The sequence below is a fragment of the Dulcicalothrix desertica PCC 7102 genome (genome assembly GCF_003991905.1).
Classification (GTDB): domain Bacteria; phylum Cyanobacteriota; class Cyanobacteriia; order Cyanobacteriales; family Nostocaceae; genus Dulcicalothrix; species Dulcicalothrix desertica.
Genome location: NZ_RSCL01000006.1, coordinates 152,164 through 209,834, shown reverse-complemented (window position 1 = coordinate 209,834; position 57,671 = coordinate 152,164). Strand labels below are relative to the sequence as shown.

Genomic DNA, 57,671 nt, shown 5'->3' with positions numbered 1-57,671 from the left:
CGCTACTCCTGGTAGTTCGTGGAATAAGAATACCGAAGTCACTGCGTGAAAGTAATTATCTAAATAAGGTAACTCTTCGCTATTCGCTTGCAGTAGTTGCGGTACTTCTCCAGGAATTTGAGATAGTAATTCGTTTGCTTTGCGTAAATAAGCTGGTGATAAGTCTGTACCGTAGAGCGATGCATGAGGTAGTGTGCTACGAATTGCTTTTAGGGTACGACCTGTACCACATGCGACATCTAATACACGTAAAAGTGATGGTGGTACGTCAGCAAAAAAGTTTAAGTTTTCTTTTAATGGCGCCAAAATTCTACGACGCATTGCATCTGCTGAACCACCAAACAATATCTCGACTTGTAAGTCATACATATTGGCAGACAAATCGCTCAAGTAGCCATCTGTCTGATGGTGGAAGTTTTGGACGTAATAGCTAGGGTAGCCTTCGGTATTAACACCTGAAGAAAAATCTTGGTGCTTTTTATTTTTCGCACGTTCCCATATTTGGGGCAAGTCAAACCACACCATAGGGTAGTACTTGAAAAAGTCTTCCCAGGAGTTATCGAATAGCAGACTTTCTGAATAAATGCCGCGTTGCGAGTCTTGCCAGTCAACTTCAAGTAGATTATTCAATCTTTGTTGGATTATTAGTAATACTCCAGTTGGAATTGGCGTTGTTTTATTCTCAGTCGGTGATATCAAGTTCATTAACCGTGTGCTAATGAGCTTGTGCGCTAAACCAAAATAATTTTTGCCCTGCTGAAAACTCTGATAAGTTAGCTTCGTTAAAGTGTCAGACATGAGAACAACTCGATTTTTATTACTTTTTATATATTTACTTTAAGTAATTGTAACGAATATTTGATGAGCCTGGAGTAGGGTTTACCGTTCTGGAGTATTAAATCCTTAGAGATATTTCTTGAGAATGATTATAATTTAAATTATGAAAAAATTATAAAGTTTTATCAAACTGTATCATATGGTAACATACGCTACAGAATTATATGCGATATGATTAGCTCAGACAAGAAAAGAAATAACTAAGAGTTCATAGGGAGAAGTTTATTATGTCTACACAAGATAAAGCACGCGCGTTAATGCAACGTCACTACCACACAGTAAAAAATCGCCAGCAATCGATGTTGGGACGTACTGGTGAAGAAATAGGTTTGACCGGAGAAGTTTCTGATTATTGGAATCCCTTGCAAGGTAAGATTGACCCAAGCAAGCGCGCGACTTATGATAGCACTTCGATGAATTGAAAGAATTTCTACGATAGTCAAGAAAAAAGCCATCCACAAGGGATGGCTTTATTTATGGTTTTTGGAAAGGACTGAAGTCCACCTTAGAATTAAAAGGACTGAAGTCCACCTTAGAATTAAAAGGACTGAAGTCCACCTTAGAATTAAAAGGACTGAAGTCCTTTATTACTAGCAGTCGTAGTAGAGAGCGAACTCATGGGGGTGAGGACGCAAACGCATGGGGTTGACTTCGTTATCTATTTTGTAAGCTATCCAGTTTTGGATAAAGTCTTCGCTAAATACACCACCCTCTGTTAAGAAAGCATGGTCTTTCTCTAATGCTTCGAGTGCTGCATCAAGTGAACCTGGGGTTGAAGGAACTTTTGCTAGTTCTTCTGGTGATAATTCGTAGATGTTTTTATCTAAAGGTTCGCCTGGATCTATTTTATTCTTGATACCGTCTAAACCTGCACATAACATTGCTGCAAATGCTAAGTATGGGTTAGAGGTCGCATCTGGACAACGGAATTCTAAGCGTTTTGCTTTTGGATTGGTGCCAGATAATGGAATACGAATAGAAGCTGAACGGTTACCTTGGGAGTATGCTAGGTTTACAGGCGCCTCATAACCAGGAACTAAGCGCTTGTATGAGTTAGTGGTAGGGTTAGTTATTGCTAATACAGCAGGTGCGTGCTTAAGCAAACCGCCAATATAATGTAAAGCAGTTTCACTTAAACCAGCATATTTATCGCCAGCAAATAATGGTTGACCATCTTTCCAAATTGATTGGTGACAGTGCATACCAGAACCATTATCACCAAATACAGGTTTGGGCATGAAGGTTACGGTTCTGCCATACTTTTTAGCGACGTTTTTGATGACATATTTATAAGTCATCAACCAGTCAGCAGCTTGGATTAATTTACCAAACTTGAAACCTAGTTCGCACTGACCACCAGTTGCTACTTCGTGGTGATGTTTTTCAATGGGGACACCTAACTTCGCCATTGTCAACAGCATCTCTGTCCGCATGTCTTGGAAAGTGTCGGTAGGAGCTACTGGAAAATAACCTTCTTTGAAGCGGGGTTTGTAACCTAAGTTACCACCTGCTTCGGTTCTACCTGAGTTCCATTTACCTTCGATAGAATCTACATAGTAGTAACCAGAACTGGAATTTTGGTCGAAGCGAACATCATCAAAAATGAAAAATTCTGCTTCTGGCCCAAAAAATACTGTATCGCCAACACCACTAGAAATTACAGAATCTACCGCGCGTTGAGCAATTTGACGAGGACAACGGTCGTAAGGTTCACCAGTACGAGGCTCAATAATACTACAAACTATTGAGAGCGTTGGCTCTTGCATGAATGGGTCTATCCATGCTGTATCTGGGTCGAGAACCATCGACATGTCACTAGCTTCAATTCCTTTCCAACCCCGAATACTCGAACCGTCAAAAGGTACACCTTCGGTGAAGCTGCTTTCATCGATTTGGTTTTGGTACACCGTTAAGTGCTGCCAAGTTCCCAACATGTCGATGAATTTCAGGTCAATCATCTGAATGTTGTTGTCTTTAACCAACTTCAGGACTTCTTGTGGGGTTGTCATGGTTACTCCTTATCTGCCTAATTACTTCATAGTCAATTCATAAAGCCCAAAGCAATAGCTGACCCTGCTTGGCACTCACCAAATTTTTGCACACCTGGATTATCGTAAGAAGAGGTTGACCAGAATTTTGTATTCTTTGATACAGAATTTCCACTTTAAAGGTTATATTAACCTTTACCTGTTCATAACGATACAAAACTACAAAGTAGATTTTCATGACAAGCAACTTTGACATAAAATCCTTTATGAGAGTGTGAGTTGCGGCGCCGAAATATTATTGTAGAGGTATGAAGGCAACACAATTGCTATTCTCATGCATTTATTGCATAACGAAACAGCCAAATTAATATCAAACCGTTAACAGGAATGATTGGGAGATAAAGGTATGCGCGACGCTGTTACAAGTTTAATTAAGAATTATGACGTTGCTGGACGTTACTTTGACCGGATTGCCATTGACAATCTCAAAGGCTACTTTGAAAGCGGTACCGCACGCATTAAAGCAGCAGCAGCAATAAATTCCAACGCAGCAGGTATCGTCAAACAAGCAGGTTCAGCTTTGTTCGACGAACAACCTGAGTTAATTCGTCCAGGTGGAAACGCTTACACAACTCGTCGCTACGCAGCTTGTTTACGCGATATGGACTACTACTTGCGCTATGCAACTTATGCACTTGTAGCAGGCAGCATGGATGTACTCGATGAGCGTGTTCTCCAAGGTTTACGCGAAACTTACAACTCGTTAGGTGTACCCATCGGTCCAACAGTTCGCGGTATCCAAATTATGAAAGATATCGTTAAAGAACAAGCTGCTTCCTCTGGTGTCACCAATACCAGCTTTATCGATGAACCTTTCGATTACATGACCCGTGAGTTAAGCGAAAAAGACATCTAGTAAGGGCAGGTTACTTACAGTTAATCCGAGAAGGCAATTTTAATCTAGGTTAACCTGCCCCTACGGCTTAACAAAACTTAATATAAATTCTAATTAAAATAAAGCGAGTTTTGTTATAAAGACTCGCTTTTTCTGTATGACTCGTTCAAAACTACTCCTAATCACACCAAATAGTAGTTATGCTCAAATCTTCCTGCTAAAGTGATAAGTAAATCTACGACTTCAGTCATATCTAATGGTTTACATATACAAGCATGACAATTTAAATCTTCAGCCATTAGCGGGTAAATATTGCGTTTCGACTCAACTACACCAATTATCAAAATTTCCTTACCAGCTTTACTCGCACAAACGTTTATTTTTTCAGCTATGTCATATTGTTGAAGCGCTTTAACGCTGGCAAATACAACATCAGGGGGATAATACACCAGTTCGCCCATTGTAGCGTCGTAAACTGAGGCAGATGATATAACAGCGGCGCCATGCGATTCTAAAATATAAGTCAATAAGTCGCGCTCATCTCGCTTACTTTCGATGACTAACACACTTAACCCTCTTAACGAGGTTTTTTCAATAACTTGCTTCTCTACATACATGACAGTAACCACAAATAAATTTTTAAAATATAAGCATTATAAAGAATCAATATGTTAATCCTACTTCAGCGGCAGTTGACCGATATAAGTAAAATCACCGAAAATTCACAACTTAAAATAATTTGTCTATATACTACTTATACAATTGCAAATTTTTGTTACAGTATATTTTTAATTATTAATTAAGATTTACATTCACAACAAATAAAACAAGTATGTTATACCTCTGAGGTAATAAAACTACTTGAGTATATCGATACGGTCATATAGCTAAGATGCTTTAGGTGCAGATAGAGTTCCGGGTTCACTAAACCTACTTAAATCTGGACTATGCCAGTTAGATGTAAGATTTGTGTCAGGACAAGCAACCTTACTTATCCTTACATTGCTGTCTGTGTCGGCTTGGTTCTAGTAATGTCATATGCTGGAACATTACAATTGCGGATGGGTTAATCCTCCCAATGTCCGTTACTAGACGTTCCTACAACCCGTGTAGGATTTCCTTTTACTTAGATTTGTATAGATTTAATCGCAACTGATAAAGCGCTGCTGATATAAAATAAAAATAAACAACTGTCTCAAAAATATTAAATTGGCGAAACAACGACTCGATACTTTACTTGTCGAACGAAACTTATGTACTTCCCGTGCATTAGCACAGCGTCTCATCCAAGCAGGAGAGGTGACAGTTGATGGTAACATAATTGATAAAGCTGGAACCGAAATAGACACAGGCGCCTCTATAACAGTTAAACAAAAATCTCGCTTCGTTTCCAGAGGCGGCGAAAAACTAGCAAAAGCACTTTTAACATTTAATATAGACGTAACCGCACGTGTATGCTTAGATGCGGGTATCTCCACAGGTGGTTTTACAGACTGTTTACTCCAAGCAGGAGCTAAATTAGTTTATGGAGTAGACGTAGGTTATGGTCAAGTAGACTGGAAACTGCGAAACGACCCCAGAGTTATCTTACTAGAACGCACAAATATCAGACATCTCACACCAGAACAAATATACAAAAGCTCCCCCCCTGGTCAAGAGTTTGGGGGGGGATTAGAACAACCCAACTTTATAGTCGTCGATGTCTCATTTATTTCTGTCACCAAAATTTTATCAGCACTGTGGCGCCTCTCCCAACCACCGCGAGAAATGGTACTACTAGTAAAACCACAATTTGAAGTTGGAAAAAACCGAGTTGGCAAAAAAGGAGTAGTGCGTGACCCACTACATCAAGCTGACGCTATTTACCAAGTTTTGCAGACAGCACAAGAACTTGGATGGAAATATAAAGGTTTAACGTGGTCGCCAATCACGGGACCCGCTGGAAATGTAGAATACTTACTGTGGTTATCAATGGAAAGTATAACGGCGCCGTTAGAACTTGAAGCAATCAAGCAACTAACTGTTACAGCAGTAAATGAATTGTAGAGACGTGATTAATCACGTCTCTACATATTTATACGTCGTAAACGCGACATTCAAGAGCATCGGGATGCGAAGAGCAATATTTGTCTAAAGAACTTTTAACTTGAACTTCTTTACTACGGTGTGATTTTTCAGCTTGTAACTCTTCAACGATATCCCAAGCTACTGCACACTCTTGTGAGGTATCACCGTGCAAACCACATGCACTGCGTGCTTCTACAATTGATTCATGAATTACGTGTTCAATAGTACGTTGAGTTTCTTCGGAAGTAACTGCGTTTAATGTATTTTGCATTTTGACTCTCGCTTGGATATTTAACTAGACAATAAATGAAATATCTTTTAAGTACTTCGGTTTTAACAGGGTAAATTAGGCGCCGCAAGGCATTAATACTTAGTTCGGATTAAATATTAGGTAAAATTACCTGTCAGCCTTTGAAAGCGTTGCTTTATTCACCTTAACCTAACATACCCAGTGTAAACTACTGTTTATCAGATTGTCGGGTGGTAATAACCGTCATTTAACTTGATTAACATGACCGGATAACACTCCGATGTAATTATGGAATTAAGTAAATTTTAATTCTGCATTAACTGTTACAGTTTGCATAAATTTTATCTTTATTAATCAGAGAGTTTTTCATCAAAACGTCAATATTTCTCTGTAGAAATTAATTATACGTTATAAAAAGTAACATAAGCGCATTGTTACGAAACAAAGTCAGTACAAAGCTGAAATGCTTGCTAAATAAGAATTTATGGTATATATATGTATTTTTTGTTTCTTTCTTTTTAATTTCAATTTGCGTAGGTTGAACAAAATATACATATGATTAACAATTCGCAATTAATATAATTGTAAATATAAAGAAACCGGGTTTCTTCATAAAACCCGGTTTCTAGGATTTGATATAAGTTTTTTAAGTGGTAAGTATATGAAGTGCCAATATAAAAACGGGAACAATATATAAATAACTTAATTTAAACCTCCTAATTTAGTGCCTAGTTCTTGTTGTAAACGGTGTAGAATCGTTTCTTTAGGAACAGTAAACAGTACTTGCACTAAATTGTCCCCAAGTACACCCAGCTTCAAGATATACTTTAGCTGCTTTACCAATTGTAACGGCGCCATAACCAGCAATACCCGACTGTACTAAAGCACTGCCAATAAACCCAGTAATAAACCATCCGAACTAAAAAAATCGACAGTTGTGTACCTCAAGTATCAAAAAATGGTACATTGCGATGCAAATCAGAGTAAAATGACGTATGATAAAACTTATTGAAGAAATTCGCCAAAAAATCGCTAACAATAAATTTGAACTATCCAAACATGCACTTGACAAATCTACCAAGCGTCGTATAAGTATAAACGAAATTAGGGAAACAGTTGCTAGCGGCCTAGTAATAGAGGATTACCGTGATGATAATAGGACTTACGCAAAGAAACCTGGTTTCTACGCAAAATCGTCGTTTTTATTGCAAGTCATCGACAAAGAAACCAGGTTTCTAGGATTTTTGCATAAGTCCTGAATAAATACAGTCCAAGTTGTTTAATAAGTGGTTTTACACTTGCAAATCGCGCAGTTCATGTCCAATGTAGCTATCCAGGGCAAGCATTGATTAAAATTATTACTGTATATGAGCCAAACCCTCAATTGTGGGAAGAGAATTTTAAGAGAAGGAGAAGTAGCAATGACGAATGATAGTAATGAGATTTTAGTAGAACAAGAAGTAACTTACACATTAGAAATGGATGGTAAGTTCTTTATAGTTGAAAATGTGCCTGCACGGGTTAATATTGAAACTGGCGAGCAATTTTTTTCTCCAGATACGGCAGAACGCTTGCAACAAATTATATGGAACTCAGAAGAACCTGTTCGTATGATTGAAACACCTGTTTATAAGTTTGCGGCATGATATATAAATTTATGGCGCCATTACTGTTATTTTATTCAAAGATTATCAGGTTTCAGCCAGCCCAGTTCTTGTTGTAAACGGTGTAAAATCGTTTCTTTAGGAACAGTAGCGAGTATTTCTTGTATAACAGTACTGGCGCCAAATTGTCCCCAAGTACACCCAGCTTCAAGATATACTTTAGCAGCTTTACCAATTGTAACGGCGCCATATCCAGCAATACCCGACTGTACTAAAGCACTGCCAATAAACCCAGTAATATTAGCAGGGTTATCACCAGCTACTATAGAAGCACTTTTATCGAACCCAAATACAACGCTTGTTCCCAACTCCCCAAGTAATAAACCACCCGAACTTAAAAAAATTGTCTTGAGAATTTTTCCAGCTTGAAACCCAGTCATTGGTAAACCGTAAACCTTTGCGAGAGAACGAATTAAAGCAAGGTCAGCAACCGCACCACCAAACACATCAAGTACAGCAATAGGATTTAACGCTACAGCCAAAGCTTTATATTTAGCAAACTGCCATATTAACTCTTCAGCTTGCTGTTCGCGCGCGCCAATTGTTTTTTGGGCTATGATTTCTTCAGTAAACTTAGCTTGTACCAAAGCATTCAGCGCTAAAAGTGACCGACCCTCACGGTTGAGAATATTTAATATAGTTTTTCTTAACTCATCAATTTGGGGTGGTAAAGTTTCCCACTCATAGTCAACTCGTCCATCAGGATACTCAACCCGCACCTCTAAAGGAGAAGGTTCTGCTGCTACCATGACAATTTCATCGGGTTGCAAAGGTTTTTCTAATAAATTCCCGGCGCCTAACTGCTGCAAATTGCGATAAACTGTCTCTCTATCAGTATCAGGATATAAATCAATCTTGTTAAACACCAAAATTAAAGGTTTCTGAGATTTTCGTAACTCCAACAAAGCATTATACTCAGTGCGCGTAATATCACCCGACACCACAAACAAAATCAAATCAGCTTGTTGAGCCACATCCTTAGCCATTTTCGCGCGTATTTCACCCGCAATTTCATCTAACCCAGGTGTATCAATCAACTCCACCTGCACCTTCTCACTAGGACTCCAACGTATCGAACGGGGGTATTGCGTCACACCATTAAGAGGCCCCGTTTGTAAAACCTTCTGTCCTAACAAAGCATTAAGCACCGAAGACTTGCCACGACTAACCAAACCAAAAGCAGCAATACGCACAACATTTTGGTCAAGCTTATTAAGAGTCGAGGTCAACATCTCCAACTCAGGTTTAACCAAACCCGTCAACTCTCGCGAAGCTTGTCCCGACTTACGAAGACTATTGTACCAAGATAGAGTTTGGCGGAGACTAGCGCGTGCGCGGTTTAAGTGACTTTCTTGTAAATTTGACACAGCCGTAATAATTATAAGTTTATATGTACTTTCGTAATAAATACTCGTTGTAAGCACTTTAGTGCTTCAAAACAATAATTACAAAAATAACCCCTCAACAACATAATCATGCTTATCTAATAATTAACGCCTGTTATAGCTTAATGTATCTACACTTATGTCCGCATCAGACTGGGAAAAATTTTTAGCCGAAGGAAGACAAACAGTTGAAATAGTTCGTAAAGGACTTAGAAACCGTGGTATTAACGCAGGGGAGTCTATAATGACGGACTTTGGTACAGATGAGGACATTCCTGTATACAGTAGTGATGGTGAACGCAAACTGTTTTGGATATCAGTCAAAACTGTTACAGTCTCTGTTTCTAACTTTAGTATCTTACCAAATGGTTACAGAGGTTGGATGTGTGGTGAAGTTGAAAGCAAACAATGGGTTAATCCCCCTTCTGCAATTATTTGGTATTGCCCCACAACTCGTTTAGCTTGGGGTACAATACCTCCTAGAAGGTTAAGTAAACGTTGGTTTATCTTTCCCGACCGTTGGGGGACAGTGGAAGATAAGCGTAAAACAAAAATTCTAGGACAAGCTACATACGTTTATCCTAGCTGGCTTGTACTTCCAGAACATGTCATTAGTAAACAGGAAATAATCGCTCATATTCAAAGATTAATGCGCTCAAATTGATACAATTGTATTTTATATAACTACAAGGATGAAAATAATGTCAGAAAATCTTGTTAACCTTGATGGAATTTTCAATCTCGCGCTCAAAGAAACTCAAGAATTGATAGAGCTTGGTTACGATATTAGTGACCCTTCCTTTGTGACATCGCTTGAATGGTACGCTGGTAAGTACCCAGAGATTGCAGAGCGTTGTAATAATACTTTAAGGGAATTGATTGAAAAACAAGCTGTTATGTATCCTGAACTGGCAAATGCTTACTATGATATAGATTCGCATGTTTTCTAAATGATGTCATTGTTTTGGTTGTGTTATAACTTATTTAAAATTAAGAATTAATACGTAGAGGCGCAAGATGTCAGTTAATGGCATTAATTGACAAACAATTTATTATGTATCCTGAACTGGCTAATGCTGACTATGATATAAGTTCGTATATTTTCTAAATAACGGCGCCTTTTCTGTTGGCTAATAATAGATAAGCTCGATTATGTCTAAACTTGTTGACCTTGATGGAATTTTCAATCTTGCACTAAAAGAAACACAATAATTGTTATAATTTGGTTATCATATTAGCGACCATTGATAATATTTGGTCATACATGTAGAGACGTTACATGTAACGTCTCTACAAGATTTTGAATATTGCTTCATCTACTTGAAGTTTGCTCTAAGGGACTTCCAAAAAATAAATTCTTCATGTTGTGGAGCGGGCATCCTTGCCCGCCTACGTTTAGAGCAGGCAAGGATGCCTGCTCCACAAAAAAATTTTGGAGATTTTTTTATATGGAAGTCCCTAATTTTTTAGATTCTTCCCTGCGGGAAAACTCCGTTTACGCTACTCGACTAATGACAATTTAAATTTTGTTAATTTATGTCCCCTTTTGCTTCTCCTCCTATACAAAAAATTGATAGTAAGGTTGCGCTTGCAAAAGATGTAGAACTTTACGTATTACGTTTAGACTTGGTGCATCCGCTGATTAGTGGTAACAAATGGTATAAGCTGAAATATAACCTTGAAGCAGCGAAACGAGAAAACTTAGATACTATACTTACTTTTGGCGGCGCCTATTCTAATCATATATATGCAACTGCGGCGGCGGGTAATTTATTTGGGTTAAAAACTATAGGTGTTATTCGTGGAGAAGAGACATTACCACTTAACCCCACATTAGAGTTTGCCACAAGTCAGGGAATGCAACTTGTTTATGTTGATAGACAAACTTATAAACAAAGAAATAGCGAAACGCTACGTAAAGATTTACTAGACCGCTTTGGTAAGGTGTTTATAATTCCTGAAGGTGGTTGTAATTTGGATGGTGTGAGGGGTTGTAGGGAAATAATTAGTCAAGATATTGAGTTTGATGTTGCATGTATAGCTTGCGGGACTGGGACGACTTTAGCGGGTGTTGCACTTTCTTTAAATACTCAGCAGCATTTAATTGGTTTTCCTGTTTTAAAAGGGGGAGATTTTTTAAAGCAGGATATTGAAGGTTTAATGGCGCCGTATCAACATAATATAAATGTATCGTGGGAGTTGATATGTAATTATCATTTTGGTGGTTATGCGAAAGTTAATGATGAGTTGTTAAGGTTTGCGCGCGAGTTTGAGATGGAGTGTGGTGTACCGCTTGATTATGTGTATACTGCTAAGATGTTTTATGGTGTTATGGATTTAGTTAAAGAAGGGTATTTTGATAAGCGCCGTGTTTTGTTGATACATACTGGGGGGTTACAGGGGAATGTTATAAGAGACACGCAGGGATGCCTCTTCCACAAGAGTAATGTATAGTTATTTGATGGAGATGCCGCTAAATTTTTGAAATAAGGTGGTTGCATAAGAGTCGCTCATTCCTGATATATAATCGGTGATGCGTAAGATTTTTTGGTATGTACTTTCGGTTTCGAGTGGACGGTATTTTTCTGGGAGCATTAGCGCTATTAATTCACCTTTTTTACTGGTGCGTAATGCTGCATCGACAAATTCAGCAAATAGTTTTCCTAGGACTTCGTAACCTGCTATTCGCATTCCTAATATATCTGGATGTAGGAAAACTTTTTTTGTGACGGTTTTAGAGATGTTTTCTAACTGGGGTGCGTATTTACTGAGCGATAATAAATTTTGGTCGAATGTACCTGTAAGTATTTCTTTCTCACGTGCGAGGAAATTATCTGCTGCTTCTTGAATTAAGTTATTTATTGATTTGCCACGTAAACGTTTGACTTTTTCTGCCTCGCTAAATTCTTGTTCATCTATGTTTATTAGAGCAATATCACTTAGTAAAGCGCGTGTGTCTTCATATGAAATATACCCCATTCGATAACCGTCTTCAACATCTATTATGGAGTAACAAATATCATCCGCAGCTTCTACTAAAAACGCAAGGGGATGACGTACCCACCAATAAGTATTATTATGATGCCTAATTAAGCCTAAAATTTGAGCTACTTCATTGAACAACTCTTTTTCAGCTTGGAAAAAACCGTATTTTTTAGCGCTACAACCTGTATAATTATTAAGAACATTTACAGGTATAGAAGATTCGCGCGGATATTTGGTAAAAGCTGCTAGTGTCGGACAAGTTAATTGCATTCCACCGTGACGATGATGCATTTCTATATTGGTAAGGATGCGAAAACCTTGCGCGTTACCTTCAAATAAATCAAAGTCAGATTTTTGCTGTCTATTGAGACAATCTTTCAAAGTACTGGCGCCATTATACCAAGATGCAAAACCTTGACGTATAGAATCTTCACCCGAATGACCAAAAGGGGGATTACCAATATCATGCGCTAAACAAGCAGCCGAGACAATATCTCCAAAGTCAGAACCGCTCAACTCGTATTTTTCAAGTTGATGACGCTTAACAACCTCGTAACCAACAATTCTACCCAGCGAACGTCCTACACAAGAAACCTCTAAGCTATGAATTAACCGCGTGCGAATATAATCGTTTTTAGATAGTGAGTAAACCTGAGTTTTATCCTTAAGGCGCCGAAACGGAGAAGAAAAAACAATACGGTCACAATCCTTTTGAAAACAGGTTCGGTCTAATTGTAAATCTTCTGGCGCCTGTTTTCCCAAACGCTGCGGAGTCAAAAGTCGTTTCCATTGCATCATAAAAACAAAGTTAGGAGTTAGGAGTTAGTAAAGGTATAAATTGTCATTCTGAGCGCAGCGAAGAATCTCTTAAATGCTCGAATATTATCAGATGCTTCACTACGTTCAGCATGACATGAGGGCACTCCTAACTTATTAAGATTCTGGTTTTGTGCAATACTGATTAAGCTCGCTGACTGAACTATCGAATTTTGCCGCAGCTTCAGCAGCATTTTTGAGTGCTGTATCTATATCTCCTTTTGCTTTTTGAATTGTCGCTCGTCCAGCAGTTGAAGCTTCAGCTTTTTTTGTGGAACCAAGTGCTTTACCTGCTATTTCTACGTTTTTGCTAAGTGTTTCAAAGGTCTTGACAAATTTACCTTGATACTCTTTTAACTTTTCATCGCCCAAATTCAAGTCACGTATTTTTTTGGTAACCTCTTCTAATTCTTTAGCAAGCTTTAAACTAGTTGACACCTGGGCACCTTTATTTTTATCAATTAATGTAGTTCCTTCATTGACTTGCTTAATAAATCGTTCGCACTGAGCAACTTTAGTGTCACTACAGCCAAAAAGTGACAATGCCATACTGATGCTCACGGGAGCAATTATATACTTACGCCAAACCACCATTGATACCCATCACCATAAAATCCCAAACAATAGTATCCGATGATTCGACTATTTAGATAATTGTTCCGATAATTCGATACATAAGCATGTTGTGAACGTAACTTATATTACCAGTCTACGGGTAAACCCAAATTATCCAATCTTTGGGCATCTTTTAATAAAGGTTGAATTTCGCCGTCGATGGCTATTTTACCTCCGTAAAGCACTAGCGCGCGTTGTGTGACTCTCGCTAGCCAGTGTAAATCGTGAGAAGCAACGAGTAAAGCTTTACCTTGCCAGTTTAATAGTACTTGCGCGAGTTTACGGCGCCATGCTGGGTCAAGTCCAGTAGTAGGTTCATCGAGTATCAGTATATCGGGTTCTAGAACAAGAATTGCTGCTAAGGCTGCTAGGCGCCTTTGTCCACCCGAAAGTTCGTGTGCAGAACGTCGCTCAAAAGCTTCTAAACCAAACTCAGCGAGTAAATGTCTAGCTTTGTCGATTGCTACGGCATTATTGACTCCGTAGTTTCTTGGACCAAACGTAATATCTTCTAAAATGGTTGGCATAAATAACTGGTCGTTGGCATCCTGAAAACCAAAACCAATATGGCGCCTTACTTCTGCAAAATTTTCGGGTTCTACGTGTATATTATTTATCAATATTTTTCCTGATTTCGGTTGTTTTAAACCAATCAGATTTTCGAGCAAAGTACTTTTACCCGAACCAGTGGCGCCCATTAAAGCTACTCGGTCGCCAGCTTTAATATCAAATGTAATTTCACTTAATACATTTGATTCTTTTGTATATGAATACACTAAGTTATGAACAGCTAAAACAGTTTGTGACATTAAAAAAATTGGGGAAAGGAATAATTATAACCAGGATGCAATAGTTAAACTTAATGCAATAATGCTCATTAAGATAACGATGTAAATTTCTTTTGGTCGTAGTTCTGAGTTAACGGGCATTTCTCCTGTGTAACCGCGTGCTATCATTGCGGCATAAACTCTCTCAGCACGGTCTAAACTACGAACGTATAATGCCCCTATCATTGAGGCACTAGCATAACGTAACCATCCAGCAGTTCCGTTCATTCCGCGTAACTGGGCGCCACGCTGCATTCTTTCGACTTCCGACAGCAATATTTCCATATACTGCCCAGCTAATAATAAGCTTTGTTTGAATGCACTTGGTAAAGGCAAAGATTTAAGCGCGATACCAAAACTATGGGGTGGCAGTGTAAGCAAAAAACTATTCATTGCTAACAAACAAATTAACGAACGCACCAGCAAGAAACTCGCGCGTTGCCAACCTAAAGGAAGTGCTAAGAATGATAAAAACAATAATTCAGTACCAAGTAAAGCCGCAAGTTTTGGAAGTCTTGCACGCAATATACTAGCCCAAATTAATGCTAAAACTCCATAAACACTAAGCATAGGCCAAGCATTCTGTTTAAGCAAAGCACTACCGATAACAATTATTAGAGATATGTATAAACGTAGAGTTAGAGACATAGTTATAAATAAGATGATTTTGATCCCCCCCTTGTTATCGCAGGTTGGGGGATCAATTTTTTAGCTTCTTTGAGCAGGAGCGCCTTTCATAATGCTGGCAAGACCAAATGCGAGACCAAAGCAAACGATAGAACCAACAATTCCAGCAATGCTAGTGCCAATTTTGTCGAGACCTTGCACTTGATAATCTGCAAACGGTGTAGGAACCACAACACGAACATTTTCTGCGAGTTTATCGAAACCCGTTTGTTCTGATACCCAGTCCAACCCGTCAGGAAACGCTGATGCAAATAGCGATAAGACTCCTGCAATTAACAGAATACTTACAACAGGAACTAACCAACCTCTAAACTCGTGCTGCTCTCCGGGCAGTAAATCTGGTCGTGCAGTCGCAAGATAAGTAAGTACTCCTCCTGTAATTAGTCCTTCTCCAACACCAATCAAGATGTGAATACCTGTCATTGAAGGTAAAACAATATTAATTGGCGCCGTTCCCGATAATGCTAGTTCAATTGCTGCGACTATTGCCGCTACCACAACACTAATACCAGCTGCAACTCCTGCTGCCAACGGTAAACGGCCTCTTTTACCACCTAACAACCGTAGCAAAGGTTGAGTTAAACTCCAACCGACCCAAACTCCGACTACACCCATATTTAAAATATTTGCCCCCAGAGCAGTAATTCCACCATCGGCAAATAATACTGCTTGAATAATCAGAACTGTTGCAATACAAAGCGTTGCTGCCCAAGGACTACCCAAAATTACTGCCGCTAAAGTTCCACCTAACAAATGACCACTGGTACCACCTGCTACAGGAAAGTTAATCATTTGTGCGGCAAAAACAAATGCCGTCGTTAATCCTAAAATCGGTGCGCTACGTACACCAAATGCATTGTTCGCGCGTTTCACCGCAATCGTAAGCGCTGCAACAGTTGCTACTCCTGTTACCGCAGCTACCGATGGAGAAATAAACCCATCAGGAATATGCATGATTTTCTCCAGTTTTGAATGTCATTTTTGATACTTTACCATTGAAAATTTTGTTAGTATATAAACTTAATAAAAAACAAAAGATTCACAAATTTTCAATGCCCGTATGGGGGATTCTAAATACTTCTTAAGAGTCATTGACAGCCAAATTTTTCGTATTTTTACATACATACCTAATATCACAAATATCAAAAACATTTTTCAAATTATGTAATTTTATTTATTATTACACTTAATTTTTTTTACTAAACACTTTTACCCTAATGAGAATAATAATCATATTTACTTAAATAATAAAATATAATTATAAAATTTATTCTTTTGAGTAGATTCATTACAGAAATTTACAAATAAGTATTTTTTGTTAAGAATTAGTCCTAAGATACTTGAGATTTATTGACAACAATTTATACTTACTATACTATTTAGATTAGTTGCGAAAAGTTGGCAGCTATACTTATTCTTTTGCAAAATAATCTTAAACCATGCCCAATAACTTTATTTTGCCTGGAGGGGACTTGTTAAGTCGGCGCCAACTACTTAAATTCGGGTTGGCAGGCGCCGGGGTAATAGGTGGAACAGCATTGTGGCAGGCGTTAAGTTCGCGTCATACCGAAGTAAGAATACCACCGATGGATGTGCCTGCGGATACTTTGGCGAATCCAACGAAAATATTGCGTGACTTTGACTACGGCACAGTTAAACGCGAGAATGGGCGAACTGTTCGTGAGTTTCGTTTAACAGCAGGTACATCGACAATTCAGCTAAATACAGTAGTATCCTATAACATCTGGGATTTAAACGGCAGAATTCCTGGGCCAACACTAAGGGCAAAACAAGGGGAACGAATACGGGTATTATTTCTTAACCAAGCAGGTCATTCACACTCGCTGCATTTTCATGGAGTTCACCCGGCAGAAATGGATGGGGTGCGACCAATTAGTAACGGCAAAGCTACAATTTATGAATTTGACGCAGAACCGTATGGAGTTCATTTATACCATTGTCATATTGAACCTGTAACTCGGCATATTGCGAAAGGTTTATATGGAATGTTTATTATCGACCCACCTTCACCACGGCCACCGGCGGATGAAATTGTATTGATAATGGGTGGATACGATGTGAACGATGACAACCATAATGAATATTATGCTTTCAACGGATTGCCACACTATTATATGGATAATCCAATTCGCATTTACAAAGACCAACTAATTAGACTCTATGTTCTTAACATCATTGAGTTTGACCCTGCTGTAACATTTCACCTTCACGCAAACTTCTTCGACGTGTATCGATATGGTATGACAATGACTCCAAGCGAGAAAAGCGATGTAATTACGATGGGTGTTGCAGAACGCCATATATTAGAGTTTGCTTTCCGCTATCCGGGTAAGTATATGTTCCACCCACATCAGGATGCAGTTGCCGAAAATGGCTGTATGGGACAGTTTGAGGTTATTGGGTCATCAAATAAAAATTCAGTAAACAGCTAATTGCAAATAATTGTTAAATCAAGTTTAAATGAAAGCGAAATTATTGCAAATATAATTCATTAAGTGCAAAACTAACATAACTGAGATTACGACAAGCTGTCATAGATTATTTGATTTTTCAGCTTTGTAAATTTGTTTAGGAGTAAAAAAGTGATTAGACCACGTTATGCATTTTTGGCATTCGCAGCTTGCGCCATCGTTGCACTTAGTTCTTGTGCTAGTGGTGGGGCGCCCGAAGCATCGAATAACGGAGGTAACGCAGCCCCAGTTGCTTCAACTCCTCAAGTTACGGATGCTTCAACTACTAGCTCACATAGTGGTCATGGTAAGAAAGTAAATATAAATTCTGCGATTTTATCGGAGTTAGACAAGTTTGAAGGAATGCTTGGTGTGCCTGCATTGTCGAATAAAATTCAAGCGGGTCGTCCTTATGCTTCACCAGAGGAATTGGTAGCTAAAAAAGTCGTCACTCAAGAGCAGTTTGACAAAATTAAAGACATGGTGACGATAGAAGAAGTCAAGCTGACGGGTGAAGCGAAAGATGTTGACTACATGACCAAATTGGGACTAATGAAAGGACACTTGATAGTGGCCAAAGAATTACTCGACCAAAATCAACCCAAGGCAGCAGAACCACATATTGGACACCCAGTAGAAGAAATTTATGCTGATGTAGAGGAACAACTCAACGAGCGCAAAGTAAAAGAATTTAAAACAACTTTGATTAGCTTGCAAGATTTAGTCAAATCAAATGGCAAAGCAGACTCTATTAAAACCAACTTTACAAATTCAATGCAAGCGGTTGATGGCGCCATAGCAGCACTTCCCCAAGCAGAACGCGAAAAGAATGCTTTTAACCTACAAGTAATTAACGGTTTACTTGACTCTGCAAACTCAGAATATGGCGCCGCTGTCGCAGATGGTAAAATTTCTGCTGCAATTGAATATCAAGACTCACGCGGTTTTGTAGTCTACGCCAACGAACTTTACAAAACCGTTGCCACCAGCATGGCAAAAGAAAATCCCGAAGTTCACAAAAATATTCAAGCTAGTATTGCTGAACTAATTAAAGTATGGCCCGCAGCTATTCCGCCTGCAACACCCGTAAAGGCGCCTCTTGAAGTTACCAAGCTAGTAAAAACCATAGAAGCAGAATCACAAAAAGCCTTGTAGCACAGGCATCTTGCCTGTGCATTCATCAAAACATTATCCATACAACACTATATAGAAGTTTAATAGGGGGTTAAAATACAGGATGAACCAAAAAACTATGTAATTGTAAAGAGCCATGATAACCAAGGCTAAAATTACCTAGTAAATCGTCCTGGAATGCATGTAAGGTAAATTGATAAATAATGCAAGAACTTAATCAGCAAAAAGCAATCGACCTGCTTAATACCATCATGGAATTTGAGCTAGCAGGTGTTGTTCGCTATACACACTACTCATTAATGGTAACGGGTCCATACCGAATTCCCATTGTAGATTTCTTCAAAGCACAAGCTGGCGAATCGCTGCTTCATGCCCAACAAGCAGGAGAAATTCTCACAGGTTTAGATGGACATCCTAGCCTTAAAATTGCCCCAATGGAGGAAACATATAAACACTCGGTTAAACACATTTTAGAAGAAAGTTTGGCGCACGAAAAGAAAGCATTATCGCTGTATAAAGAATTACTTGATGCAGTAACTGATGCTAGTATTTATTTAGAAGAATTCGCTCGCACAATGATTGGTCAGGAAGAAATGCACAATCTTGAATTGAAAAAAATGCTACGCGATTTTAGTTAATAGTAAGGTGGCTTCGGCCACCCTACAACTACAACTCATAATTATGGATTTTACTGCTGCTTTATCTACATTTTTTATTGCGCTTCGCGAAGGAGTCGAAGCTGCGCTTGTTGTGGGAATTGTGTTGGCATTTCTCAAAAAAGCCGGACAAACACAACTCAACCGCTGGGTATATGTAGGTTTAGGAACAGGAGTTGCCGCAAGTTTTGTTTTAGCGTTCTTGTTTCAATTATTTGTACCAGCTTTGCAACGCGCGTTTCCACAGTATGCAGGTGTTATTGAATTCCTTTATGAAGGAATATTCAGCGTGCTTGCTGTTATTATGTTAAGTTGGATGTTAATCTGGATGACTAACCAAGCCAGATTTATGAAAGCTTCTGTTGAAGGCGCCTTATCAGATGCATTGAAAAATGATAAAACTGCGGCGCGAAATATTTTTACATTAATTTTTGTTGCGGTTGTTCGCGAAGGTTTTGAGACAGTCGCATTAATTACTACTAATACTGGAAGTGGAGCGTATGGCGCCGGGATTGGTGCAGTATTAGGTATTATTAGTGCTGCTTTTATCGGTGTTGGGTTATTTAAATTAGGAGTTAAGTTTAATATTCGTCAGTTTTTCCAAGTGATGGGTATTTTACTGGTATTAATTGTAGCAGGATTAGTTGTAACAGCATTAAGCAGGTTTGACGCAGCGGCAGCATCATTAGCGTCTTATAGTCGGGCATCGCAAGACCTTTGTTTTTACTATGAACGTTTTACAAAAGTTCATTCGTGCATTCTCGGGCCAATGGTTTGGGATACTTCTAAAATTTTACCTGACGAAGAGTTTCCTGGTGTTATTTTCAAAGCATTATTTGGATACCAGCATCATCTTTATATTGTACAAGCCATCGCTTATTTAGTTTTCTTGTTCACAGTTGGTGGTATTTATCTTCGTAGTCTTAATGGTGGTGGTAAAAAACCAGAAAGAAACCGGGTTTCTATGTAAAATGTTATCTTTATTACAAGTTATCAAGCAAGAAACCCGGTTTCTATGACAAATATTTTTATCAAACAGTTATTTATCCATCCTATAAAAGGGTTAACCCCACAGGTACAAGAATCTGTTTACCTCAAAGTCGGTCATGGCATTCCAGGAGACCGAGCGTTTGCTTTGATGTACAAAAAAAATCTGCCAGATATCGATGTTGAAGTATCTTGGATGAAGAAAGTTAACTTTGCGATGCAAAACGACTGGCACTCGCTAGCAGCGTTAGACTGTTTTTACAACCCAACATCAGAAAAATTAACAATCAAACGTAAAGGAATAGAATTACTAGTTGCCGATACGAGTACCATAACTGGGCGCCATGAAGTTTCAACGTTTTTTACGGGATATTTAGCAGCAAGCTATCCTAGTCCAGGTGTGAGTCAAAGCGCAAGAGAAAGGGCGCGTTTAGAATTAGTAGGGTCATATAACAAAACGCGCTATCAAGATAGAGAAGCAGGACATATATCATTAGTTAGTCAAGCAACTATAGATAATTTAAGCGAAATAGCAGGTCATATTATAGACGTTCGTCGCTTCCGTCCCAATATTGTGGTAGACGGAATACCCGCATGGAATGAGTTTGACTGGGTAGGTAAACAAATCAAAATAGGCAACGCGCTAGTTGAAGTTACCGCTCGCATTAACCGCTGCTTAAATATTGAAGTTAATCCCGAAACCGGAGAACGCGACATTGCTTTGCTGACAATTCTTAAGAATAACTTTCAACATACTCAAACAGGCGTAATTGCAACAATTATTACAGAAGCTCACATAAAGAAGCAAGATATAATACAATTTTAGGTTGGGTGGAGGAACAAAACCCAACAAATAGTCTTGCAATTTAATAGCAATATTGTATACTCAGTATGCAATATTAATGAAAGATACTGGCAATTAAATGAAAGAAAATGAACAGCAACGAACTCTCGACTTGTTGCAAAGCATCATGGAATATGAGCTTGCGGGAGTCGTGCGCTACACCCACTTTTCTTTAGTGGTTACTGGTACAGAGAGGAATTTTATAGTAGATTTTTTTAAAGAGCAAGCTGCGGAATCTTTAACTCATGCCCAAAGAGTAGGGGAAATACTTGTTTCTGTTGAAGGTCATCCCAAACTTGGTATTGCATCTGTTAGAGATATAGATAAATATTCAATCAAAGATGTGCTAGTTGCAAGTCTCGCACACGAACGAGAGGCAATACAAATGTATAAACAGCTTCTGGCTTCAGCGCAACAGTCTAACCAAGAACTAGTAGAATTTGTAACCAACATGATTGAAGAAGAAAGCAGTCATCACTTAGAACTCGAACAAATGATTCAAGATTTAGGGTAAACCAATCTAGAGACGTTATAAATCGTGGAGACGTGATAAATTCGTGGAGACGCGATTAATCGCGTCTCTACATGCAAAAATATTGGATAATAAAGAAATCCTAAAATTCTAGAAGCTCCTGGCTTTGGTATTACGTCATAAATGGTTAAAAAACGTTGGCAAGATAGAGCAAAATCTCGCGTAGTCAATCGATATGGTTCTTTTAATGTTCTACGTAAAGGCATATCGTATTCACCTTGGCGTTACGACCCTTACCATGCGCTGCTAACTATTTCGTGGGGCAGATTTGTTGCTCTTATTACTGTTGGTTACTTTATCGCTAATGCTATTTTTGCATTGCTATACCTTGCTGGTGGTGATGGAATTGAAAACGCACGTCCTGGTAACTTTTTGGATGCTTTCTTTTTTAGCGTTCAAACGATGGCATCGATTGGTTACGGCGCCATGTATCCAAAGACAGTTTATGCCAATTTTTTAGTTACTATTGAATCCATCATTGGGTTACTGATATTAACTATGGCGAGTGGTATAATGTTTGCTCGCTTTTCATTGCCAAAAGCACGGGTAATATTTAGTCGCGTCATATTAATTACAACCCATAACGGCTTACCAACGTTAATGCTAAGGGTAGCGAATAAGCGGCAAAACTGGATTTTAGAAGCCCAAGTGCGTCTTACAATTGTTCGTAACGAATTAACAAAAGAAGGGAGTTTTATGCGGCGATTTTACGACGTACCCTTAGTTCGTAGCGACTCTCCACTATTTGCGCTTTCATGGTCAGTAATGCATACCATCGATGAAAGTAGTCCGCTTTACGGTGTTACACAGCAAAAAATGATAGAGGATGAAATGGAGATTCTCGTCATTTTTACAGGCATCGACGAAACAGTATCACAAACCATCCACGCACGTCACTCATATATACCCGATGAAACCGTATGGAATGCGCGCTTCGTGGACATCTTGACTCGCACATCTGACGGCAAACGTTGTATAGATTACTCAAAGTTCCATGACTTTGTATCAATTAAAGATATCAACTATTAAATATAACCACCTCTCTTAAAAGATAGATGTCGTCAAATATCCTGCCACCTAATATATAGATGATATAAATATTTAGTAGGGAGTAGAAATCATGGGCTGGCTAAAAAGACTATTCGGACTAGAAAAACCACAAAACGCACAAGTAAATCCCGAACCACAACAATATACACCACAGCAACAAACCGCATCGGCGCCAAGTGCCACACAATCAATACCACCCGAACGCATCGGTTTAAACGGAGAATATGACCAAAGCGGTCTAGCCAAGCGCGTCGCACTAGCATTCGACCAAGACTCGCAACTCGATGACATCAACACACTTTGGGTAGCCCAAACAAGTGGAACAGTAGTACTAAAAGGAAAAGTCCCCAGCCAAGACATACTCAACAAAATGGTATCAGTCGCACGCAACGTTAATGGCGCCGATGCAGTAGACACATCGCAAGTTACAATCGGTTAACAAAAATCCTCTTCTAGTCTTGTGGGGTGGGCATCCTTGCCCGCCCTGACCACTCTAAATAATATTTTTCAATTTTAGAAACACCTACTATTTTACATTATCTTCTAAAGGAATAAAAAAGATAGAAATTATGCCAGGTAGTGTTAATAATAAGCCAAAAATGAAAAACAAAGGATAACCCATTTGCTTTTGAATGGCGCCACTTATTGCCCCAGGCAGCAGTAAACCCAAAGCCATAAAACCTGTAGAAATGGCGTAGTGTGAGGTTTTATATTGACCTTGACAAATATATAGTAGATATACAGTAAAACCAGTAAAACCTAAACCGTATCCAAATTGCTCTAAAGAAACTAGCAAGTATATTAATGCTAAAGGTGGTTTTGTATAAGCCATGTAGACATAAAATAAATTCGGTAGATTCATTGCTAAAGCCATCGGCAAAAGGCATTTTTTTAAGCCATAGCGTGTAATTGTGATTCCACCTAAAATGCCTCCGACTATTAAAGAAATTACGCCGAATGTACCGTTTACTATACCAACTGTATCTGTAGAAAGTCCTAAGCCACCTGCTTCAATTGTATCTACTAAAAATAATGGAGCGAGTGTAACAAACATCGCCTCGCCTAAACGATAAAGTAAAATAAAGGCTAAGATGGCGCCGATTTTTTCTTTTTGAAAATAGGATTTAATTACTGTCCAAAAGGGTACTGTTTCATTTGTTGCCGATGTATTTGGTATATCAGATGGTGGTTTTGGTAAAATTAAGCGATGATAGATAGAAAGCAATATAAATAATATTGCGGCAAATCCAAGAGTGATAGTCCAGGCGCCTTGAATGTTATTTAGGGATTTTTCAAGTGTGCCTGCAAGAAATAATAAAAAACCTGAACCGAATAATACGGCGAAGCGGAAAAATAGCGAACGGAACCCAACGAAAAAAGCTTGTTGTTCATTACTGAGCGCTAGCATGTAGAATCCATCGGTGGCAATGTCGCAGGTTGCTGAGACAAATGCAGCTATGGCGAATATGGCTAGTGAGATAGGAAAGAAATTTGGTAGTTGTAAAGAAAGTGCCGCGAGTGCTAAACATGCGAACATGGCAAATTGTGTGGTTAGTATCCATGTTCGTTTGGTGGAGTTGGTATCGATGAAAGGTGCCCAAAACATTTTGAGAACCCAAGGTAGTCTCAAAAAGCTTATCCAAAATGTAATTTGTTCGTTGCTAATGGCTAGACGTTTGTAAAGGAGAGGCGCCACTGCGGTGACGATGGTGTTGGGTACACCTTGGGCAAAGTACAGGGTGGAGATGTATGTCCAGGGAGAAGGAGATTTTATTTCTTTTTTCATAAAGCTTTATAAATTGACTCTCCGAAGTTGAATTATAATCCTTGAGAAAGGTTCCTCAAAGAAGGTGGGCTTGCTATTGTTATATAACACGCTCTTCGTAATTTATCGAGTCATAGTGAATAAGGTTATGGTTTTAATATCCCAATTAACTAATCATCGGGTTGATTTAGAAGATTGCACTATTTTTTATCAGCAAAGTAGGTTAGAATCGAGTTCAATCCCCATCTTGTTTCTACACGGATGGGGAATTTCTACTGAGCCTTATACTGAAGTGCTGAAACTACTAGCACTTTCTCATACCATAATTGCTCCTGACTTGCCTAGTTTTGCGAGATCAAGTTACTCTAAGCTAATTCCCGATTACGTTAGCTATAGCAAAATTCTCCTTTCATTTATAGAAGTGTTGGATTTACAACAATTTCATGTAGTAGGACACTCATTAGGTGGAGGTATTGCCATTACTTTATCTACACTTGTTCCAGAAAAAGTCAGAAGTGTAATTCTCGTAGATAGTACCGGGATTCCTGCGCCGTCTATACCGGAGATGATACCACGAAGGGCAATTGAAATGACGGTTCAAATGTTTCTTCCAAGGCACAAATTGAAATTAGTTGATATTCCTTTGGTTTTCTCCTATAACTTGTTATTCAATACAGGAAATGTCATTCAAGGATTGCTAATTTCTGTATACGAAGATATCAGTCATTTGCTACCAAAAATTCAGGCTCCCTGTTTGTTATTATGGTCAGACAAAGACCTAACTACGCCATTGAATAACGCTCAAGAAATGGCAGCAATTATTCCCAACTCGAAATTAATTACTGTAGAAGAAGGTTTACACGAATGGGCACTTTGGTATCCTGAGAAATTTACATCACTCATACTGAATTTTATTTCTCAACTTGATTAACAAATTAACACCCAACCGGACACCAGTAAGCCAAATTATCGGTAATCTCACTTTGCGACACCCTTATTCCTAAACCACCAGAAACCAACTTATCATTACCATCGTTATACAACCACGAACCCCAAACTGCCGTCATCCACTCCCCACCAACATCTAACTTAGGCAACTCCAACAACTGCTGATAAACTAATTGCTGGCGCCTATACCAATCATTACTATTCTCACTGCTATATACCATCTTCCCAGACTTAACAGCAAACCCACCCTCACCTTCGCGTCCTAAAATAGGTTTAGCGAAATACGTATCCCCAATATCTTGCTGACTCAACGATGTTCTAGGGAAATAATTAATTACAGTTTCAGCATTCTCTGAACTTAAATACTGCAAACCCAAATCATAAATCAGAGCAAAAATACTTTTAGGCTGTAATGCAAAAGCCGAAGCAAAGTTAACAATTACTATTTTCTTTTTGAAAATAAGTTCTTCCAATCCTTGCCACAATCGATTCCCATCCTCATCAATATCATTAATCGCCCATTCCACAGGATACCACATAAACAAAACATCAATAGATTTACCTGTTCTAGAATCAAAGAGATATTTACCATCTTTAATACGTAAAAACTCAATCGGCAAAACAGTGGATTGATGGTGATAATGGCTACTTAACCAGCGCATTGTACCTAAATCTTCAGCATTATTCAACGCTGTAAAAGTAACATTACAATCTGTATGAGATTTTTTTAAATACTTTGCCGCGCGTTCAATTTGTTGATTCAAAGATAAACTTAATATTTGCTGGGTATTAAAAATAGGCGCCTTCAAATTAAAATGTTCAGCGACTTTAGTATTACCTTCAGTACATTCAAACCAAAAACTAGGCGTTTGAGGATTCGTCTCAATAACTTGTTTAATACCCTTAGCTTCATTCCAGCACCAATCAAGGCGCATACAGAATGGTGGTAAACTATCAAATTTCACTAGCTTAATACTTTCTTCAGGAAAACCGTAATCTAACAGCGTTTCTTCATCTAGATTTCTAATAATATCCCAACTTTGCATCAATACTTTACCTACAGCAACGGAAGCTTGTCTAATTTCATCAATTGTTTGTTGTGGAACTTTGTGACAATGGTAAAGCGCATAAGGAACAGTTTGCTCACTTAGAGGTATACCTGTACCCTCTTCAATGGGACACACATCATACCACCCCATCTTCATAGATTGAAACAGGCGCCGACGTTGAGGACTATTGTAAATATCTGTACGCATAGGAAGTACTTTTACTCTTCTACTTCAAATACAACACCTTCATACAGTATTTCGATAGCAAACTCCAAATCAATGCTCGATAAAGTCACTATATCTCCAGATTGTAGGTTGGGTGGAGGCTTTGCGGAACCCAACGCTCTAAGCTAGAAAAGTTGTTGGGTTCCGTTCCTCCACCCAACCTACAATTGTTAAGTAAGTGCCATTCAACGGTAGGGTGCTTTTATTCTTCCGTATCAAATACAACACCCTCATAAAGCAGTTCAATCGGAAACTCCAACTCAATGCTTGATAAAGTGACGATATCTCTAGCAGTGTAAGGATAATAAAGCCACATTCAACCCCTAGAACGAAGATGAGGACGTAGGGCACTGTAAAGGTTAAGTGCAATATCATTATGGGGGATTGTACCACCAGTCATGGCAAAGACTTCGCCGTTTACGTACTCATAGCGAACATCTTGCTGAAGTTCCCATTCGAGGTACTCCTCGACGGTCATTTTTTGCGGTTGTTGGGGAATGGCTATCATAACAAGTTTATTACCAAGCTTGCTTTGATTGTAGCCAATAGCTAACTGATTAGATATAACCTCTTATTTACCAGCAGTATCTAGGATTACATATTTTGCCACTGTAACTTAGTTGTTAAGTGGTAGATAACTTACACGGTTTACAAAATAGCGGGTATGGATGGCTTTAGAGTAAAATACCAGTTATACGGCTTGTTTATACTGGAAAAATGAGAAAAATCCGACTTTTTCAATTAGTACATTATTAAAAAGCGAGTATATAATACCCTGCTATGCCAAATTATATTGTATTTAATCACTAGAGCTAGGTAAGTACTTAATGAAGTTTCGTGACCATCTACCACATGACTGTCCACCAGAAGATGCAAAGGAAGCATCAGGAAATGTATATATGCTTGTAAATGATAATACCCCTAAACCAGAAGATTTTCTCTCAAAACGCGAAAAACATCAAGACAAGCCACCCTTTGAGCCAAATGAAGTTGAGTGTAGAGCATGTGGTCTATCAGTCTATACAGAAATATCTGACCTCTTAAATACTCGTTCAAGGCATCGTGGTTTTCGGAAAATGAAACCAGCATTGGGTAAATTGACTTCTGAACACGGAGTAATAAAGCATACTCCATCACATGATTCGCCAACTCATCATACTTGGTGGATTTTTAATGAGGCGACCCCTTGGAAAATATTTAAAGTCATTAATCTTTCTACAGAATCTACTATAGAATCATGAGTTATCTACCACAAAATACTGATTTAGGCGAGCTTGATACTATTGAAATATACAGCTACTATAACGGTCCAAGACTTTTTTCCTGCCGAAATGTATCACTTAATATATATTTTGCACTTTGGGTAGACGAAGAGGCAGGTTTTGATTTATGGCTTTATCTACCAGTATCATTAAAAAGATTTCAGGAAATTCGCTCAGGAGAGATTGATTTACGAAATGCATTTTTAAAATCTGAGGATGGATTAATTTTTGAGGTCAAGATTTTTTTTGATAGTTCTGATGTAGCTAACTCTATCAGTAGCGAAGAAATTGATCAAGATTCGCTACCGTTACCTGATGATTATCTTAAATTGCCTTCTAAAGATTTTTCTGGGGCATACTTGAGTAGTTTTAATCTCAACAATGCTGATTTGAACGCTGCCAATTTAAGTAAGACAAACCTCAACAGTGCTAACTTAAGCAAGGCTAATCTGAAGGCTGCGAACTTGAGTGAGGCTGAATTAAAAGATGCAAACTTAAGTGGTGGTGACTTAAGTAACACTAACTTAAGTTATGCTGATTCAAGCTACGCGGATTTGTATAGTGCTGATTTAAGCGGTGCTGACCTCAGCTTTATAAAGTTAGTGGCTGCTCGCCTCAGTCATGCTAATTTGAATGGTGCAGACCTAAGTGGTGCCAATCTAGTATTTGCAAACCTTAGTTATGCCACATTACGCGATGCTGACCTGAGCTATGCAGCATTAAATAATGCATTTCTTAATAGCGCAGATCTAAATGGCGCCGACCTAACTGCTGTTGATCTAAGTTATGCTGATCTTAGCAATGCTGATCTCCGTAATGCCGATTTAAGTGCAGCTAACTTAAGAGAGGTAACAATTAACAACAAAACAAAACTTGATACAAAATGGCATCAAGTTTGGGAAATTGTAAATTTTGGATATGTTGGACGAAACCTGAGTAATGCTGACCTGAGTAATGCTAACCTAAGCAATGCTAACTTAAGCGGTGCTAACTTGATTGGTGCGTTTATGGAAAATGCTGACTTAAGTGGTGCAAATTTAAATGATGCTGATTTGAGTAATGCCAACTTAGTTGGTGTAAAAATGAGTGGCACTAATTTAAACGGAGTCAAAGTACAAGGCGCTATATTTGGAGATAATATTGACCTATCTAAAGATGTAGAACGCGACCTAGAAAACAAAGGCGCTATTTTCAATGACTCTATAGGGGATCGCTCTGGGGTTCTGACTGGTCGCTAAGATTTTATTGTTGCTCCTGATACTTCTTCGTTACTCTATCAAGCACGGCAATTACTTCATAAACCGAACGTTCACCACGCCATACCTGGGCAAAAATCTCAAGCCCACGACGGGAAATAAGACCTTCATCAGGGTCATTAGGATGATCAGGGTGAGGTCTCAATTCATCCTCCCCACCAGCCGCGCTGATTAAATCAAGCATTACTTTATGGGTTGATTTTGAGCTATCTAAATCATCAGGTTTCTTCATCTCATCTAAAATTCCCTGAATCCGCTCTGGATATACTTCTGCCACATGGCTAAGAAGGATAGAAAATAATTCAATTTGTGTTCTATCCTCGAACCCACATGACATCACTGCCAAGTATGTAGCAGCTTCATTATCACTTAAGCTTAATAAGCGGTCACTTACTCTTTGAAGTAGTCGCTCACGAAACGGCACTCCTAAATGTTTTTCTAAACTATCTAAAGCATCAGGTAGTGTAATTGGTTTAAATTCTGCACGAATGCTGACTCTCAAATCTTCTGGAATATCAGCCAAAAGAGCTTCACTCGCATTATTATTAAGTATTACTCCGCCTTCTGGATTAATACTAAAATCTTTGCCTGGTGTATAACCTTTATCAATAAGCATTTGAGAAAGGGTATTCATCATTTCTTGCTTCATGCGCTCGTAGCCTGTCTGACCCAACATTGTTTTATAGCACCATTTAAAATCCTCTGGCGATAAGGCAGGTAGAACTTCATTTATAAATAAATCTGATATGCGTTCTGCTCCAAATTTCCAACATAGCTTTCCTATAAATTCTTGATACGCCTTTGAATTGTGACTGCTAATTATTTTAATAAGCAGACGTTTTTCTTTTTGAAATCCAAATCCTTTCATATGTTGTGACTTTAATTTAAATAGCTGCTCTTCAAGGCTTGTGTAATCGTTTAAGGTGCCTGCACATATTTTATAAGTTATTCTAAGCTTTTATCAGATTTAAAATCTACCCTGTTAAGCGGCTTTACTAACTGTTGGTTCTGGAAGAGGTTCACCTGTTGCTTTATAAGCTATAATTAAAGACTCCAAAGCTTCAATGCCATTTGTAAGAGCTTCTTCATAGGTATCACCATGAGTCCGCCAACGTTGTCCAGAAAAATCAGGAAACCCTACTAGAAAGCAGTTATCTTCTTCTGACCATTGAATAAGCATCTGATACTTAAATTGACTCATCTTCCCCCTGTTCCTCTTGTTGCTTTTCCTTTACTTTTGTTATAGCTTGCGTTTATGTATATCTCGATAATGGCACCTGTGACTATACCATTTTGATCCATAAGACTGTAAATATAGTACAATTTACCTATATTGCTAAAGTTTAAGTAAACCTTGACAGTGCTTGCTCCCGTTCAACTTGAGCAGAAAATAATAGTTGTTAATAAGTTGGTTTTTAAGACGAAAGTTTGGAAGATATAGTCACGTTATAGCTTGAACCAGTGATTATTATTCTCATTTGTTATCAGCCTCTTCTTAACTGATTTTTGAAGAATTATTTTTTTGGAAGTCCCTTACATTTAATATTTCGTTAAATAGCGGTAAAGCTTAGAGCAACAACACGTAATAGCACACTAACGATACTAACCGTAACGCATCCAAATTTCTTAAGATGAGAATAAGCTGAGAAAGAGCTAAGAAAAAATATTTCTAAATTTATATAAATTTTCAGCTATACATAATTTAGTTCTTGGCAACACCATCGATAATTGTTCTTATCGCAAACAGGGACATGTCAAAAGGTGGTTATATGGACTTAGTAGATTTTCTAGGACTTGTTCATCCTTTCATAGCTATATTCTTTGTTTTTCCGTTACTTGGCATTGTGGTTAACTTTGCCTGGGCAACACGTCAGCGTCGTTTACAGAGCAAAAGTGCAGGTAAGAGCAAAATTCCAGCGTCGGTTGGTGTTGAACATAAACAATTGGGGAGTTGGCTAACAGGCGCCATTGTCGGACTTACTTTGCTAGGATTAGCTTATCCCATCGGCAAAAATATTATCACGAATCAAGTTTGGAGCAAGGCGCCGTTTCAGGTAATTTTTATTTTGTTGATGTTTGTAGCGACTATTACATCTTTAGTATTGCTCTACCGTGCGAATACAAAGCTATGGCGGTCTGTATTTGCAACTCTTACAGGTGCGGGTTTGATAATTTTAGGGTTTCAAGACGGAGTGTTTCGTCGTGATAACGAGTGGTTTTGGTCGCATTACTATATCGGTATGGCTGCGGCAATGCTAATGATTTTCTCTTTAGCGATTGTACCCGAAATTTATAAAGATAAGTCCCATCGCTGGCGCCTAATTCACACGATTTTAAATTGCGTTGCTTTATTATTATTTATGGGACAAGCAATGACAGGGACACGAGACTTATTAGAAATTCCTTTAAGTTGGCAAGAACCTTATATTTATAAGTGTGATTTTGTTAATAAAACTTGTCCTATATCTCAACCGGAATTAAAAAAGTGAGTAGATTCAACAGATTATTTCCTAAAATTGACTCTTTTTCACTACAATTTCGTTTGACAATCGGTATTATTATAGTTTCGGCTTTTGGATTAGCTGGTCTTGCTACTTGGACTGGTTGGAAAATGCAACGAATTTTAATCGATAGTCATAAGCGGAATATTCAGGAAATCGCTTCACGTCTACCGCGCGATGTCGAAGTTTACAGCGAGATGTTGCCAATTGAGACTGCATTACAAAAAGCAATTGACAATCGAACAGAAAATGACACTTTATTATGGGTAAAAAGTCAAGATACAAATCAAATAGTAGCTAAATCAAATAATTTAAATCCTGTATCTGGCTCTAACATTGCTAAATTAATTTCTCTTACAGAAATGCCTGATAAAGCAGAAATTTACGCAGTTAAAGGACATTACTTCGTTTTATGCGGTGAAAAATTAAGAATCAAAGGTGAGTTAATAGGTGAAATTTCTATAGCACAAGATATTACCCGTGACCAAACCATGTTTGTCACACTGCTACATAATGTAGGTATCGCTGGAATTGTGGTAATTGTAATAATATCAGCAACAATTGCATTCTACATTAAAAATTCCCTCCAACCTCTACGGCAAATTAGTCAAATGACGGCAGTAATTCAAGCAGAAGATTTAGACTCATATAAATTACACCTTGCTCAGGCGCCGACAGAGGTCAAAGAACTCGCTCAAACTGTTAATATGATGTTGTCTCGATTATCTCAAGCTTGGGAAAAAGAACGACAATTTACCAGTAATATTTCTCATGAACTGCGAACACCTTTAACTGTTGTATATGGATATTTACAAAGTGTGCTAAGAAGACAACAAAATTTAACCGAAATTCAGAAAGAAGCTTTGCAAACAGCAGCATCAGAAGCAGAACGTACTATTCATATATTACAAGATTTACTCGACTTAGTTAGAATCGATAGTAGATATGGGCATTTTGATATTAAACCTTGCACGTTAAATGACATAGTTTCTGATGTTGTGGAAATGGCATATAAAAATAGTAATAGACAAATTGAAATTGAGGCGCCTACTCATCAAATTATTGTAAAAGCAGATAGCAATAAACTTGAAAAAGTGTTACTTAACTTGATTGACAATGCAATCAAATATTCTCATCAAGATACACCTATAATTATAAAATTAAAGCAAATTAAAAACGAGGGCATAATTGAAGTTTTTGACAATGGCTATGGTATACCCTTACAACATCAATCTAGAATTTTTGAACGATTTTATCGTGTAGATGACGCGCGCAGTTCCAATGGTGGTACTGGTTTAGGTTTATCAATTGTTAAAAGCTTTATAGAAAGTATGGGGGGTACAGTTATGGTGAGTTCTAAAATAAATCAAGGAAGTGTATTTACCATTATTTTACCTTGTTGATGATTTGTAGGTTGGATGGAGGAACAGAACCCAACATAGGTAATATTATACTTACAATTGTTCCTTGTTCAAAATTAGATATAATCACTAACTTCCCACCATGTGCTTCAACAATACGTTTAGTTATTGCAAGTCCCAGTCCTGTACCATCCGGTTTTGTTGAATAAAATGGTTGAGTTAGTTTAGATAAAACCTCTGGTTCTATTATAGCGCCACCATTATACACATTGATTGTAACTTGATTAATATTTGATACTATATCTAACTTAATCGTATCTTCCACAGCAACAGCTTCATAAGCATTACGGATTATATTTATTAATACTTGTTTTAGCTTGTCTTTATCTCCGAGTACATGAACGTTCGTACTTGCAGGAGTAAATTTTATATATCTTCCCTCTGCCTCTGGCATATGCAGAAACTCTATAAGACATGTGACGAATTCGTTGAGACAAATTGGCGCCACTTGTAAAGCTTGGGGTTTAGCGTAAAGTAATATTTCTTGTAATAATCTTTCTAAACGATTACCTTCATCTAGCGCTAGAGATAATCGTAATTTTGCAGCATCATTCAAATCCAGTTTATTAAAATAATTCAATCCCATTTTCATGGTTGTCAAAGGATTGCGAATTTCATGGATAATACAAGCAGCAAATTCACCAATTGCCGCAAGACGTTCTTGTTCTACCAGTTGAGCTTGTGCTGCTTTTAATTCTTCAGTTCTCTGCGCGACTTCAGCTTCTAATAGTTCATTAAATTGCTGCTGTTGTTTATAAAGATGATAATTATCTATTGCTGTAGCGGCACGTTCTGCAAATAATTCCACTATATTAACTTCTGAAGGAGAAAAAGTGCGTGGTTCTTTATGAAATGAGCAAATTGTTCCAATAACTCCTGAATGAGAAGTACGCAATGGTATTCCTAAGTAAGCTTGATAACCTTCTGGAGCTTGACCATATTCTGTACAGCACTTAGTATCTTCGACTATTAAACTGCGTCCAGTTTCTATAACTGTTCCGGATAATTGACCATGTACAGAATAAGTACCTATTTCTCTACCTAAATCTATACTACTAGCTAGTACCTTGCCAAAACCTTGCTGACAAATAGTTACAACAGACCAATCAATACTAATTAACTCATTTACACCACAAGCTATTTCTTTTAAATATTCGCTTAATTCGCCATTTCTATGACTAAGCGACGATAAAACCTCTATTGTCCGCCTTTGCCGCCAGTAGAAGTCATCAAACATGATATACCTAAATAAAAAAATACCTATCTTATAGACTTAACACTTGATAGGACTTTTTCAGCTAAATAAAAACTTAAGATTTACTGGCGCCAGTGATTAATTATCGCGTAATGCATACCCGATACCCCGCACCGTATAAATTAAGCGTTTTTCATTATTTGCTTCCAACTTCAAACGCACATAGCGAACATAGACTTCTATAACGTTAGAGTCTCCAACAAAATCATAACCCCAAACTTTTTCTAAAATTTGTTCTCTGGTAAATACCTGACGCGGGTAACTCATTAAATACTCAAGCAAATCAAACTCTTTCGCAGTTAGTTCTATTGTTCTATTGCCTCGAAATACTTGACGAGTGCGACGGTTTAATTGTAAATCTTCAAATTGCAATACATCAGAACTATCTTCTTGAGTACGACGCAAATGAGCGCGGATTCTTGCTAACAACTCCTCAATACTAAATGGTTTAACGACGTAATCATCGGCGCCAGCATCTAAACCAGTCACACGGTCATTAACTTCATCTTTCGCGGTTAACAAAATAACAGGAATTTTACTCCCGGTCGCACGTAGACGACGGCAAAGTTCTACTCCAGTTAAACCAGGAACCATCCAATCTAAAATCGCTAAATCCGGCGCCGATTCCCGTGCTAAGGTAATTCCCGTCATTCCATCGTTAGCGACACTAACCTTATAACCTTCGCTAGTTAATTCTAACTCGACAAATCGAGCTAGCTTTACATCATCTTCCACCAAAAGAATATGTGCTGTCATAATTTCCCTGAATTAGATACCCGACTTTTTAAACAAGTCGGGTATCTTAATAATCTTACTGATTATTTGACTTCGCTTGGAGCAAAAGCGGTTATTTTACCTTGTTTAACTGCAACAACTACATCGTAAGTTGCACAATAAGCAAATGTAGTATTATTAGCTTTATTATAAAGATTTACAACCATACCTGCACCACCAGGTTGAACAGCAATTGGTTCCAAATCACCGAAGAAATAGCGACGGAGTTCATCACCACTGCCAAACATACCTTTATGTTTAGTTAGCATAGCAATTTTTTGACCAGGAGTTAAGCCTGTAACATCTTTCATTGCTTCTGCTTGAGCAGAACGCTGAGTTTCGGTCATCATTCCATTTGTTTCTTTTGCTACCGCTTGATTCGACTGTAAGTTAATTGCACTGAGTGAGGCGCCAATTGTGACTAAACCAGTTAGAGCAGCAGTAGTTACAATAGTTTTGAGATTCATTTTGGATGATTCCTTTATAAAATCGTCTGTCTTCGATGTTTATTAGTATTGATTGAATTCCTGAGTTTTTGCTGAGAACAGGATTAGCTGGTGTTAAAAACTACCATTATTTTTTTTAATCTACTTAATGGTAGTAAGCATTTATTCATGCATGACATAATTTAAGAGCTTAAAATTAGCTGAGAAAACCATAAGAACTTTCAAAGGTAAATCTCAGCTTTATAGACTGAAACATTTAGAGCCTTATAACCTTTAACCGGATAGCTTAAGCAACAATCAAGTTAGTTGGTTAAAGCTAAAGCAAAACCTATATCACTAACTGATGCTATATCGAGGAATATAAAGCTATGAAATTAAGAAGTTTTTTAATACTAAGTCTCGCATCCCTGTTGATAGCAAGCTGTGCAAAAGAAATTAGTGCAACTGAAAATCATGCGACTATGAAGTCTTCAAATAATCCTGTAGTTCAGTTAGCACAATCTCAACAAAATGTCAAAGTTGGTACTTTCGTTTCTGGAGAGCATACAACTCAAGGTACAGCAAGCATTATAAAAAATAACGGTAACTCGTTTCTAAAGCTGAACCAGTCATTTAAAACTTCCGACTCAGGGCCAGATTTAGTTGTGATTTTACATCGTTCAGATAACGTAATTGGTTCAACTAAGCCACCGTCCTATCCTTTAAAAAAAGGAGATTACGTTATTCTTGGTCGCTTACAAAAATTTAGCGGCGCCCAAACTTATGCCATCCCTAAAAATATCGATTTAGCAAATTATAAATCTGCTGCTATTTGGTGCCGTAAATTCAATGCTACCTTTGGTGCTGCAAAGTTAAGCAATAGCTGATACAGATTTGAGATTTTCCCTACGGGACATGAATAGATTGCGCGATATAATCACGATTTTACGTTCTGAACCGCGAATGTAGAGACGCAAAATTTACCTGCGGTACACTCCGTGAATGCGTCTTTACACGTCTGTTTTTATAAAATGATAGTTACTCCGTTTGGCACTCTATATCCTTTAAGAAGTGGGTTTATAGTTTTATCTCTAATCATTTAGATAAATATCATCAAAATCTAAGCAGTTTCTAATAATTTTATCAGAACAAATTCAGGTTAATTCTTCATACTAATAATTAAATCAAGTACCTGAAAAGTACAAGTATCATCAGAGGAAAAAATATGAAACGCTTAATTGCAACTAGTCTATCTGTAATGTTCTTATTTGCTATTAGCAATCCAGCTAATGCACAAACACGACATGGCAAAGAAGCATCTATTAGTCAAACTGTACAAGATAATCTGTCTAATACTTCTCGTAAATTAAAGCCTTTTCACCTTGTTTTTCTAGGCTATCAAGGATACTTAAAAAATCAGGGTATTTCTAGCTATGCAGGTTTTATTTCTGAGTCTCATCAAATGAATTTTTATGGTCGAGACCTTGTAAAAGCCGGAATTGACGCTAAACTCCTGCCTGCTGAAACATTAACTAATCGAGAATATATCAACGCAGTAAATAACGAATTGATGTCTTTTTATTCTGGTAGTTAATTTGCTACCAGGTGCATCGCTGCCAACTTATCTTTGGTAGTGATGCTTATTTATATCGTTGACGGCAGATTTGTTATGGTTAAGAGACACAACAAAATTGCAGGACAAATTTATCTTTGGCTTGCAATTCTAATTTTTGGAGCATCTAGCGCTATTACTCGAAAGTTAACAGAAATTGGCGCCCAACATTTTATAGATGCTCGTAATCCAATTTCTCTATGTAATGTTTTATTTGTCGGTAATATATGCGCCTTATTGGTTTTGATTACTATTTACAGGCGCCAGTGGAACAAAGCGATATTAAAGAAAATATCAATAATAAACTGGTTAAATCTGACAAAAGTTGCAATATTATCGGGAGCTATCGCACCTGCTTTAATCTTTCAAGCATTGGCGTTAACTAATGTTAATAATGTTGTTTTGATTGGGCGCTTAGAACCACCTTTAACACTAGCTTTATCAGTTTTTGTTTTGAAGCAACGGGTCAATATTTGGGAAACTGTAGGAGCAGTTACTGCCTTTATTGGTGTCACCTTAACCATAATTCTTCAGCCTCCAGGACAATCCACGATGCATATGGGAGTTAACATAGGTATTGGAGAAATATTGTCCGCAATAGGAGCTGTGGCTTTAGCTGTTTCTACAATTATTAGCAAACAACATCTTTATAAAATTCCTTTAGGAATCTACAGTGTATTTCGTACAGCTTTGGGAACAATAATATTTTTCTTTCTTGCTTTAATAATTTATGGTCGCGACCATTTTACAGATGTGTTTTCGCCTTTTCTCTGGCAGTGGATGTTAGTATATGGTTTTGTAATTGTAGTTTTAGGTCAATCCTTTTGGATTAAAGGCTTGAAAGCTTCCACTGTATCGGTAGCTTCTTTAGTTAGCTCATTTACACCACTCGTAGGCATCTTAGCAGCTTACTTCATTTTGGGCGAGGCGCCGACTATGGCTCATTATATTGGTGGTAGCTTGATTTTAATGGGTATTTTGTTGAGTCAAATTGGAATTAGGCGCCAAGCTTCCCTTAGAACTGAGTTGCCAAAAATGATTTCTACATCCGCACAACACAAGGTAGAAACAACTATAGGATTTAAAGGAATGTAATTTTTTTAACACATGAAATTAAGCTCGAATTAATAATTAGTAGTTTGATACAAAATCCTTTATCTCATCAACTTCTCTCTTATCCGTGTCCTCTGCGCCTAATAAGGTAAAAATCTCTACCAATTCAATAACTAGTGATATAGACTATTAGCCGCCTCCATGCCCACCTCGTCCGAAACTGCCAAAACCACTGCGCCCAGATGTAGAATGACTGGCGCCACTACCAACTTTACTAGAACCACTATCACTGGCGCCACTACCAAACCGACTACCTGAACTACCCCCGTAGTAGCTTCGACTACCACTACTAGCACTACTCGAACTTGGTGGACAGTTGTTTACTTTTTGGTTTGGTTGTCCTTGTACAGTTTGCGTGCGGTTACATTCCTGACTTGTTTCGGGAGTAGATGCACAAGAAGCGAGTAATGAAATTGTCATGAACGTGACAATAAGTTTTAATAAGCTAGGTTTAAGTTTCATTTGATTTTATAGTTAAGTTTTTAGGTCAAACTGCAAAGCTTTAAAACAGTAACTAAAGTAACTACAGTTTGGGAGAACCAAATTTCGCTCTTGTGGGATAGCTAACTGCCTGTCCAAAATATAAAGGACAGGCAGGGATGCCTGTTCCACAAGCCTGTTCCACAAGCCTGTTCCACAAGCCTGTTCCACAAGATTATTGATTCTGCGACACTCTTGTTAGCATGTGGCAGAATTTAGAGAAGAACAAACATAAAGAACAAAAACTTCCACACTTACTATTTCCCAGAATGACCGCAACAATACCAAACACCAACCTCCCTAGCGTTTACGACCCAAAAGCCGCTGAATCTAAGTGGCAACAGTTTTGGGAAGATAACCATATATATAAGGCAGACCCCAATAACCAAGCCGAACCGTACTGTATCGTTATTCCTCCTCCTAACGTTACGGGAAGCTTGCATATGGGACATGCTTTCGATAACTCCCTGATTGATACATTAGTTCGCTACCATCGGATGAAAGGCAAAAACGCCTTATATCTCCCTGGTACTGACCATGCGAGTATTGCTGTACAAACGATTCTTGAAAAGCAACTCAAAGCAGAAGGTAAAACTCGTTACGACTTGGGACGCGACAAGTTTCTCGAAAAGGCTTGGCAGTGGAAGGCTGAGTCTGGAGGGACTATTGTCAATCAGTTGCGGCGTTTAGGTGTGTCGGTGGACTGGACGCGCGAACGGTTCACTTTAGATGAGGGTTTATCAAAAGCTGTATTAGAAGCTTTCGTTAAAATTTATGATGAAGGACTAATATATAGAGGCGAGTATTTAGTAAACTGGTGTCCTGAATCGCAATCGGCGGTTTCAGATTTAGAGGTTGACCAAAAAGAAGTAAATGGCAACCTTTGGCATTTCCGTTACCCACTTTCTGATAATTCGGGTTTCGTAGAAGTTGCCACAACTCGTCCTGAGACAATGTTGGGTGATACAGCAGTTGCGGTTAATCCAAACGACGAACGTTATAAAGATTTCATTGGCAAGACTTTAACTTTGCCAATAATGAATCGAGAAATTCCAATTATTGCTGATGAACTTGTTGACCCAACTTTTGGTACTGGTTGCGTTAAGGTTACACCTGCCCATGACCTGAACGACTTTCAAATGGGTAAACGTCACAATTTGCCGTTTATCAATATTATGAATAAAAACGGCGCCCTCAATGAAAACGCCGGAGAATTTCAAGGGCAAGACCGTTTTGTTGCGCGTAAGAATGTTGTTGCAAAGCTGGAAGAGCTAGGTGTTTTAGTTAAAATTGAAGAGTACAAACATACAGTTCCATATAGTGAAAGAGGTAAGGTTCCTGTTGAACCGCTACTTTCCACGCAGTGGTTTGTTAAAATTCGTCCTTTGGCAGATAATGCGCTCTCTTGCCTTGATAATCAAAATTCTCCAAACTATGTTCCGCAGCGTTGGAGTAAAGTTTATCGCGACTGGTTAGTTAAGCTAGAAGATTGGTGTATTTCTCGGCAGTTATGGTGGGGTCATCAAATTCCTGCTTGGTATGCAGTTAGCCAAACAAATGGCGAAATTACAGATACTACTCCCTTTGTTGTTGCTAAAAACGAAGAAGAAGCAATACAAAAAGCAAAACAACAATTTGGCGAAGATGTAAAACTCGAACGTGACCCAGATGTATTAGATACTTGGTTTTCTGCTGGGTTATGGCCGTTTTCAACACTGGGATGGCCTGAACAAACTCCTGATTTAGCCAAGTATTATCCTACTAGTGTTTTAGTCACTGGCTTTGACATTATATTTTTCTGGGTAGCTAGAATGACTATGATGGCTGGGCATTTTACTGGACAAATGCCGTTTAAAGATGTTTACATCCACGGGTTAGTTCTTGATGAGAAGGGCAAGAAAATGTCCAAGTCAGCGGGTAATGGTATTGACCCGTTGTTGCTAATTGAGAAATATGGTACTGATGCACTGCGATATACGTTAATTAAAGAAGTTGCTGGCGCCGGACAAGATATTCGTTTAGACTACGACCGTAAGAAAAATGAATCGCAGTCGTTTGAAGCTTCGCGTAATTTTGCTAACAAACTATGGAATGCTTCGCGGTTCGTAATGATGAACCTAGATGAACAAACTCCTGCACAACTGGGAGTTCCGCAACCAAGCGAACTTAGCGATAAGTGGATACTTTCACGGTATAACCAAGTTATTAAACAAACTAGTAATTATATTGATAATTATGGTTTGGGTGAGGCTGCAAAAGGACTTTATGAGTTTATTTGGGGTGATTTTTGCGACCAGTATATTGAGCTTGTTAAATCTAGGTTGCAAAGTGATGCAGACCCAAGTTCACGTAAAGCTGCACAGCATACGCTTGGTTATGTTTTAGAAGGGATTTTGAAGTTACTGCATCCTTATATGCCTCATATTACTGAGGAAATTTGGCATACGCTTACTCAAAAAGGCGCCGATTCTAAGGAAAGTTTATCGTTACAGCGTTATCCAGAGGTTGATGAGAGTCGGGTTGATGTAGGTTTGGAAGAATCATTTGATTTGTTATTTGGAGTGATTCGCACTATTCGGAATTTACGTGCGGAAGCTGATGTTAAACCGGGTGTGAAGGTTGCTATTAATTTGCAGACTGATAGTAGTAGGGAACGGGAGGTTTTAGCTGCTGGAGAAGTTTATATTAAGGATTTGGCGAAGGTTGAGAGTTTGAGTGTTGGTGGTGGGGAGGTGGAGATACATGAAGAAAGCATGGGGGAAAGCACTGAAGTGCTTACAACGGTGCTTACAACAAGGGTGCTTACAACCACGACGAAAAAATTCCAAATTCCTCAACAGTGGCGCCTTTATCTCAAGATTATTGGTGTAATACTTTCAGTTAGAGTTGGGTTTGCTGTTTTTAATGCTATTAATCATGTTGCTGTATTAGCTTGGTTTTTTGAGGTAGTCGGTCTTGGTTTCTCTGGTTGGTATTTAGCGAATAATGTTTTTAACAAGGAAAAAAGACAGCAAATACTTCAAACTGCATCCAAGTCGGTAGAAAAAGTACCACAACCAACGGTAGAATCTGAGCCGAACCAAGAAGAAGAAGCTATTGCAGGTGTTATCGGTACTGTACAAGTTATTTTGCCGTTAACCGGAGTCGTTGATATTGCTGCCTTTTGTGCCAAGCTACAGAAAAAACTTGAAAAAATCGAAAACGATATCAAGTCTCTTTCTGCTAGACTTAATAACCCAGGTTTTGTTAATAATGCTTCCCCTGAAGTTGTTCAGGGTGTACGCGATAATTTAGCCGAAGCCGAAAAACAAGCACAAATCTTACGTGACCGCATTCAAAAATTATCACAATAGGATGCGCTGTAGAGACGTGATTAATCACGTCTCTACACGCGCAATATCATTACTTATGTTGTATCTAGCCCAAGTACATAAAAACGAATTTCTCGAACAATACCAGTTACGTTTGTTAGCTCGTAAAGAAGCTGAAAATATGTGGGCTACTATTCCTGAAGAAGCGTTTATTCTTTTGGGTAAAAGTAGTGCGATGACCGAAAAGCTACTGGTTTTAGTTGAACTTTCACCCACTGGTGATATTGAACGACTCGAAGATGCTACAAATTGGGTGCTATCTTTAGTAAATACTTACTTAAGTACTGGCATTACCCCAGATTTTCTGACGCAAGAAAAAGAACGTGCGGAACAATGGCGCCAAAATTTAACTTTACAAAACCAAGATTTAGCACGTCGCTCGCTAGAATTAGAAGCACGACGCGAACAAATTCAAGCTTTAGAAGAAAGTTTAAAGCGTGAGAAAAGCTCCTTCAGTAATGGTAGTCATCCTGAAGAAAGCTAGGAAGTTGCGAGTAACCCAGTTTTACAAAGCAGTACTATGCTACTTTGCTGCTGAGTTTCACAATGTGTTTGATTAAGCTTCATTAACATTTCTACTAACCAAGCTAATTTTACCTGTCGCTTGAGGCGCCGTAGCTCCTTCCATACATATAGTGATTCTGCGACTCTCCAACCGTATTTTTTAAAAAAGCTTGTTCCTTCAGTAGGAGCAAATAATAAAGTTTTATTTCCACTAGCAAAATATTGGTCAAATATTTTACGAGCGTATATTTTATCATAATTTTGTAGAGTGTCTGCTGACTCTAACTCAAATAACCACCAGTTCAAGTTTGATTGCTCATAAATATCAGCAGCAATAGATGCTACTTGTGGTTCTGGTAAATAAGAAAGAAGTCCCTCAGTAATTACAAGTGCTTGTTTAGAATTTTTGGTAATCTCAGCAAATAAACGTTTTCTTTCAGAAATATCTGTAATATCTAACTTAACTCGCTCCAAAGTACAAACAGGTGTAGCTTGTAAGAGTTTTTGTTCCTTTTCAGCCAAAATATCAGCAAAATCAATTTCAACCCAGCGAAGCGACCCAGGAAGATTTAATCGATAAGGACGAGTATCTAGTCCTGCCGCTAAGTTTAACACCGTATCAATCTCGTGAGACTGAACCAGCTTTTCAATTTGTTCATCGATAAGACGAGTACGAAGCGCTATCGCATTGGTGATTTTTTCCTTTTCTCCAAGCACCTCAACCAACATCGCTCCCTTACCCCCTGCAAGTAAACGTGCGTAAGGGTCATGAAATAAAGCATCAGCGCGTTCGCTTTCCAAAGCACGGTACATCGCTACCAAATAGGCAGTATCTGCAATATTTTTCATGTGTATAATAATTAATTATAAATATTTTTGTTGTAGATACCTAATGATATATAAAATGGCGCCTACGCTATTTACTTATTCACTACTATAATTGATTGTCAGGAGAAACCTGGTTTCTACCCAAAATATTTATTTTCATTACAATATTTCAATAAAAAACCAGGTTTCTGTGGGAACAGATAATGGTATTATAAACGTCTTTAACTAATCCCAACCAGAAAGCTGTACGTCAATGAACTCAAATAAGCTGTCAACTGCTTGCTTATTATTACTAATTTTATCAACCAGCGCACCCTTCAATACGCGCGCATTTGCATCAGATATAAGCGAAATTAAAGCATCAATACAGCAAGCAGCACTAAGAAAATTATCTAAAAAAGTTAATGCTCCTATTGACAAATTAGAAATTGTCTATACCTTTAAACCAACTTTTCGGACTATTGGCAAAAGTGGATTTGGATTTGTAGTTGTAGACAAACGTAACGGTAAAATATTTGACATAGCAGTCGATGCCAATGGACAAGAAATGAATATAGAGAAATTAGCGCAACAAGATAAAACTGCTTATGTATCTAAATATGGAAAACTATCACAAGGTTTATTTGAAAAACTTGCAGATACTAAACCCAATGACCAAATCTCTGTGGTAATTAAATTAAAAGTAGAACGTCAAGATGTAAAAAGTATTCAGGCGCCAGTGACCGTCAGTACAGATACGCAACAACAAACTATAGAAAACGAACGAGTTGTAAATGAGGCAATTAATAAAATTGAAGAATTAGGGTTTAATGTAAATGGCGATAACTCCAGTCCTGCGGTATATGGAAATTTAACTCCTGCTCAAATACGTGCAATAGAAAAGCTAGATATTGTCGATAACATCGATATATTATAGGTTGGGTGGAGGCTTTGCGTTTACGTAGTACGCCGTAGCTCACATCTTGCAGCATTCTCAACAAGCCAAAAGAAACCGGGCTTCTTTACGATAAATTAGGGTTTTATAGCGAAATTTTTGTGACTGTTGCCCGGTTTCTAAGCCTGGTGCATTCCGGTGAGGTAGGCGCAACCCAACACAAACACTTGTTATCTCACCAATAACCGCCTATGGTTGAAACCCATAGGCGGTGGGGCATAAGTCCATTAAAATGGACTGAATATAATTACGTTAAATTAATTAAATTAATATTTAGATTTATTAGTTTATACTTACAAGCCTAAGATAAAACTTATCTTATTAATATCCATTAATTACTTTTATAAGGGTAAAGAGCTTTTACAGCAGCCAAACGAACTTCTTCACTTTCATCATAAACTAACTGTGCTAAAACTGTTTCTGGCGTATTCTTATTCTCCGCAACCGCATGGCGAATAAAATCAAGTTTGTCTTGTGCAAGTTTTTTAAGAGTAGATTCTGAAGTTTGAATATTACGAGCAACGTAATAACGTATTCTCTCACTTCTATCGTTTTGATCTTTTGCTAAATAATCTAAAGTCTTAGTTGGTGTGTTTTTATTTGATGCAACTGCTCGACGTATACCATATTCTTCATCGTAAGCTAATATTTTCAGTATATCTGCTGGAGCATTAGAATTCGCTGCTACTGACAATCGTATTTCTGTTTGATTACTAGTATAAAATTTTTCTAACAACTTAATGGATATATTTGGATTACGTACAGCAACACAAAAAATTTCTTTATCTTGCCTGAGTTGAAGATGTTCTTCTCTTTCTTCAGGAATATGTTTCGCAATTCTACATTGAAAATATTTATTACAATGCGTTGCTAAATTTTCTAGTATATTGCCTGGAGTATTAGGATTTCTAGCAACTTTATGACGCACACCAAAAACAGAATCTTGAGATAGTTTTTCTAGCATTTTGACTGGAATACAGGGATTCTCTGCTAAAATACTGCGTACTCTTGCGTCTTTATCGTCAGCTAGTTCTGTCAAAAAACTTAGAGGAATTTTAGAACTTCTTGCTAGAGAAGCTCTGATTTTAGAATCATGATTATGAAGTGCCCAGTTAAGAAAAAAAATTGGTAGCTCAAATTGTTGAAAGATATGTTTATTTGATTTATATAAGTCTTCAAAAAAACATGGATTTTCAAGTAGTAATAGACAAAGAGCAGGGTTGTTTAAAACAGAATTTGGCGCCTCAGAGAATAACTTTATAAGTACATCTACTGGTGTATTAGGATTTTGAGCAACAGCGATGCGTGTTTTTACCTGACTACTTATAGCTAATTCTCGCAAACGTTCGCCAGGTGTAGTTTCATCTAACGCCTCTTCCAAACTTTCTCTCATAGTAATGGAATCACAAGTACTATCTCTATATACTTATTATTCCCTACTTAAATAAAAAAATTACCTTTGTGACCTTTGTGCCTTTGTGGTTTAAACTCTTTTCTCTGTGAACTCTGTGGTAAACAAACTAATATACTGTTGTAACGGGTATGGTGGACAGCTTAAATGAGCAAGCAATTAACATCACAACAAGGAGCTTTATTTTTAGAATATCAGGAAAAGTGGAGAAAAATAGCACTTTCAACGGAACCCATTGACAAAGAAAAAGCAAAAGTAGCAGTTAAAAGTGCATATACACTAATTGGTGAGCCACAACCTGAAGTTCTAATTTTTGATAGTCCTTATGCTGCGGGTTTGGCACTTGATAAATTACTTTACGAAACAGGTTTTTCAGAGCTAAAGTATAATGATATGCTAGATAGGCTTTGGGATAAGTTATTTACTTATCTTACTCATGCACCTGAAGATAAAGAAGACCCTAAACTATGGCATTTAACACACCATATTCATGATTTAGTTACAAGTCATATGTGGGAATTAGATTCTTCATTTGGTATAGGTAATATTTATATTCCAGAAGAGTTTGAAGCGGGTAACGTTCAGCCAGATACTGCATGTTGTGAAGCTAACTGGTTTGATTTTTGTATTTCTGAATTAAATTATCAGCACGACTCTAATCATTGGGAAATTTATGAAGCAATTCTTAAAAACTGTGGATGGATTGCTTCATATCAGGAGGTTTGTATTGTTTGTGAGCGTCCTTGTAAAATACTTTTTGATAATCAATTTAATCTTCATGCTGAAGGTGAAGCTGCGATTGAATTTATTGATGGGTTTAAATTATATGCCCATCATGGGGTAAGATTTGAGCCAGATTAAACTTATGTAATGAACCACAAAGGACACAAAGGAAGAAAAAGAAGATACAGTTTTAAAATTTTACGAATGATTTAGGACTGCTATAGACTACTTGTATTATGTTATACTAATAACGGCTGAAAACTATACTTTTAAAGCAAGCGAAAATCTTTAAGATGCTTCGTCCCTCAGCATGACAAAAGTCTAAATTTTACCCGTTCGCAGTATACAACATGGGTGTTATATCTGGAATCTCTAAGTAAAAACTATAAACAAGACTATATAGAGTAATAAAAATAACAATTTTTTTTAGTCCTCTTGAAGAGGACTTTGGCTATTAGCATATGGGTTTTCAACCCTATGCGGGTCAGAACGTAGCGAATAATTTGCAATTACTGAGTATAATTCTACTCTTATATTTGAAACGGGCAAGGATGCCCGTTCCACAAGAGTTATTTTACAAGAACTATTCTGTAAATTAGACAGAGGTTGTGCGAACTTCGGTTGCTGCTAGTAGTTCTCTGACAACTCTTGCCGCAGCTTTTTGTGCGATTTGACCAGTAATTTGTTGCCCTAACTTTTGTACATCAGGGTTAAAAAGTATTTGGGTAAGTTGAGGCGCCAGTTGATTTGCATCAAAGCCGCGTGTTTCTTGTAAAATTTTGGCAATGTTCTTGATGTGTTCCAAGGTTTGCTGCTGGTCGGTGTTGGCAGCAGGCGCCTCTGTTACTGCGGTTAGTCCAACTTGTTGACGTAGTAAAGTTGTAAAATTGTGCAAAGCATTTCTTCGTAACCCATCGACAGTTTTAAACAACTCGTCAACAAGTTTTTCACGAATATACTGACCACGTTCGGATGATAGAAAGTCGAGTGCTTGGTTTAGTACTAAGTTAAAGTCGTACTCTTGGTTGCCACGCGCGTTCTTTAACAAATTTTCTAAACGGTTCCAACGGAAGCTGCCATCTTTAAATAATAAGTCTCTTAAAGAGTTTCTTAATTGCGGCGCCGGGTCGGTTAATAATCGTTTTGCGACATATGGATATGCTTCGCTTAATACTTTAAAGTTGGGGTCGATGTAAATAGCGATACCTTCGAGTGTTACCAAGGAGCGAATAATCAACGCGTAATAAGGGGGTACACGGAAGGGATACTCGTACATCAATTCTGACAGGTCGTCAGTTATACTCTTGATGTTAAAGTCGGCAACACTGGCGCCTTGAGCATTAGCAAAGACTTTGGCAAACGCTGGGACTATTGGCGTTAAGTCGGTATCGGGGGTGAGAAAATCTAGATTGACGTAATCTTGAGCTAAACCTTCAAAATCTCGGTTGACCACGTGAACAATAGCTTCGATTAAACCATAACGCTGTGCTGGTTGAACTTCGCTCATCATCCCAAAGTCTAAATAAGCGAGTTTTCCATCAGGTGTAGCAAGTAAGTTGCCTGGGTGAGGGTCAGCATGGAAAAATCCATGTTCGAGTAACTGCCGCAGCGAACACTGTACACCAACTTCGATTAAATAACGAGCATCGATTCCTTGCGCGCGCAATTCCTCAGTTTGATTTAATTTTGTTCCATATATCCATTCCATCGTTAACACACGACGGTTTGTATACTCCCAATAAATTTTGGGAACGTAAATATCTTTAATGTGACCGTAAAGCTGGAAAAATCGCTCTGCGTTTTCACCTTCGTGGATGTAGTCCATTTCCTCGAAGATACGTTCACCCAACTCATCGAGTATTCCCACTAAGTCGCTACGTACACGCTTTACTGCCCGTTGTGCCCATCCAGCAAGTTTACGAAGCAAGTATAAATCTATAGCTATAGCTTCGCGTAAGTCAGGACGTTGAATTTTTACGGCAACTTCTTCACCACTGAAAAGCTTTGCTTTGTATACCTGTCCTAACGAAGCAGCAGCTATTGGGTGAGGTGAAATTTCTGCGTAAACTTCGTGTGGCTTTTGTCCAAGTTCTTCTTCTATAAATTGATATGCTATTTCGTTTGGGAACGCAGGTAGTTTATCTTGTAGCTGCGTTAGTTCTTCTAAATATACAACAGGCACCAAATCTGGACGTGTTGATAAAGCTTGCCCAATTTTTATATACGCTGGCCCAAGTTTGGTCAGCAGTTTACGAAACTGTATAGCGCGCTTGACGTCGTTTTTTACTTTGACACCTCGTTTTCCATCCCACCATATCCCAAAAGCAAACGCCAATGTTGGCGCCAATACCTTGAATATTCTTTTCAATACCCGAAATAGACGCGACTGATAGTAAAGCGCAATTGCATCAGCATTGTACTTTAACTGCAATTCACTATTGCCGAAAGTCGAAGTTACCGCTCTTGGAGGTAAGTTTGCTAACTCACCTGGTGCGCTATTTAAAGCCATAAGTTCAACAGATGTCAGCGCTTCGGGGTGACTTTCTTTTTCAAGCACTAGGTCTGGTTGGGAAACTCTATTCACGTTCATGAACTACCACCACAGCTATATTGTTAAGTATTGTAACAAGTAATAAATTAATATTAAATTAATTACACCAAGGCGCCTCTATATTTCAGCTTAACTTGCTTCATTAAAAGGGATGTACCCAAAAAACCGCCAATATTATGTTAGCGAGCCGACAATAAGCAGTCACGAGGCATTAGAGATACAACATTGGGTATAGGGGTGAGTACTAAAATTTGTACTTAAACCGAGCTTTGTCACTGATTATTGCGACAACAGTAAAACCATACCAGGTTTGATAAACTCATACTTGACGGGATAATTTGATGGTATCCCGTTTCTCAAAAGGCACGGAGATTTAGCTGGATGTTGCGAGTTCTACGAATCGAGAATTTTGCCCTCATCGACCAATTAGAACTTGAATTTGGAACTGGATTGAATGTTCTAACTGGTGAAACTGGTGCGGGAAAGTCGATTATACTCGATGCTATTGATGCGGTCTTGGGTGGCAAAGTCTCAAGTCGTGTAATTCGTACTGGTACTAATCGCTCACTAGTCGAAGCTACTTTTGTTGCTGACTCAGCTTTAGCGCATTGGTTAAGCGAACAAGAAATTGATTTAATCGATGATAATTTACTAATCGTTAGCCGCGAAATTTCTATTACTGCCAATAATGTTCGCAGTCGTTCGCGTTTAAACGGTGTACTTGTTAATCGTCAAGTCATGAACGAGTTACGTGAAAGATTAGTGGAAATTACTGCCCAAGGACAAAGTGTCTTGGTCGGACAATCTTCTCAAGTTCGTGACTGGTTAGACGTTTACGGTGGAAGTACACTTCCCCAACACCGTGATGTTGTTGCAGGTGCTTATGTTACCTACCAACAAGCACATTTAGCTTTAGAACAACGTCGCACATCCGACCGTGAACGTTTACAGCAACTCGATTTATTAACTTATCAAGTAACTGAACTTGGCGCCGCTTCTTTAGACGACCCCGACGAATTTGAACAACTTCAACAGGAACGTGAGCGTCTGACCCACGTGGTTGATTTGCAGCACATGAGTTATAAAATATACCAAGCTTTATATCAAAATGATGGTGATGCTCTTACTGTTACAGATTTACTCGGTGATAGTGAAGGCGCCTTGACAGACATGGTTGAGTACGACAAAGAGTTACAACCATTATTAGATTTAATATGTGATGCTCAAACAGCAGTTTGCGAAGTCGCGCGACAAATAAATGCTTATGGTGAAAATCTTGAAGCTGATCCACAACGTTTAGAAGAAGTCGAAGAAAGAATTCGCGAACTTAAACAAATTATTCGTAAATACGGGCCAACTTTAGCGGACGCCATTGCCCATTACAACCGTACACAAGCTGAGTTAGCAGCACTGACCAACTCAGAACAATCTATCGAGAGTTTGGAAAAGCAAGAAAAAGCTTGTTTCGACAAATTAATCAAAGCTTGTAACAAGTTAACGCAATTACGGCGCTCTGCTGGCGAGAAGTTAGAAGCTGAGTTAATTCGCGAACTCAAACCGTTAGCAATGGAAAAAGTGCAGTTCAAAGTTGATATTACCCCAACTACACCAACATCTACGGGCGCCGATAAAATTACCTTTATGTTTAGTCCCAACCCAGGTGAACCTTTACAACCTTTGTCAGAAACTGCTAGTGGTGGGGAAATGAGTCGATTTTTACTCGCTCTCAAAGCTTGTTTCTCACTTCAGGAGGCGCCGGATACAATGGTATTCGATGAAATTGACGTAGGGGTATCAGGAAGAGTCGCGCAAAGCATCGCTGAAAAACTCCACCAAATTAGCTATCAACAGCAAGTATTATGCGTCACTCACCAACCTCTTGTAGCGGCAATGGCAGATAGACATTTTCGTGTCTCTAAGCAAGTAATCAATGAGGCACGTAAAAAAGAAAACAACGGACACGCAGAAGAACGTACAGTAGTAAGAGTCGTAACCCTAGACAACCTAACAAAGCGTCGCGACGAACTCGCACAGCTAGCAGGAGGAAAATCAGCCCAAGATGCCATCGCTTTCGCTGACTCACTACTAGTACAAGCACAACACCACCGGAATAAACTGGCAACGGATGATAAACGGATGTAACGAATGATTTTGCCCTTATCCGTTACAGGAGTGGTACCGTTGCCAAGTCTACATTTTGAAACAATTATCGGAAATTTGGGAACCATAAATTGTAGTAAAACTAGTGGCAGTGGTATTGGAAACTCCCAAATGAACGATAGTTTACACTTGCATGGGCTGCTCGAAGAAATTTATCAACAGCTATTACCCCAGGTGAAGGTCGAAAGCGTGTACCCTCACGACCCGGTAGAAGTTGATAATTTGCCTCAACCTTGGCGCCTGTTAGGCAGGGGTAATTATGCTGCGGTATTTTGTCATCCTGATTACGCAGATGAAGTTGTAAAAATTTATGCACCGGGACGACAGGGTTTTGAGGAAGAGATACAAGTGTACAGTCGTCTTGGAGAGCATCCAGCTTTTTCTCAGTGCTATTACGCCAAACCAAACTTTTTAGTTTTAAAGCGTTTACTTGGTACAACTCTATACGACTGTATTCAACGAGGTATGCGGATACCGAAGCAAGTTATAGATGATATTGATGAAGCATTAGAATACGCACGAAGAAAAGGACTTTATCCTCACGATATTCACGCGCGTAACGTGATGATGCATGAAGGTAGAGGTTATGTGGTAGATATATCAGACTTTCTTGATCAAGAGAGTTGCTCGAAATGGGACAACTTTAAAAAAGCATACTATTGGCTCTACCGTCCCATACTGCGTCCACTTGGCTTGCGGGTACCTTACTTCGTCCTTGATATCATCCGCAAGGGTTATCGTGCTTTTTCTACGTTCACAAAAAGTTGTCATCGACAATTAGGGATGTTACTTGGTTACAAATCTTCAAAACATCTCAAACGCTTTAAACGATAGTTAACCTGTTTATAATCCTAAAAAAGTTATCTCTAGTTGTCTCTGAATCCTCTTGAATTAATTTAATACAGAATTCGCATAGCAGTAAATATAACCTGCGGAAGCTTATATTTACCTGAATTCAGCCCTCAGAAAGATGGAGAATAAGTCATTTATTTCTTACTCTTTCAATTAAGGAATATAAAACCACATTGAGGGCAAATAATTATGGTACTTCATAAACTTGGAGATTTTGACCCAGATTACCGTGATACTTTTGAAGGAAATGATATCAAAGGTTTAAGTGTATACGCTGAAGCAAGCGATGAAAAAATCGGTACTATCGGCGATGTATTAGTAGATGAAGAAGGTCGTTTCCGCTATTTTATTGTTGATTTAGGTTTCTGGATTTTTGGTAAAAAAGTATTATTACCAGTTGGTCGATCACGCATCGACCATACTGCTGACCGCGTTTATGCTATTGGTATGACACGTGAGCAAGCAGATGCACTACCAGAATTTAATAACGATCTTGCTGTAGATTACGATTACGAAGAGAATGTTCGCGGAGTTTATCGCGGTTCATCCAGCAATGTTCGTACTTCTGGTGTAACAAGTACTGCACCTCTAGAAGCATCAGCACCATTAGATACATCAATGCCTCTCGATGCTTCCGCAGCAGCAATAGGTACAGCATATACTACAGGCGCCGCCGCAGTTCCAGCTACATCTGAGTCACGTAAAATTGCTGATACCCCTGTATACAACCGTGATGCATATACATACAAAGATGAACCATCGTTGTATGACCTGAATGAGCAAGACCACCAAACATTACGTTTATACGAAGAACGTTTAGTTGCCAACAAGCAGCGTCGTAAATCGGGTGAAGTTGCCATTGGTAAGCGCGTTGAAACAGAAACCGCACGAGTAGCTGTTCCAGTCGAAAAAGAAAGAGTAGTTGTTGAGCGTATAACTCCTACTGATGCGGGTAGAGCAGTAACTCCCGACGCAACCGCATTCCACGATGGTGAAGTAGCTCACGTAGATATTTACGAAGAAACTCCCGATATCCGTAAAGAAACTGTTGTTCGTGAAGAAGTTCGCGTTAGTAAAGTTGTAGACCACGATACAGTCGAAGCACAAGAAACAATTCGTCGTGAAGAATTAGACGTAAATGCTCCTGGTCTCGATGTTGACCAACGCTAATAAATTTGAATAATTATCTTGTTAACTCTTGTGGGGTGGGCATCCTTGCCCGCCCTAAAGTCAGAACAAAAAACAGGCAGGATGCCTGTTCCACAAGATAGACAAATTAAAACATCATTAATAAATAAAAAATAAATTTAAATATCTATTTATAAATTTACTAAGGATTGAGTTATGACAGTCGCTTCAGAAAACGTTAATAATTTAAATACTACAGATAAACAAGCACAAATTATATCTTTACTAACCAATCTCAATAGAAAGATTAGAAATTTTGCTGTAGTTGACAGAGAGTTAGAGCAGATTGGCGCCGTTAAAGATGTGATAATTGACTCTAATCGCCAAATTAGCTTTATTATATCTGACGCTCAAACTACACCAAGGCTATTTATACTAAAGGGTCAACACGTTCAAAAAATAGACCCACAGCTAAGAAAAGTCTTTCTAATTATAGATAGTACACAAGTTAACAACCTACCAGAATATCAAGAACGAAACATGGAAATAAATACAGACGCACAAGGTTTATCTTCAGATAGCTACGTTGCAGATTCTCATATAGCTGATGCTACATCAGAAATACATACGCAGCAAACGACCTTGCAAAGCGAAGACGTAATTAAGTTACTTGAAGAACGGTTAGTTGTTGACCGCACAAAGCGAAAAATTGGTGAAATAATTGTTCGTAAAGAAATTGAGACCCGAATGGTGACAATTCCTGTTCGTCGTGAAAGATTAATTGTTGAACAGTTAAGCCCCGAACATAAGCAACTCGCAAATATTGACTTAGGAGAAGAATTATCACAAGTTGAGTCAAACCAAGAAATACCATTGGCAAATAATTTTGAAGGTAGTTTGACTGTAAGTGGTGAGTTCAGTTCACCAAAAGTCGCAAGTTTGTTACTTAATGCTATTGCCTTGGAGCGTAATCATGGTTGTCAACGAATACAAGTCACTATCGCTGTCGATAATGAACAACTTCAACAAAAATACGAAGAATGGTTTGCACGTACTTCCATTGGAAACCGTCAGGAGAATGGTAATGGAAAATAAAGAATTTATTAAATTTTAAAATAATTTATGCAATTTGGGCGCCACAAGGCTGCCTTTTTTTTGGTTGATACAAAAGTTATAATTCTTAATATATGGTTTTTACCTAGAAAAAATTCGGAATTACCCCGTTAGCTAGTTGTTAAAAGTTGTAGGCTAGAGTAGTGGGTATTTTAATATAAGCAATGAATTCGGTGTATATCCTTGTCGCGGTGGTTTTAGCTACGGGCGGGATAATAGGGAGTGTTGGTGACAAATTCGAGAAAAGAGTTCGTAAACAGCGCTTATCGCTATTTTTCCTGCGTCCAAAACATACAATTTTACTGATAGCTTTTTTTACAGGTGTACTTATTTCAGCTTCAACGCTGTTCATTGTGTTTGCTGCTGATGTGGGGTTGCGAGACACTGTGTTTCAAATTGATGCTTTGCAGAGGGATATTAGTGTAAAGCAGGAAGAGTTGGATGTGTTGATTAGGCAGATTCAAAGTTTGGAGAATAGTTAGGGGAATGTTAGGGCGGGCAGGGATGCCCGCTCCACAAGAGCAACAGCAATACAGAGCAACAGAAGAGAATTAGACTAGGGGTAGTAGGATTTCAAATTCTGTACCGGCGCCTGGTTGAGAGTGAATTTTAAATTTGCCACCGTGTCTTGCTGTAATAATACGGTAGCTGGCGGCGAGGGTTGTTTCTTTGTCTGCACGCTTTTCGACCGAAAATGATTCGATTATTTGTTGTTGGGTTTCTTCGGATATTCCCTTGCTGTTATCGGCGATACGTACTGAAACCCAGCGTGAGTCAACTGCGCTACATGTTGTTGGTGGTAAAGAAATTACCTCGGTTATAATCTCAATTCGAGGTTTTTCTTCGTTACAAGTCGTATCAAGATTATTATATTGCTGTCGGATTGCTTCATCGAGTAGACTATCGACTGACCGACTCAAAATATTCATGAATACTTGATTGAGTTGCCCTAGGAAACAATATACAGGGGGTAATGACCCATAATTTCTAATTATTTCTATTTCGCCTTTGACTCGGCTATTAATCAATAAGATAACGTTTTCAATTATTGTGTGTATATCTGCTGGTTTGGGGTAAACTGCATCAATATGACAAAAGTTTTGTAAACTGGTTACAAGTTTTTTGAGTCGTTCTGCTCCTGTTCGGATACTTTTAAGCGATTTATTTAAGTCTTGCTCTAAAAAATCAAATTCTATATCTTGCATCAAATAAGCGATGTGTTCTGAGGGGTTGGGCAATTCCCGGTTATAAGCTGCAATCAGTTTTAATAAGTCTTGGGTATAGTTAGAAACGTGGGTCAAGTTACCCCATATAAAATTTACTGGGTCAAGAATTTCGTGTGCGACTCCATCGACTAATCGCCCTAGAGAAGCCATTTTGTCGTTTTGGATGATTTGCGCTTGGCTACGTTCGTACCTGACTTGTGTTTCTATACCCCGAATTTGCCAACTGGCAATATTTAATTCCGATATATCGAGTAAGCAATAGGCGCCTTCAGATGATTTAACAACAACAGGTTCGCTCACTAGTTCAGGAGAACGCCTTAATGCTAGTTGCATTGCCGTCAAAATAGAAGTTGTCTCAGACAAAAGTAACACACCAGTCCGGGCATAACTGTAAAGAATACTCAGGGGTTGCTCGAAAAACATTTCCTTCCCAAATGGGCGAATTAAAAATTCTAATAACTGGCGCCGCGAAAGCATTCCTATGTAATTACCGTCTTCGAGCAGTATCACCCCAGGTACAAGCGGGTATTTCTCAAACACTTGAGCAACACAGGCGCCTGTACAGGATGTTTGAACCTCGAATGTGTATAATGACAATTCTTGCAGCGTAGAGTCTAGACTTAGGTCACCTCTATTGCCTTCGAGAAGAATTGGCGCATTGATTTCGGAAACAAATTCTTGTTGCACTCTAGACCCTGATTATTCATTAATTTACGTTCTTAAAATATTGCTAACGAGAAATCGCTAGCTCTTCTAGGCTATTTCAGTTTTGCGTTTTGCGGTATGTGGAAAATAGGGAATAGCAATTTTGTGCCAATTGGTAAACCTCCGAGCCATTTTGATTTTAAAAGCTTTGTAAAATATCAATAAAATTACGTAAAGTTTTCTTTTTTATGAGCAATTTTACTGTAAGTATATTTATGGCTAGATAAATATTGTATGTAAGTATCATCATTATAAACAAATACTATGCTGTTATTTTTAATGGAATGTATATAAAATTTTTGAAATATATGTATAAAATTTTACATTTATCTGAAAAAATGAAGCATGGAACAATAATTAGCAGTAAGTAGACAATGTAACAATTACTACTTTAATTTCAACGTCAAACTCTGTTTAAGTTATATTTAATTACCTGTACTTGTTTTTGATCCCCATTTCGATACAATGCGGGAACATAACTATTAATGCTAATCTCCGCTTTGCTCCAGCACACTTATGAATCAACTGAGTAACGGTTTTACGATATTTCTAAGTTTATTAGTCGAGGCGATACCATTTTTGCTGCTTGGGGTTTTGTTCTCTAGTGTGCTGCTGTTCATGGTTGATGAGCGCAAGCTAGTTGAAAGAATGCCAAGAAATCCTTTATTGGGGGCATTTGTTGGTAGTTTAGTAGGCTTTTTGTTCCCTGTCTGTGAATGTGGCAATGTTCCAGTCGCTCGTCGTTTGTTGATGCAAGGGGTTCCTACATCCGTTGCAATTGGCTTTTTGTTGGCGGCGCCTACAATAAACCCAATTGTAATTTGGTCTACATGGACGGCGTTTCGCGACCAGCCAGAAATTGTAGTGCTACGGGTAGTATTTTCTTTGGTAATAGCAACAATCGTTGGTTGGGTATTTAGCTTTCAAAAAGATTTAACGCCACTAGTGCAACCAGCTATTGCGCGGTATCTAAAATTCAACCCACCTCCAGAACAATCCTCAAAACGTCGTAGTGGCAGAGGGCAAAATACTAGAGTGCAAACGGGTAATTCAACATTATTACAGTCGGGCACTTATATTTTGGGTGGTTCGTCTTCTGGTCAAATTACTCGTATCGACACAAGTCCGGAAGAAGTGGCAATCGCCAATCAAACAAAACCAATGTCTGATAAATTGCGCCTGGTATTGGATAATATTATTCAGGAACTGCGCGAGTTAGGGGCAGTGATGGTGATAGGTAGTGCAGTTGCAGCAGCGATTCAAGTACTTGCACCTCGCGATATAATATTGAGTTTGGGCGCCGGAACCGTAAGTTCAATCATCGCAATGCTTGTACTCGCAGTAGTAGTATCGATTTGTTCTACAGTAGATTCATTTTTTGCCTTGTCA

At 38.3% G+C, this 57,671-nt stretch carries 58 protein-coding genes and 2 pseudogenes (2 of these 60 only partly in view); 35 read left to right on the top strand and 25 right to left on the bottom strand.

The window, feature by feature from the left end:
- Positions 1-798, bottom strand: the 5' portion of a protein-coding gene (locus tag DSM106972_RS14545) for a class I SAM-dependent methyltransferase (RefSeq protein ID WP_127081381.1). It extends 258 nt beyond the left edge of the window; only the first 798 of its 1,056 coding nucleotides appear in the window; the start codon lies at positions 796-798; its stop codon lies beyond the left edge, outside the window.
- 266 nt (positions 799-1,064) lie between these two features.
- On the opposite strand from DSM106972_RS14545, the gene gifA reads away from it, so the two are divergent.
- Positions 1,065-1,259, top strand: a complete 195-nt coding sequence (gifA, locus tag DSM106972_RS14540) for a glutamine synthetase inactivation factor IF7A (protein ID WP_019493044.1) — start codon at positions 1,065-1,067, stop codon at positions 1,257-1,259.
- A gap of 168 nt (positions 1,260-1,427) precedes the next feature.
- Here the strand turns inward: gifA and glnA are convergent, their stop codons facing one another.
- Complete coding sequence (gene glnA / locus DSM106972_RS14535) at positions 1,428-2,846, bottom strand: type I glutamate--ammonia ligase (protein WP_127081380.1); 1,419 nt, start codon at positions 2,844-2,846, stop codon at positions 1,428-1,430.
- 385 nt (positions 2,847-3,231) lie between these two features.
- On the opposite strand from glnA, the gene apcB reads away from it, so the two are divergent.
- Complete coding sequence (apcB, locus tag DSM106972_RS14530) at positions 3,232-3,741, top strand: allophycocyanin subunit beta (RefSeq protein WP_073622198.1); 510 nt, start codon at positions 3,232-3,234, stop codon at positions 3,739-3,741.
- Positions 3,742-3,902: 161 nt separating this feature from the next.
- Here the strand turns inward: apcB and DSM106972_RS14525 are convergent, their stop codons facing one another.
- A complete protein-coding gene (locus DSM106972_RS14525) occupies positions 3,903-4,337 on the bottom strand; it encodes a response regulator (RefSeq protein WP_127081379.1) in 435 nt (144 codons plus the stop codon).
- A gap of 592 nt (positions 4,338-4,929) precedes the next feature.
- Between DSM106972_RS14525 and DSM106972_RS14520 the strand changes: the two genes are divergently transcribed.
- Complete coding sequence (locus DSM106972_RS14520) at positions 4,930-5,766, top strand: TlyA family RNA methyltransferase (protein ID WP_127081378.1); 837 nt, start codon at positions 4,930-4,932, stop codon at positions 5,764-5,766.
- A gap of 28 nt (positions 5,767-5,794) precedes the next feature.
- On the opposite strand, the gene DSM106972_RS14515 is transcribed toward DSM106972_RS14520, so the two are convergent.
- Complete coding sequence (locus DSM106972_RS14515) at positions 5,795-6,058, bottom strand: Calvin cycle protein CP12 (protein ID WP_127081377.1); 264 nt, start codon at positions 6,056-6,058, stop codon at positions 5,795-5,797.
- 681 nt (positions 6,059-6,739) lie between these two features.
- Positions 6,740-6,944: pseudogene (locus tag DSM106972_RS14510) on the bottom strand (GTPase); the annotation flags it as partial.
- An 88-nt stretch (positions 6,945-7,032) separates the two neighbouring features.
- Between DSM106972_RS14510 and DSM106972_RS14505 the strand changes: the two are divergent.
- From DSM106972_RS14505 to DSM106972_RS14500, 3 genes are read left to right on the top strand one after another with little or no spacing between them, the layout of a single operon-like run.
- Positions 7,033-7,296 (top strand): DUF4258 domain-containing protein, encoded by a 264-nt coding sequence (locus DSM106972_RS14505; protein WP_127081376.1) that lies wholly within the window; start codon positions 7,033-7,035, stop codon positions 7,294-7,296.
- Positions 7,293-7,469: a DUF4258 domain-containing protein gene (locus DSM106972_RS55350; protein ID WP_325052187.1), complete on the top strand. Its 177-nt coding sequence runs from the start codon at positions 7,293-7,295 to the stop codon at positions 7,467-7,469. Before DSM106972_RS14505 ends, DSM106972_RS55350 begins: the two co-directional genes overlap by 4 nt.
- Positions 7,459-7,683: a hypothetical protein gene (locus DSM106972_RS14500; RefSeq protein WP_127081375.1), complete on the top strand. Its 225-nt coding sequence runs from the start codon at positions 7,459-7,461 to the stop codon at positions 7,681-7,683. Before DSM106972_RS55350 ends, DSM106972_RS14500 begins: the two co-directional genes overlap by 11 nt.
- Before the next feature lie 35 nt (positions 7,684-7,718).
- Here the strand turns inward: DSM106972_RS14500 and DSM106972_RS14495 are convergent, their stop codons facing one another.
- Positions 7,719-9,068: a GTP-binding protein gene (locus DSM106972_RS14495; RefSeq protein WP_127081374.1), complete on the bottom strand. Its 1,350-nt coding sequence runs from the start codon at positions 9,066-9,068 to the stop codon at positions 7,719-7,721.
- A gap of 157 nt (positions 9,069-9,225) precedes the next feature.
- On the opposite strand from DSM106972_RS14495, the gene DSM106972_RS14490 reads away from it, so the two are divergent.
- From DSM106972_RS14490 to DSM106972_RS14480, 3 genes are all read left to right on the top strand, one after another.
- Positions 9,226-9,750, top strand: a complete 525-nt coding sequence (locus DSM106972_RS14490) for a hypothetical protein (RefSeq protein WP_127081373.1) — start codon at positions 9,226-9,228, stop codon at positions 9,748-9,750.
- Positions 9,751-9,787: 37 nt separating this feature from the next.
- Positions 9,788-10,036, top strand: coding sequence for a hypothetical protein (locus DSM106972_RS53455; RefSeq protein ID WP_233787244.1), 249 nt, complete (start codon positions 9,788-9,790; stop codon positions 10,034-10,036).
- A 586-nt stretch (positions 10,037-10,622) separates the two neighbouring features.
- On the top strand, positions 10,623-11,540 hold the full coding sequence (locus tag DSM106972_RS14480) for a 1-aminocyclopropane-1-carboxylate deaminase/D-cysteine desulfhydrase (protein ID WP_127081372.1): 918 nt from the start codon (positions 10,623-10,625) through the stop codon (positions 11,538-11,540).
- On the opposite strand, the gene DSM106972_RS14475 is transcribed toward DSM106972_RS14480, so the two are convergent.
- From DSM106972_RS14475 to DSM106972_RS14455, 5 genes are all read right to left on the bottom strand, one after another.
- Positions 11,541-12,869 (bottom strand): deoxyguanosinetriphosphate triphosphohydrolase, encoded by a 1,329-nt coding sequence (locus tag DSM106972_RS14475; protein ID WP_233787245.1) that lies wholly within the window; start codon positions 12,867-12,869, stop codon positions 11,541-11,543. It lies immediately after the preceding gene.
- Positions 12,870-13,004: 135 nt separating this feature from the next.
- A complete protein-coding gene (locus tag DSM106972_RS14470; RefSeq protein WP_127081371.1) occupies positions 13,005-13,436 on the bottom strand; it encodes a hypothetical protein in 432 nt (143 codons plus the stop codon).
- 152 nt (positions 13,437-13,588) lie between these two features.
- On the bottom strand, positions 13,589-14,311 hold the full coding sequence (locus DSM106972_RS14465; RefSeq protein WP_127081370.1) for an energy-coupling factor ABC transporter ATP-binding protein: 723 nt from the start codon (positions 14,309-14,311) through the stop codon (positions 13,589-13,591).
- A gap of 24 nt (positions 14,312-14,335) precedes the next feature.
- Positions 14,336-14,992, bottom strand: a complete 657-nt coding sequence (locus DSM106972_RS14460) for an energy-coupling factor transporter transmembrane component T family protein (protein ID WP_267901121.1) — start codon at positions 14,990-14,992, stop codon at positions 14,336-14,338.
- Positions 14,993-15,037: 45 nt separating this feature from the next.
- Positions 15,038-15,970, bottom strand: coding sequence for an energy-coupling factor ABC transporter permease (locus tag DSM106972_RS14455; RefSeq protein ID WP_127081368.1), 933 nt, complete (start codon positions 15,968-15,970; stop codon positions 15,038-15,040).
- 485 nt (positions 15,971-16,455) lie between these two features.
- On the opposite strand from DSM106972_RS14455, the gene DSM106972_RS14450 reads away from it, so the two are divergent.
- The 8 genes from DSM106972_RS14450 to DSM106972_RS14415 all read left to right on the top strand — a co-directional run bounded on the left by DSM106972_RS14450 (position 16,456) and on the right by DSM106972_RS14415 (position 23,129).
- Positions 16,456-17,469: a multicopper oxidase domain-containing protein gene (locus DSM106972_RS14450; protein WP_127081367.1), complete on the top strand. Its 1,014-nt coding sequence runs from the start codon at positions 16,456-16,458 to the stop codon at positions 17,467-17,469.
- A gap of 150 nt (positions 17,470-17,619) precedes the next feature.
- On the top strand, positions 17,620-18,642 hold the full coding sequence (locus tag DSM106972_RS14445; protein WP_127081366.1) for a ComEA family DNA-binding protein: 1,023 nt from the start codon (positions 17,620-17,622) through the stop codon (positions 18,640-18,642).
- A gap of 182 nt (positions 18,643-18,824) precedes the next feature.
- Positions 18,825-19,259: a ferritin-like domain-containing protein gene (locus DSM106972_RS14440; RefSeq protein WP_127081365.1), complete on the top strand. Its 435-nt coding sequence runs from the start codon at positions 18,825-18,827 to the stop codon at positions 19,257-19,259.
- 43 nt (positions 19,260-19,302) lie between these two features.
- Positions 19,303-20,247, top strand: coding sequence for an FTR1 family iron permease (locus DSM106972_RS14435; RefSeq protein WP_127081364.1), 945 nt, complete (start codon positions 19,303-19,305; stop codon positions 20,245-20,247).
- 45 nt (positions 20,248-20,292) lie between these two features.
- Complete coding sequence (locus tag DSM106972_RS14430) at positions 20,293-21,090, top strand: MOSC domain-containing protein (RefSeq protein ID WP_127081363.1); 798 nt, start codon at positions 20,293-20,295, stop codon at positions 21,088-21,090.
- Between the two features lie 97 nt (positions 21,091-21,187).
- Positions 21,188-21,622, top strand: coding sequence for a ferritin-like domain-containing protein (locus DSM106972_RS14425; protein ID WP_127081362.1), 435 nt, complete (start codon positions 21,188-21,190; stop codon positions 21,620-21,622).
- Positions 21,623-21,763: 141 nt separating this feature from the next.
- Positions 21,764-22,669 (top strand): ion channel, encoded by a 906-nt coding sequence (locus DSM106972_RS14420; RefSeq protein WP_127081361.1) that lies wholly within the window; start codon positions 21,764-21,766, stop codon positions 22,667-22,669.
- Positions 22,670-22,760: 91 nt separating this feature from the next.
- Positions 22,761-23,129, top strand: coding sequence for a BON domain-containing protein (locus DSM106972_RS14415; RefSeq protein ID WP_127081360.1), 369 nt, complete (start codon positions 22,761-22,763; stop codon positions 23,127-23,129).
- 87 nt (positions 23,130-23,216) lie between these two features.
- Here DSM106972_RS14415 and DSM106972_RS14410 read toward each other — a convergent pair whose 3' ends face one another.
- Positions 23,217-24,476, bottom strand: coding sequence for an MFS transporter (locus tag DSM106972_RS14410; RefSeq protein ID WP_127081359.1), 1,260 nt, complete (start codon positions 24,474-24,476; stop codon positions 23,217-23,219).
- A 127-nt stretch (positions 24,477-24,603) separates the two neighbouring features.
- Here DSM106972_RS14410 and DSM106972_RS14405 point away from each other — a divergent pair, with 127 nt between their 5' ends.
- Positions 24,604-25,386 carry an alpha/beta fold hydrolase gene (locus DSM106972_RS14405; protein ID WP_127081358.1) on the top strand — a complete coding sequence of 261 codons (783 nt, stop codon included), beginning with the start codon at positions 24,604-24,606 and terminating at the stop codon, positions 25,384-25,386.
- A 4-nt stretch (positions 25,387-25,390) separates the two neighbouring features.
- Here the strand turns inward: DSM106972_RS14405 and DSM106972_RS14400 are convergent, their stop codons facing one another.
- From DSM106972_RS14400 to DSM106972_RS14390, 3 genes and pseudogenes are all read right to left on the bottom strand, one after another.
- Complete coding sequence (locus tag DSM106972_RS14400; protein ID WP_127081357.1) at positions 25,391-26,659, bottom strand: glutathionylspermidine synthase family protein; 1,269 nt, start codon at positions 26,657-26,659, stop codon at positions 25,391-25,393.
- A gap of 11 nt (positions 26,660-26,670) precedes the next feature.
- Positions 26,671-26,793 (bottom strand): hypothetical protein, encoded by a 123-nt coding sequence (locus tag DSM106972_RS54890; RefSeq protein WP_267901110.1) that lies wholly within the window; start codon positions 26,791-26,793, stop codon positions 26,671-26,673.
- Between the two features lie 86 nt (positions 26,794-26,879).
- Positions 26,880-27,185 (bottom strand): annotated as a pseudogene (locus DSM106972_RS14390) (Uma2 family endonuclease).
- Between the two features lie 319 nt (positions 27,186-27,504).
- On the opposite strand from DSM106972_RS14390, the gene DSM106972_RS14385 reads away from it, so the two are divergent.
- Positions 27,505-27,918, top strand: a complete 414-nt coding sequence (locus DSM106972_RS14385; RefSeq protein WP_127081356.1) for a hypothetical protein — start codon at positions 27,505-27,507, stop codon at positions 27,916-27,918.
- The gene (locus DSM106972_RS14380) at positions 27,915-29,177 is read left to right on the top strand and encodes a pentapeptide repeat-containing protein (protein ID WP_127081355.1); all 1,263 of its coding nucleotides are present in this window, start codon (positions 27,915-27,917) and stop codon (positions 29,175-29,177) included. Before DSM106972_RS14385 ends, DSM106972_RS14380 begins: the two co-directional genes overlap by 4 nt.
- Positions 29,178-29,181: 4 nt before the next feature.
- On the opposite strand, the gene DSM106972_RS14375 is transcribed toward DSM106972_RS14380, so the two are convergent.
- Both DSM106972_RS14375 and DSM106972_RS14370 read right to left on the bottom strand, forming a co-directional pair.
- Positions 29,182-30,063: a hypothetical protein gene (locus DSM106972_RS14375; protein WP_127081354.1), complete on the bottom strand. Its 882-nt coding sequence runs from the start codon at positions 30,061-30,063 to the stop codon at positions 29,182-29,184.
- Between the two features lie 114 nt (positions 30,064-30,177).
- Complete coding sequence (locus DSM106972_RS14370; protein WP_127081353.1) at positions 30,178-30,396, bottom strand: type II toxin-antitoxin system HicB family antitoxin; 219 nt, start codon at positions 30,394-30,396, stop codon at positions 30,178-30,180.
- 568 nt (positions 30,397-30,964) lie between these two features.
- Between DSM106972_RS14370 and DSM106972_RS14365 the strand changes: the two genes are divergently transcribed.
- Positions 30,965-31,684 carry a DUF4079 domain-containing protein gene (locus DSM106972_RS14365; RefSeq protein WP_127081587.1) on the top strand — a complete coding sequence of 240 codons (720 nt, stop codon included), beginning with the start codon at positions 30,965-30,967 and terminating at the stop codon, positions 31,682-31,684.
- Entirely contained in the window at positions 31,681-33,099 is a 1,419-nt protein-coding gene (locus DSM106972_RS14360; protein WP_127081352.1) for a sensor histidine kinase, read from the top strand. The genes DSM106972_RS14365 and DSM106972_RS14360 overlap by 4 nt, the downstream gene beginning before the upstream one ends.
- Here the strand turns inward: DSM106972_RS14360 and DSM106972_RS14355 are convergent.
- The 3 genes from DSM106972_RS14355 to DSM106972_RS14345 all read right to left on the bottom strand — a co-directional run bounded on the left by DSM106972_RS14355 (position 33,083) and on the right by DSM106972_RS14345 (position 35,613).
- Positions 33,083-34,354: a GAF domain-containing sensor histidine kinase gene (locus tag DSM106972_RS14355; RefSeq protein ID WP_127081351.1), complete on the bottom strand. Its 1,272-nt coding sequence runs from the start codon at positions 34,352-34,354 to the stop codon at positions 33,083-33,085. The two genes, DSM106972_RS14360 and DSM106972_RS14355, sit on opposite strands and share 17 nt — an antisense overlap.
- A 96-nt stretch (positions 34,355-34,450) precedes the next feature.
- Positions 34,451-35,128: a response regulator transcription factor gene (locus tag DSM106972_RS14350; protein ID WP_127081350.1), complete on the bottom strand. Its 678-nt coding sequence runs from the start codon at positions 35,126-35,128 to the stop codon at positions 34,451-34,453.
- Between the two features lie 62 nt (positions 35,129-35,190).
- On the bottom strand, positions 35,191-35,613 hold the full coding sequence (locus DSM106972_RS14345; RefSeq protein WP_127081349.1) for a hypothetical protein: 423 nt from the start codon (positions 35,611-35,613) through the stop codon (positions 35,191-35,193).
- 347 nt (positions 35,614-35,960) lie between these two features.
- Between DSM106972_RS14345 and DSM106972_RS14340 the strand changes: the two genes are divergently transcribed.
- The 3 genes from DSM106972_RS14340 to DSM106972_RS14330 all read left to right on the top strand — a co-directional run bounded on the left by DSM106972_RS14340 (position 35,961) and on the right by DSM106972_RS14330 (position 38,278).
- Positions 35,961-36,458, top strand: coding sequence for a DM13 domain-containing protein (locus DSM106972_RS14340; protein ID WP_127081348.1), 498 nt, complete (start codon positions 35,961-35,963; stop codon positions 36,456-36,458).
- 338 nt (positions 36,459-36,796) lie between these two features.
- The gene (locus tag DSM106972_RS14335; protein WP_127081347.1) at positions 36,797-37,165 is read left to right on the top strand and encodes a hypothetical protein; all 369 of its coding nucleotides are present in this window, start codon (positions 36,797-36,799) and stop codon (positions 37,163-37,165) included.
- A gap of 75 nt (positions 37,166-37,240) precedes the next feature.
- Positions 37,241-38,278 (top strand): DMT family transporter, encoded by a 1,038-nt coding sequence (locus tag DSM106972_RS14330; RefSeq protein WP_233787246.1) that lies wholly within the window; start codon positions 37,241-37,243, stop codon positions 38,276-38,278.
- A gap of 147 nt (positions 38,279-38,425) precedes the next feature.
- Here the strand turns inward: DSM106972_RS14330 and DSM106972_RS14325 are convergent, their stop codons facing one another.
- Positions 38,426-38,758 (bottom strand): hypothetical protein, encoded by a 333-nt coding sequence (locus tag DSM106972_RS14325; protein WP_127081345.1) that lies wholly within the window; start codon positions 38,756-38,758, stop codon positions 38,426-38,428.
- 287 nt (positions 38,759-39,045) lie between these two features.
- Here DSM106972_RS14325 and DSM106972_RS14320 point away from each other — a divergent pair, with 287 nt between their 5' ends.
- A complete protein-coding gene (locus DSM106972_RS14320; RefSeq protein WP_127081344.1) occupies positions 39,046-42,129 on the top strand; it encodes a valine--tRNA ligase in 3,084 nt (1,027 codons plus the stop codon).
- A gap of 55 nt (positions 42,130-42,184) precedes the next feature.
- Positions 42,185-42,631 (top strand): HmpF-related protein, encoded by a 447-nt coding sequence (locus tag DSM106972_RS14315; RefSeq protein WP_127081343.1) that lies wholly within the window; start codon positions 42,185-42,187, stop codon positions 42,629-42,631.
- Here the strand turns inward: DSM106972_RS14315 and DSM106972_RS14310 are convergent.
- Positions 42,628-43,500, bottom strand: coding sequence for a class I SAM-dependent methyltransferase (locus DSM106972_RS14310; RefSeq protein ID WP_127081342.1), 873 nt, complete (start codon positions 43,498-43,500; stop codon positions 42,628-42,630). The genes DSM106972_RS14315 and DSM106972_RS14310 overlap by 4 nt on opposite strands.
- Before the next feature lie 232 nt (positions 43,501-43,732).
- On the opposite strand from DSM106972_RS14310, the gene DSM106972_RS14305 reads away from it, so the two are divergent.
- Positions 43,733-44,395, top strand: a complete 663-nt coding sequence (locus DSM106972_RS14305) for a hypothetical protein (RefSeq protein WP_127081341.1) — start codon at positions 43,733-43,735, stop codon at positions 44,393-44,395.
- Positions 44,396-44,744: 349 nt separating this feature from the next.
- Here the strand turns inward: DSM106972_RS14305 and DSM106972_RS14300 are convergent, their stop codons facing one another.
- Entirely contained in the window at positions 44,745-45,806 is a 1,062-nt protein-coding gene (locus DSM106972_RS14300) for a HEAT repeat domain-containing protein (RefSeq protein ID WP_127081340.1), read from the bottom strand.
- Positions 45,807-45,971: 165 nt separating this feature from the next.
- Between DSM106972_RS14300 and DSM106972_RS14295 the strand changes: the two genes are divergently transcribed.
- Positions 45,972-46,685: a DUF6745 domain-containing protein gene (locus DSM106972_RS14295; protein ID WP_127081339.1), complete on the top strand. Its 714-nt coding sequence runs from the start codon at positions 45,972-45,974 to the stop codon at positions 46,683-46,685.
- Positions 46,686-47,142: 457 nt separating this feature from the next.
- Here the strand turns inward: DSM106972_RS14295 and DSM106972_RS14290 are convergent, their stop codons facing one another.
- Positions 47,143-49,137 carry an ABC1 kinase family protein gene (locus DSM106972_RS14290; protein WP_127081338.1) on the bottom strand — a complete coding sequence of 665 codons (1,995 nt, stop codon included), beginning with the start codon at positions 49,135-49,137 and terminating at the stop codon, positions 47,143-47,145.
- Between the two features lie 342 nt (positions 49,138-49,479).
- Between DSM106972_RS14290 and recN the strand changes: the two genes are divergently transcribed.
- The 5 genes from recN to DSM106972_RS14265 all read left to right on the top strand — a co-directional run bounded on the left by recN (position 49,480) and on the right by DSM106972_RS14265 (position 54,833).
- On the top strand, positions 49,480-51,240 hold the full coding sequence (gene recN / locus DSM106972_RS14285) for a DNA repair protein RecN (RefSeq protein WP_127081337.1): 1,761 nt from the start codon (positions 49,480-49,482) through the stop codon (positions 51,238-51,240).
- A gap of 129 nt (positions 51,241-51,369) precedes the next feature.
- Entirely contained in the window at positions 51,370-52,092 is a 723-nt protein-coding gene (locus tag DSM106972_RS14280; protein WP_127081586.1) for a serine/threonine-protein kinase, read from the top strand.
- 207 nt (positions 52,093-52,299) lie between these two features.
- Positions 52,300-53,280 carry a DUF2382 domain-containing protein gene (locus DSM106972_RS14275; protein ID WP_127081336.1) on the top strand — a complete coding sequence of 327 codons (981 nt, stop codon included), beginning with the start codon at positions 52,300-52,302 and terminating at the stop codon, positions 53,278-53,280.
- Between the two features lie 174 nt (positions 53,281-53,454).
- Positions 53,455-54,333 carry a YsnF/AvaK domain-containing protein gene (locus DSM106972_RS14270; RefSeq protein ID WP_127081335.1) on the top strand — a complete coding sequence of 293 codons (879 nt, stop codon included), beginning with the start codon at positions 53,455-53,457 and terminating at the stop codon, positions 54,331-54,333.
- A gap of 182 nt (positions 54,334-54,515) precedes the next feature.
- Complete coding sequence (locus tag DSM106972_RS14265) at positions 54,516-54,833, top strand: DUF3084 domain-containing protein (RefSeq protein WP_127081334.1); 318 nt, start codon at positions 54,516-54,518, stop codon at positions 54,831-54,833.
- A 69-nt stretch (positions 54,834-54,902) separates the two neighbouring features.
- On the opposite strand, the gene DSM106972_RS14260 is transcribed toward DSM106972_RS14265, so the two are convergent.
- Entirely contained in the window at positions 54,903-56,264 is a 1,362-nt protein-coding gene (locus tag DSM106972_RS14260) for a sensor histidine kinase (protein WP_127081333.1), read from the bottom strand.
- Positions 56,265-56,798: 534 nt separating this feature from the next.
- Between DSM106972_RS14260 and DSM106972_RS14255 the strand changes: the two genes are divergently transcribed.
- A protein-coding gene (locus DSM106972_RS14255; RefSeq protein WP_127081332.1) for a permease crosses the window boundary here: on the top strand, positions 56,799-57,671 show its 5' portion. The gene runs 183 nt beyond the window's last position; 873 of the gene's 1,056 nt are visible here — the first part of the coding sequence; the start codon lies at positions 56,799-56,801; its stop codon lies beyond the right edge, outside the window.

Coding starts and splice junctions, on each gene's coding strand:
- gifA (WP_019493044.1), top strand. CDS start 1,065: ATGTCTACACAAGATAAAGCACGCGCGTTAATGCAACGTCACTACCAC.
- glnA (WP_127081380.1), bottom strand. CDS start 2,846: ATGACAACCCCACAAGAAGTCCTGAAGTTGGTTAAAGACAACAACATT.
- apcB (WP_073622198.1), top strand. CDS start 3,232: ATGCGCGACGCTGTTACAAGTTTAATTAAGAATTATGACGTTGCTGGA.
- DSM106972_RS14525 (WP_127081379.1), bottom strand. CDS start 4,337: ATGTATGTAGAGAAGCAAGTTATTGAAAAAACCTCGTTAAGAGGGTTA.
- DSM106972_RS14515 (WP_127081377.1), bottom strand. CDS start 6,058: ATGCAAAATACATTAAACGCAGTTACTTCCGAAGAAACTCAACGTACT.
- DSM106972_RS14505 (WP_127081376.1), top strand. CDS start 7,033: ATGATAAAACTTATTGAAGAAATTCGCCAAAAAATCGCTAACAATAAA.
- DSM106972_RS14500 (WP_127081375.1), top strand. CDS start 7,459: ATGACGAATGATAGTAATGAGATTTTAGTAGAACAAGAAGTAACTTAC.
- DSM106972_RS14490 (WP_127081373.1), top strand. CDS start 9,226: ATGTCCGCATCAGACTGGGAAAAATTTTTAGCCGAAGGAAGACAAACA.
- DSM106972_RS53455 (WP_233787244.1), top strand. CDS start 9,788: ATGTCAGAAAATCTTGTTAACCTTGATGGAATTTTCAATCTCGCGCTC.
- DSM106972_RS14480 (WP_127081372.1), top strand. CDS start 10,623: ATGTCCCCTTTTGCTTCTCCTCCTATACAAAAAATTGATAGTAAGGTT.
- DSM106972_RS14475 (WP_233787245.1), bottom strand. CDS start 12,869: ATGATGCAATGGAAACGACTTTTGACTCCGCAGCGTTTGGGAAAACAG.
- DSM106972_RS14470 (WP_127081371.1), bottom strand. CDS start 13,436: ATGGCATTGTCACTTTTTGGCTGTAGTGACACTAAAGTTGCTCAGTGC.
- DSM106972_RS14465 (WP_127081370.1), bottom strand. CDS start 14,311: ATGTCACAAACTGTTTTAGCTGTTCATAACTTAGTGTATTCATATACA.
- DSM106972_RS14455 (WP_127081368.1), bottom strand. CDS start 15,970: ATGCATATTCCTGATGGGTTTATTTCTCCATCGGTAGCTGCGGTAACA.
- DSM106972_RS14450 (WP_127081367.1), top strand. CDS start 16,456: ATGCCCAATAACTTTATTTTGCCTGGAGGGGACTTGTTAAGTCGGCGC.
- DSM106972_RS14440 (WP_127081365.1), top strand. CDS start 18,825: ATGCAAGAACTTAATCAGCAAAAAGCAATCGACCTGCTTAATACCATC.
- DSM106972_RS14435 (WP_127081364.1), top strand. CDS start 19,303: ATGGATTTTACTGCTGCTTTATCTACATTTTTTATTGCGCTTCGCGAA.
- DSM106972_RS14430 (WP_127081363.1), top strand. CDS start 20,293: ATGACAAATATTTTTATCAAACAGTTATTTATCCATCCTATAAAAGGG.
- DSM106972_RS14425 (WP_127081362.1), top strand. CDS start 21,188: ATGAAAGAAAATGAACAGCAACGAACTCTCGACTTGTTGCAAAGCATC.
- DSM106972_RS14420 (WP_127081361.1), top strand. CDS start 21,764: ATGGTTAAAAAACGTTGGCAAGATAGAGCAAAATCTCGCGTAGTCAAT.
- DSM106972_RS14415 (WP_127081360.1), top strand. CDS start 22,761: ATGGGCTGGCTAAAAAGACTATTCGGACTAGAAAAACCACAAAACGCA.
- DSM106972_RS14410 (WP_127081359.1), bottom strand. CDS start 24,476: ATGAAAAAAGAAATAAAATCTCCTTCTCCCTGGACATACATCTCCACC.
- DSM106972_RS14405 (WP_127081358.1), top strand. CDS start 24,604: ATGGTTTTAATATCCCAATTAACTAATCATCGGGTTGATTTAGAAGAT.
- DSM106972_RS14400 (WP_127081357.1), bottom strand. CDS start 26,659: ATGCGTACAGATATTTACAATAGTCCTCAACGTCGGCGCCTGTTTCAA.
- DSM106972_RS14385 (WP_127081356.1), top strand. CDS start 27,505: ATGAAGTTTCGTGACCATCTACCACATGACTGTCCACCAGAAGATGCA.
- DSM106972_RS14380 (WP_127081355.1), top strand. CDS start 27,915: ATGAGTTATCTACCACAAAATACTGATTTAGGCGAGCTTGATACTATT.
- DSM106972_RS14375 (WP_127081354.1), bottom strand. CDS start 30,063: ATGAAAGGATTTGGATTTCAAAAAGAAAAACGTCTGCTTATTAAAATA.
- DSM106972_RS14370 (WP_127081353.1), bottom strand. CDS start 30,396: ATGAGTCAATTTAAGTATCAGATGCTTATTCAATGGTCAGAAGAAGAT.
- DSM106972_RS14365 (WP_127081587.1), top strand. CDS start 30,965: ATGGACTTAGTAGATTTTCTAGGACTTGTTCATCCTTTCATAGCTATA.
- DSM106972_RS14355 (WP_127081351.1), bottom strand. CDS start 34,354: ATGTTTGATGACTTCTACTGGCGGCAAAGGCGGACAATAGAGGTTTTA.
- DSM106972_RS14350 (WP_127081350.1), bottom strand. CDS start 35,128: ATGACAGCACATATTCTTTTGGTGGAAGATGATGTAAAGCTAGCTCGA.
- DSM106972_RS14345 (WP_127081349.1), bottom strand. CDS start 35,613: ATGAATCTCAAAACTATTGTAACTACTGCTGCTCTAACTGGTTTAGTC.
- DSM106972_RS14340 (WP_127081348.1), top strand. CDS start 35,961: ATGAAATTAAGAAGTTTTTTAATACTAAGTCTCGCATCCCTGTTGATA.
- DSM106972_RS14335 (WP_127081347.1), top strand. CDS start 36,797: ATGAAACGCTTAATTGCAACTAGTCTATCTGTAATGTTCTTATTTGCT.
- DSM106972_RS14330 (WP_233787246.1), top strand. CDS start 37,241: ATGGTTAAGAGACACAACAAAATTGCAGGACAAATTTATCTTTGGCTT.
- DSM106972_RS14325 (WP_127081345.1), bottom strand. CDS start 38,758: ATGAAACTTAAACCTAGCTTATTAAAACTTATTGTCACGTTCATGACA.
- DSM106972_RS14320 (WP_127081344.1), top strand. CDS start 39,046: ATGACCGCAACAATACCAAACACCAACCTCCCTAGCGTTTACGACCCA.
- DSM106972_RS14315 (WP_127081343.1), top strand. CDS start 42,185: ATGTTGTATCTAGCCCAAGTACATAAAAACGAATTTCTCGAACAATAC.
- DSM106972_RS14310 (WP_127081342.1), bottom strand. CDS start 43,500: ATGAAAAATATTGCAGATACTGCCTATTTGGTAGCGATGTACCGTGCT.
- DSM106972_RS14305 (WP_127081341.1), top strand. CDS start 43,733: ATGAACTCAAATAAGCTGTCAACTGCTTGCTTATTATTACTAATTTTA.
- DSM106972_RS14300 (WP_127081340.1), bottom strand. CDS start 45,806: ATGAGAGAAAGTTTGGAAGAGGCGTTAGATGAAACTACACCTGGCGAA.
- DSM106972_RS14295 (WP_127081339.1), top strand. CDS start 45,972: ATGAGCAAGCAATTAACATCACAACAAGGAGCTTTATTTTTAGAATAT.
- DSM106972_RS14290 (WP_127081338.1), bottom strand. CDS start 49,137: ATGAACGTGAATAGAGTTTCCCAACCAGACCTAGTGCTTGAAAAAGAA.
- recN (WP_127081337.1), top strand. CDS start 49,480: ATGTTGCGAGTTCTACGAATCGAGAATTTTGCCCTCATCGACCAATTA.
- DSM106972_RS14280 (WP_127081586.1), top strand. CDS start 51,370: ATGAACGATAGTTTACACTTGCATGGGCTGCTCGAAGAAATTTATCAA.
- DSM106972_RS14275 (WP_127081336.1), top strand. CDS start 52,300: ATGGTACTTCATAAACTTGGAGATTTTGACCCAGATTACCGTGATACT.
- DSM106972_RS14270 (WP_127081335.1), top strand. CDS start 53,455: ATGACAGTCGCTTCAGAAAACGTTAATAATTTAAATACTACAGATAAA.
- DSM106972_RS14265 (WP_127081334.1), top strand. CDS start 54,516: ATGAATTCGGTGTATATCCTTGTCGCGGTGGTTTTAGCTACGGGCGGG.